Source organism: Anaerotruncus sp. G3(2012), assembly GCF_000403395.2.
In the GTDB taxonomy this organism is placed as follows: domain Bacteria; phylum Bacillota; class Clostridia; order Oscillospirales; family Ruminococcaceae; genus Anaerotruncus.
In genome coordinates, this window is the sequence record NZ_KE159675.1 from 1 (window position 1) to 40,383 (window position 40,383).

At 54.2% G+C, this 40,383-nt stretch carries 36 protein-coding genes and 4 pseudogenes; 11 read left to right on the forward strand and 29 right to left on the reverse strand.

The window, feature by feature from the left end; genetic code table 11:
- Positions 1 to 88: 88 nt before the first annotated feature.
- The 29 genes from C814_RS15415 to C814_RS24590 form a co-directional block, all read right to left on the reverse strand.
- On the reverse strand, positions 89 to 1,126 hold the full coding sequence (locus C814_RS15415) for a tyrosine-type recombinase/integrase (RefSeq protein ID WP_016314726.1): 1,038 nt from the start codon (positions 1,124 to 1,126) through the stop codon (positions 89 to 91).
- Positions 1,116 to 2,084 (reverse strand): tyrosine-type recombinase/integrase, encoded by a 969-nt coding sequence (locus tag C814_RS15420; RefSeq protein WP_004058800.1) that lies wholly within the window; start codon positions 2,082 to 2,084, stop codon positions 1,116 to 1,118. Before C814_RS15420 ends, C814_RS15415 begins: the two co-directional genes overlap by 11 nt.
- Positions 2,081 to 3,982, reverse strand: a complete 1,902-nt coding sequence (locus tag C814_RS15425) for a tyrosine-type recombinase/integrase (protein WP_016314727.1) — start codon at positions 3,980 to 3,982, stop codon at positions 2,081 to 2,083. The genes C814_RS15420 and C814_RS15425 overlap by 4 nt, the downstream gene beginning before the upstream one ends.
- Positions 3,983 to 4,076: 94 nt before the next feature.
- Positions 4,077 to 6,266, reverse strand: a complete 2,190-nt coding sequence (locus C814_RS15430) for an antirestriction protein ArdA (RefSeq protein WP_016316297.1) — start codon at positions 6,264 to 6,266, stop codon at positions 4,077 to 4,079.
- 123 nt (positions 6,267 to 6,389) lie between these two features.
- Entirely contained in the window at positions 6,390 to 6,839 is a 450-nt protein-coding gene (locus C814_RS23030) for a 2-thiouracil desulfurase family protein (protein ID WP_081645011.1), read from the reverse strand.
- A 194-nt stretch (positions 6,840 to 7,033) separates the two neighbouring features.
- Positions 7,034 to 9,124, reverse strand: a complete 2,091-nt coding sequence (locus C814_RS15435; protein WP_016316298.1) for a DNA topoisomerase 3 — start codon at positions 9,122 to 9,124, stop codon at positions 7,034 to 7,036.
- Positions 9,121 to 9,882: a DUF4366 domain-containing protein gene (locus C814_RS15440; RefSeq protein WP_016316299.1), complete on the reverse strand. Its 762-nt coding sequence runs from the start codon at positions 9,880 to 9,882 to the stop codon at positions 9,121 to 9,123. Before C814_RS15440 ends, C814_RS15435 begins: the two co-directional genes overlap by 4 nt.
- A complete protein-coding gene (locus tag C814_RS15445) occupies positions 9,869 to 10,126 on the reverse strand; it encodes a DUF4315 family protein (protein ID WP_016316300.1) in 258 nt (85 codons plus the stop codon). The genes C814_RS15440 and C814_RS15445 overlap by 14 nt, the downstream gene beginning before the upstream one ends.
- 23 nt (positions 10,127 to 10,149) lie before the next feature.
- Complete coding sequence (locus C814_RS15450; RefSeq protein ID WP_016316301.1) at positions 10,150 to 12,105, reverse strand: C40 family peptidase; 1,956 nt, start codon at positions 12,103 to 12,105, stop codon at positions 10,150 to 10,152.
- Positions 12,106 to 12,124: 19 nt separating this feature from the next.
- Positions 12,125 to 14,530, reverse strand: a complete 2,406-nt coding sequence (locus C814_RS15455) for a VirB4-like conjugal transfer ATPase, CD1110 family (protein WP_016316302.1) — start codon at positions 14,528 to 14,530, stop codon at positions 12,125 to 12,127.
- A complete protein-coding gene (locus tag C814_RS0105050; protein WP_022788455.1) occupies positions 14,433 to 14,882 on the reverse strand; it encodes a PrgI family protein in 450 nt (149 codons plus the stop codon). The genes C814_RS15455 and C814_RS0105050 overlap by 98 nt, the downstream gene beginning before the upstream one ends.
- A gap of 19 nt (positions 14,883 to 14,901) precedes the next feature.
- On the reverse strand, positions 14,902 to 15,765 hold the full coding sequence (locus tag C814_RS15460; RefSeq protein WP_005946756.1) for a VirB6/TrbL-like conjugal transfer protein, CD1112 family: 864 nt from the start codon (positions 15,763 to 15,765) through the stop codon (positions 14,902 to 14,904).
- Positions 15,766 to 15,836: 71 nt separating this feature from the next.
- Positions 15,837 to 16,052, reverse strand: coding sequence for a Maff2 family mobile element protein (locus tag C814_RS15465; RefSeq protein ID WP_002566673.1), 216 nt, complete (start codon positions 16,050 to 16,052; stop codon positions 15,837 to 15,839).
- A gap of 96 nt (positions 16,053 to 16,148) precedes the next feature.
- A complete protein-coding gene (locus C814_RS15470) occupies positions 16,149 to 16,376 on the reverse strand; it encodes a hypothetical protein (RefSeq protein WP_016316303.1) in 228 nt (75 codons plus the stop codon).
- A gap of 28 nt (positions 16,377 to 16,404) precedes the next feature.
- The gene (locus C814_RS15475) at positions 16,405 to 18,210 is read right to left on the reverse strand and encodes a VirD4-like conjugal transfer protein, CD1115 family (protein ID WP_016316304.1); all 1,806 of its coding nucleotides are present in this window, start codon (positions 18,208 to 18,210) and stop codon (positions 16,405 to 16,407) included.
- Positions 18,207 to 18,683: a PcfB family protein gene (locus tag C814_RS15480; protein ID WP_016316305.1), complete on the reverse strand. Its 477-nt coding sequence runs from the start codon at positions 18,681 to 18,683 to the stop codon at positions 18,207 to 18,209. The genes C814_RS15475 and C814_RS15480 overlap by 4 nt, the downstream gene beginning before the upstream one ends.
- Positions 18,684 to 18,725: 42 nt before the next feature.
- Positions 18,726 to 18,938: a DUF5348 domain-containing protein gene (locus C814_RS15485; RefSeq protein WP_016316306.1), complete on the reverse strand. Its 213-nt coding sequence runs from the start codon at positions 18,936 to 18,938 to the stop codon at positions 18,726 to 18,728.
- Between the two features lie 15 nt (positions 18,939 to 18,953).
- Positions 18,954 to 20,081, reverse strand: coding sequence for a DUF6017 domain-containing protein (locus tag C814_RS15490; RefSeq protein WP_016316307.1), 1,128 nt, complete (start codon positions 20,079 to 20,081; stop codon positions 18,954 to 18,956).
- Between the two features lie 437 nt (positions 20,082 to 20,518).
- Entirely contained in the window at positions 20,519 to 20,695 is a 177-nt protein-coding gene (locus C814_RS24185; protein ID WP_016316308.1) for a hypothetical protein, read from the reverse strand.
- On the reverse strand, positions 20,692 to 22,350 hold the full coding sequence (locus C814_RS15495; RefSeq protein WP_016316309.1) for an antirestriction protein ArdA: 1,659 nt from the start codon (positions 22,348 to 22,350) through the stop codon (positions 20,692 to 20,694). The genes C814_RS24185 and C814_RS15495 overlap by 4 nt, the downstream gene beginning before the upstream one ends.
- Before the next feature lie 12 nt (positions 22,351 to 22,362).
- Entirely contained in the window at positions 22,363 to 22,899 is a 537-nt protein-coding gene (locus C814_RS15500) for a hypothetical protein (RefSeq protein ID WP_196809928.1), read from the reverse strand.
- A gap of 99 nt (positions 22,900 to 22,998) precedes the next feature.
- The gene (locus tag C814_RS15505) at positions 22,999 to 23,322 is read right to left on the reverse strand and encodes a DUF3795 domain-containing protein (protein ID WP_369750566.1); all 324 of its coding nucleotides are present in this window, start codon (positions 23,320 to 23,322) and stop codon (positions 22,999 to 23,001) included.
- 97 nt (positions 23,323 to 23,419) lie between these two features.
- Positions 23,420 to 25,489 carry a DNA topoisomerase 3 gene (locus tag C814_RS15510; RefSeq protein WP_016316312.1) on the reverse strand — a complete coding sequence of 690 codons (2,070 nt, stop codon included), beginning with the start codon at positions 25,487 to 25,489 and terminating at the stop codon, positions 23,420 to 23,422.
- Positions 25,486 to 26,217 carry a DUF4366 domain-containing protein gene (locus tag C814_RS15515; protein ID WP_016316313.1) on the reverse strand — a complete coding sequence of 244 codons (732 nt, stop codon included), beginning with the start codon at positions 26,215 to 26,217 and terminating at the stop codon, positions 25,486 to 25,488. The genes C814_RS15510 and C814_RS15515 overlap by 4 nt, the downstream gene beginning before the upstream one ends.
- Positions 26,207 to 26,488 carry a DUF4315 family protein gene (locus tag C814_RS15520; protein WP_016316314.1) on the reverse strand — a complete coding sequence of 94 codons (282 nt, stop codon included), beginning with the start codon at positions 26,486 to 26,488 and terminating at the stop codon, positions 26,207 to 26,209. The genes C814_RS15515 and C814_RS15520 overlap by 11 nt, the downstream gene beginning before the upstream one ends.
- Positions 26,475 to 27,215 (reverse strand): adenine nucleotide alpha hydrolase family protein, encoded by a 741-nt coding sequence (locus C814_RS15525; RefSeq protein WP_031219769.1) that lies wholly within the window; start codon positions 27,213 to 27,215, stop codon positions 26,475 to 26,477. The genes C814_RS15520 and C814_RS15525 overlap by 14 nt, the downstream gene beginning before the upstream one ends.
- A 15-nt stretch (positions 27,216 to 27,230) precedes the next feature.
- Positions 27,231 to 29,081 carry a C40 family peptidase gene (locus C814_RS15530; protein ID WP_155846415.1) on the reverse strand — a complete coding sequence of 617 codons (1,851 nt, stop codon included), beginning with the start codon at positions 29,079 to 29,081 and terminating at the stop codon, positions 27,231 to 27,233.
- A gap of 35 nt (positions 29,082 to 29,116) precedes the next feature.
- On the reverse strand, positions 29,117 to 29,275 hold the full coding sequence (locus C814_RS24585) for a hypothetical protein (protein ID WP_016316317.1): 159 nt from the start codon (positions 29,273 to 29,275) through the stop codon (positions 29,117 to 29,119).
- Positions 29,272 to 29,526 (reverse strand): hypothetical protein, encoded by a 255-nt coding sequence (locus C814_RS24590; protein WP_016316318.1) that lies wholly within the window; start codon positions 29,524 to 29,526, stop codon positions 29,272 to 29,274. The genes C814_RS24585 and C814_RS24590 overlap by 4 nt, the downstream gene beginning before the upstream one ends.
- Positions 29,527 to 29,801: 275 nt before the next feature.
- Here C814_RS24590 and C814_RS15540 point away from each other — a divergent pair.
- The 11 genes and pseudogenes from C814_RS15540 to C814_RS15590 all read left to right on the forward strand — a co-directional run.
- Positions 29,802 to 30,362, forward strand: a pseudogene (locus tag C814_RS15540) (type IV secretory system conjugative DNA transfer family protein); the annotation flags it as partial.
- Positions 30,363 to 30,364: 2 nt separating this feature from the next.
- Positions 30,365 to 30,586, forward strand: coding sequence for a Maff2 family mobile element protein (locus tag C814_RS15545; protein WP_016316320.1), 222 nt, complete (start codon positions 30,365 to 30,367; stop codon positions 30,584 to 30,586).
- A gap of 79 nt (positions 30,587 to 30,665) precedes the next feature.
- Complete coding sequence (locus tag C814_RS15550) at positions 30,666 to 31,520, forward strand: VirB6/TrbL-like conjugal transfer protein, CD1112 family (protein ID WP_031219771.1); 855 nt, start codon at positions 30,666 to 30,668, stop codon at positions 31,518 to 31,520.
- Positions 31,521 to 31,535: 15 nt separating this feature from the next.
- Positions 31,536 to 31,922, forward strand: a complete 387-nt coding sequence (locus C814_RS15555) for a PrgI family protein (protein ID WP_016316322.1) — start codon at positions 31,536 to 31,538, stop codon at positions 31,920 to 31,922.
- Positions 31,888 to 32,862, forward strand: a complete 975-nt coding sequence (locus C814_RS15560) for a hypothetical protein (RefSeq protein WP_016316323.1) — start codon at positions 31,888 to 31,890, stop codon at positions 32,860 to 32,862. Before C814_RS15555 ends, C814_RS15560 begins: the two co-directional genes overlap by 35 nt.
- Before the next feature lie 667 nt (positions 32,863 to 33,529).
- Entirely contained in the window at positions 33,530 to 35,323 is a 1,794-nt protein-coding gene (locus C814_RS15565) for a reverse transcriptase domain-containing protein (protein ID WP_016316325.1), read from the forward strand.
- A 122-nt stretch (positions 35,324 to 35,445) separates the two neighbouring features.
- A pseudogene (locus tag C814_RS15570) lies at positions 35,446 to 35,970 on the forward strand (VirB4-like conjugal transfer ATPase); the annotation flags it as partial.
- 549 nt (positions 35,971 to 36,519) lie between these two features.
- Positions 36,520 to 38,199 (forward strand): group II intron reverse transcriptase/maturase, encoded by a 1,680-nt coding sequence (ltrA, locus tag C814_RS15575; protein WP_016316327.1) that lies wholly within the window; start codon positions 36,520 to 36,522, stop codon positions 38,197 to 38,199.
- 79 nt (positions 38,200 to 38,278) lie between these two features.
- A pseudogene (locus C814_RS15580) lies at positions 38,279 to 39,196 on the forward strand (VirB4-like conjugal transfer ATPase, CD1110 family); the annotation flags it as partial.
- 20 nt (positions 39,197 to 39,216) lie between these two features.
- Entirely contained in the window at positions 39,217 to 39,540 is a 324-nt protein-coding gene (locus C814_RS15585; protein ID WP_016316329.1) for a hypothetical protein, read from the forward strand.
- A pseudogene (locus tag C814_RS15590) lies at positions 39,533 to 40,177 on the forward strand (DNA cytosine methyltransferase); the annotation flags it as partial. The gene C814_RS15585 and the pseudogene C814_RS15590, both read left to right, overlap by 8 nt.
- Positions 40,178 to 40,383: the final 206 nt, after the last annotated feature.

A 40,383-nucleotide genomic window follows, 5' to 3' on the forward strand; every position in this document is an offset into this window, starting at 1 on the left:
GCCTTATACTCAGCATTCCAAAATGTTAATCATTTTAAAGAATGCTGAGAAATAAGGCACTTTACTACTAAAAGATGAGCATTATTCGTTAGCGCAATCCACAAATCCTTGCCATTTCATCTTCACTGCCCTCCCACATTGCCGCTTCATCAGGTATGGGTGTTGGAACAGATTCCATTGCTCCCCGAAGCTGTTCAACAGACTGCTTTGCATAGTAGTTTTTGGTTGTATCAGTCCTGGCATGTCCTAACACTGTAGAGACAAGTTCAATGGCGATCCCATCCTGGTAAAGATTTGTGGCCCTGGTCCGCCGGAACATGTGGCAATGGACTGAATCTGGAATGCTGATCCCTGCCTCGCTTACCAGGGCTGCATATTTTTTTATAATCCTCTGGACATTTCCAACGGACATCCTGTCTGCCACACCTTTTATCGTTGTGGAAAATAAGTAGGCTTCTTTAGAAGAATTGCTGTGATATACACGCATATACTCCTTAAGGTGTCCAGCCGCTTTAGCTGTCAATTGTATGGTTCTCTCTTTGTTGCCTTTGCCTGTTATGAAAATATTGGGATATTTTGATTCCATTGCAACATCACATAAGCGGATGTTGAGCAGCTCACTGACTCTTACAGCTGTATCGTAGAGGAGAATCAAAATAGCACGGTCCCGTACACCAAACTTCGTATCCGGCGGTGCGGACAGTATTGCGGCAAGTGCATCCTCGGACAGAACAGGCTTTTCCTTTTTTATGGTTTTGCAGGGTGATATCTGGCTGACTGCCAGAGCAACCGACTGGATGGATATGTCCATATCCGAGGCATAGTTCAGATAGGCGCGGATAGCCGCGACTCTTACATTTACAGTTGATGGCTGGCTGCCATTTGCAAGCAGATACTCTCTAAAGTTATAAATACATTCTTTGGTACAGTCGGAAAACTGAAAGGTGCTTATGGACTTACCTAATTCACCTACAAGATAGTTTTTAAATATTGTAAGGGAATCCCTATAGGATTCTGCTGTAGCCTGACTGCGTCCGGCCTGCTTTACCAAATAGACATTTAGAAAGTTCCATGTCTGGGAAAAGAACAGCTGGCCAGACCGTATCTTTTCTGGTTTATTCTTCATAGGGAACCACCTCCGGAATAACCTTTCCCGACACTGTATCTTTCTCCCGGATAGTATCAAATGCCTTTTCTACAAGATGATAGTAATAATACGTTTCATCAGGGCTTTTATGTCCAAGGTATCTGCTTAAATATGGGAGCATAGTGTTTGTATCAATTCCCTGGTGCATCCACTCATTAAACCTCTCCACTACAAAAGCGTGGCGTAAACAGTGGGGCGTCGGGTGTTTAGCAAGTGTCCCGGCAGCTGGAAGCATAGCCCAATGACGGTTAAAACTTGACTCTACTCCGGAACACGAAACAGGCTTATGCGGGTCTTTTCCTGGAAAAGCCCAGTCAATTCCGGGGAAAAGCTTTTCCTGGCATTCTTTATAGCTTTTAAGTACTGGAAGGCTGTCCTGCGGAAGGTATACAAGACGGTCTTTGCTGCCTTTTGAGCCAAGGATAGTAAGGATCCCTTTTTCCAGGTCTATATGTTCCCACTTTAGCAGCCGCCCTTCTGACAGACGCAGCCCACAGCAAAAATACAGGAGAAAAAGAATCTTGCACTCCCTGTCGAGCCTTAGCTGCTCTGAATTATGGGATGTGCGGATATCCATTTTCCGCAGCAGCTCCTTAACCTCATCTTTTGACGGGATGTAAAGGGCCGGGCGGTAAGCCTTGCAGAAAAAATTAGGGATGTATGCTTCCTGGCCGAGGGAAAGGATATATTCACCCAGCACTTTCACGACCGACATACGGCGGTTGTGATAGGCATCTCCTTCGCAAGGTCTGGCTTCGGACCATTTGGCTGCCATTTCATAAGTAACTGTTGTCAGTTCCGGATAATTCTGTACGCAAAAAGTATCAAAGCGTTTTAACAGCTTTTCTTCGGCATGATAGGCATATCCATCAGCCCGTTTTTGTTGTATAAGCCCTTCGATATGATGTGCCAGGCCGCTCTCAAAAATGTATGTCATGATAAGACACCTCCAAATTCCAGAGGGCAGAGCCTCATTTTATCTTCGTCACGTTCGAGGTATACCTCAGCAGTTTCCTGACGTGCATGCCCAAGGGCATTAGAAATATCATCAAGCCTGTTGCCTGCCCGGAGCATTCTTGTGGCAAATGTCTTCCGTGTCATATGGAAGCCCTGGCCGGCAGACAGTTCAAAACCATATTCGGCAAGTATTCTTTTTAAAGCCCCGCGGCATGCCGTTGTAACTTTAAGCGGGATATATGGCGCCTGATGGCGGATAAATATATATCCGTTACCTGCGGCAGCCGATTCCGGACGCCCATCCATGATGTATTTATACACTGAATTACCTACGTCTGTCGGTACTGGAAGCGTGATTGCTTTTCTTGTTTTCTGCTGGATGAAGGAGACCGTTTTATTTTTCCAGTCGAAATCATTTACCTGGAGCTTTAGGATGTCTGCGCCCCTGATACCCATCCGGAGTCCGAGCATAACCATGGCTGTGTCCCTGAGTTCTATGGGGGTGGAGGCTTTCTCACGGTATTCATATATTTTCTTAACCATATCATCGCTCAGGACATCAACGATGCTGCGATGGGGAGCGCAGCCTGCGGATACCGCAAAAACAAGTGTTGGCAAAACCAGATCCTGGCCGGCCATGTACCGCAGAAGCTGGCGGAGTTTAGACCCATATGCATTTTTACTCTCCGGGGTCGAGTGGACATCCTGGTTATGGAATGCTTTCACCACATCCGGCGTTATGGACATTGGATGATCTATCCCGTTGTCTTCAAGATATTTGAAAAAACGGCATCCGGCAGATCTGCACATGGTAAGTGTATTATTGGCCATCCCATCCCGCTTGCGGCTCTCTATAAAACCATCAAGAATGGTTTTGCTCCATGACGGGAGTTGGTCGGACGCACGCTTTTGGCCTGCAGTTATGTTAGATTCCATTGTGCCCTGGAGATACTTCCCAAACATTCTGATCGTGTGTGAACGGCGGGCCGATATGGAATTGCCGGCTTTGGCCTGATCCGGACAATCCGGAAGCATATCTATCCATAGGGTTACAGTTTCTGGTGAATGTTCCAGACGGTTAAGTTCCAAAAACATAAAATACCAGGTGAAATCATTGCGGTAAACAGCTTTTGATGACTCCATGTATTTCCAATCATTCAGAGCGTCAAGATATTCTTCCGCTTTATGTTCAAGGGGTACACTGGGATGAAATGCGACGCCTGTTTTTGGAAGCCTCATACCCGGCAGTATTTCAGCGTTACCGCCAAAAAGAACCAGCTGATAACACTCCGGCACATCACCCCGGAGGTGAAGGTATTTCATAAGCGCCGTCATGGCGCATACGGCGTTCTGGCATCTGTCGGGAGAGCCACAGGATTTGCAGTAAGTATTCCAGTATTCGATAAGAGTATCTATGGTGACTGCTTCCGGCTCTGTAATTCCAAGGGAAGTCGCAAGCTTGAAAAACTCTTTTGTGGCAACGGAATACGTATGGTAATAGCTGGGATTCTGGTTGGACGCATAGTATTTCTCCAACTCATATGTCAGGCGGAAAAAGGATTCCGACATCCCGCTACGGCAGAAAAAACTGTCTTCTGAGCGGCAGAAAGGACTTTCGATATCTCCAAAGAGCAGGTAATGCTCAAGGCGGAACAGGGCGTTTCTATATTGGGAACACGCCTCGTAGGAAATTTCCAGTTTCTTAATCTCAAGCCAGTCCAGTGCGGCATCCATAGAAAAAGGAATGTCATTATCCATCAGGTACTTGAAAAATGTAGTGTAACAGGTTCTATGCATGTCTATATTTTTACATGCACTGTCAGGCTGCTTCATCATATTGAGAACGGATGAAACAGCATCTAAATAGTTTATTTGCATATCAAATGCGCTCCTTTCCGGATTCCCATCTGAGGGGAAAACCTAAGAATAGCGTATCTGATAATGCTCATCTTTTGTACAAGAAAGTGAGGATTTATGGGAAATAGTTTAAAAGATCAACATTATAAAAACATGGATATAAGGCCTGCACTTCGCGGGTGCGGCTGTCGGGACGGTCGGCCTGCTCTATGGCCGGGGCTTCCGGGTCGATGGCGTGGAGCTTGGAATGGGCGATCTCATGGATGGCCGTCTTTAGGGTCTGTAATTCGCTCATGCCCTCCTGAATGGCGATCCGCTTTTCCGTCAGGTGGTAGTAGCCGTGGGAACCGCCCGGAATGTCCTCAAAACCAATGGGAACCGGGGAGGTCTGATCCAGCGCCTTGAAAAACTCCCCGTAGCGTTCCACGCCGCCGGTCAGTTCTTCCACGCCGATAGAGGGCAGCGGTTCCCCCTCGGTCTGGCTCACATCAAAGACGGAAACGATCTTAAAGGCCGGAACCTGTATTTCCTTTACTTCGGTAACAGGCTTTCCGTCCTTTCCCATCACCGGCCTGCCCTGTGCGTCCAGTTTTTGCACTTCCTTTTTTGCCTTGAACGGGGCTGGGGCCAGTATCTTGATGGCCTTTTCGCCTTTCCTCACATTGCGGTGAAAATCGTCCCGCCACTTGTTGTAGCCCGCCACAAGCTGTCCGCCCTGCATGGCGATCAGGAGGGTGTTGTTGAAGCTGTAACTGTGGAACTTGGACATGGTGGTGAGATAGGCTTTGTAGCGTTCACTCTCGAAAAGCTCCTGTATGCCGGTTTCCAGCCGGTCGGTGATCTCTTTCATGCGCTCGGCGCTGTTCTGGCCGTTTAAGAGAATGGGGGTAACAGGCTGCGGGGCCTTTGTAGGCGCTGCCGCCTCCGGCTGTACCTTGCTTTCCTCCCGCAGAATTTCCGGCGCAGGATAGGCCATCACCCGGTATTCCTCCGGCACTGGCTGTCCCTCATGGACGCGCTGCCATTTGTCGCTGGTTCGCAGAATATAGCCGTAATCGGTAAAGGTTCCCTGTTCCTCGTTGGCGATAAAACTTCCCAGCCGTTCCGTGTCAATGGCCGGTTTCCACGGGTCAGGAACGACAAACAGCCCGGAATCATTCAGATAATATTCCCCCAGACTGCGGTTGTCCTTGGCGTTGATTAAGACAAAACAATCGGTGTTTTCGGCGTAGTCCAAAAGCTGCCCGATGGTCTGCATTTTTGCCGGGGACTGCATGGCGGCGTTCAGCTCCGCAAGCTCCACGGCGTCCAGCCTTTGAAGCTGGACGGCAAGGAAGTTCAGTTCGTCCACGCTGGCGGCCTTGATTAAATCCTCCGGCAGTTCCAGCGGTTTTTCCTCCGGGGCGGAAAAGCCGCCAATGAACAAGTCCTGCTGGTTGTCGGCGGTGATGTGGATTTCCTTTAGGGCTTCCTGTACCTGTTCAGCGGAAGTCGGCAGGGAAAGCCAGTAGCCATGCGGCCCGCCGGTCTGCGCCTCGGCGCGGTTATCAAGAAAAATAGAAAATACTTCGTTCACGGGTTCCCTCCTTTCCGGGGTGGCTGCGGTCTGCTGCGGCTGCGCGGTTTCTTCCTGCGCGGGAAGCTCTGCGGCTTTTGCCGGTTCCTCTCCCTCAATGGTGTAGCCGGGGAGCAGGCAGCCGTTGACCTTGAAATAGTCGGCGTATTCCTTGGGGATGGCCGGGGAAATTTCGGTAAAGTAATGTTCATGGGCTTTAATCCGGCCATTCAGGTACTTGTCCAGTTCTTCCCGGCTGGAAAAGACTTTCCGATCCTGTCCGGCGATCTTGGCCTGCCGGTAGCTGCCCGGCGCGTTAGTGCGTAGGCTCCAGCGGAGCGTCCACGAGTAGGGAACGGATTTTGGGGCGGCGCTGTCATACCGGGTGTTCTCGGAAATGGAGTAATCCATCTGGTAAACCATGTTGCTGCGGATATGGCGGTATTCGTCCGGGGCCTCCCACTGGTTTGCGGTGTGGGTGACGGGAAGCGTCCGGGCATATTCAAGAGCTTTGTCCAGAAACAGGGTTCTTCCGGCCTGTTCCTCCCATGCGGCGGCCTGTTCTTTCAGGCGGTCAAACACTTCCTGTTCTGCGGCGGCGCTTTCCGCCCGCAGGGAAAGAAGCTCCGCAAGGGGCAGCTTTACCATTTCGGAAAGATCGGCCTTGCCGCTTTCAAAGTAAATCCGGCGCTCGATCCGCATAGTGCTGGCCGGTTCTAAATCGTCGTGGTCGTAGGAACTGTAAGACATTTGGGGTTCACATCCTTTCTGAAAAATAGCATAAGAAAAGCAGGAAACCTTTGAAAGATTTCCTGCTGGGTGGGCCGATAATAAGTGGCTGATATTCAATTTTGAAAGTTTGGGTTAGATTGATTAAAGCTGGGAACAGTCTAACAAATTAAAGTTTTCTACTTCTTCAACATCAATAACTTTGATTCCTCGTTCTTTTAATGCCTTTGCAAATAATCCCATTCCAGAAATCAACTTTCCGGTAAAGCTACCATCATATATTTGGTTTACTCCGCAGGTAGGACTTCTGGATTGTAGTATAGCTAACTCAATATCTTCATGTTGAATTTGGGATAGTGCCATTGATACTGCTCGTTTATATTCCAAATCAACATCATTTCCATTTTCGTCTGTTACTACACCATTCACAATCTCTGCACAAGGTCTGGGAGTAGCCATACCTGCTAATTGCTCTGGACAAATACAAATAATTTCTTTATCTTTTAAGTAGTTGATAGCTGCCAGATTTTTGTTATTTTTTCCATTATATTTACAATCCACTCCCATAATACAAGCACTAACTAATATTTTCACACTTATCACCTCAAATGGATATTATCGTTGGCTTTATTATACTATGACACGGTGTATCTTGGAATAGATGAATTGTAAATTTGCTGGATACAAGGGGTTTGGGGCTTCCCCAAAGAGAAAATCCCCGGCCCGGCAGGTGCGCCGGGTCAGGGATTTTGCCGGGAGTGTGGCTACACTCCCTATGCTTGCTGTCTTTAGTTTTTGCCCCTCTGTTCCACGCGGTAGTTCACATACTTGCCGCCGGTATCGGCCAAAAGCACCGTCCCGTCATAGGTCTTGCCGGTTTTTAAGGAGCGTAGGCCCTTTACCTTTGCCTTTCCGTCTTTAAGGAGTGCGGCGGCGATCTTCGGGGTAAACGCCTTGCCCCGTTCCTCAAAAAATCGGTCATTCTTCCACATGACAAACTGGCAGCTTCGGTTTCCGCAGTAGTAGTTCTTTTTGCCCTCGTAGACGCTTTCCCCGCAGCGCGGACATTTGCCGATAAGCACACGCTCGGCTTGAAACAACTTCTGCGCGTCCTCGCTGATCTGGGAGTAGTTTGCGATCAGGCCCCTTGTCATTTCTGCAATTCCAGCCATAAAGCCCTCCGGGTCGGCCTGCCCCTTGGCAATGGCCGTCAGCTCCGTTTCCCACTGTGCCGTAAGCTGGGGAGAGGTCAGCACCTCCGGCAGCACACAGGCAAGGTTGTGGCCGTCCTTGGTGGGAAATAGCTGTTTTCCCCTGCGCTCCACAAAGCCCATCTGTACCAGCTTTTCTAAGATGGAGGCGCGGGTGGCCGGGGTTCCCAATCCTTGCCGCTCGGCGTCCTCCGGCAGATCGTCCGCACCGGCGCGCTCCATAGCGGAAAGCAGGGTATCTTCCGTGTAGGATTTTGGCGGCGCTGTGAAATGCTCGGTGACGGCGGCAGTTACCTTGTCAAAGGTCTGGCCCTCGGTGATCTCCGGCAGTTCACGCGCAGGCTCCGGGGCGGTGTCGTCGGCGTCTGTTTTGAACGACGCCTTAAAGCGGCGGTCAAGCTCTTTCCAGCCGGGGGTCAGGATGGTCTTTCCCTTGGCGGTAAAGGTGTTCCCGGCACAGGTGAATGTGGCGGTGACAGCCTCGTACACATGGGGCGCGGCCACGGCGCACAGCAGCTTGCAGCACACAAGGGACAGCAGTTTCTTTTCCCCCTCGGCCAGCCCGTCAAAGCCTTTCTGCACAAATTCCATTGTCGGGACAATGGCGTGGTGGTCGCTTACCTTTTTGCTGTTCAGCACCCGGCCAAACTGCGGGGACAGGTCAAGCCCCGCCGCAAAGGGAAACAGCGGCCACAGGCCGGACACAAGGCTTTCCGCCGTTGGCAGCATATCATCGGTCAAATACTGGCTGTCAGTGCGGGGATAGGTCAGCAGCTTCTTTTCGTAAAGCTGCTGGGCATAGTCAAGGGTCTGCTTGGCGGTAAATCCAAACAGGCGGTTGGCCTCCCGCTGCAAGGTGGTGAGGTCATAGAGGCGGGGCGGCTGCTCCGTCTTTTTCTCCCGTGTTACCGACACACAAACGGCCTGCGCCGTTTCACAGGCGGCTTTCAGGGCCTTGGCGTCGTCTGCGTTTCTCATGCGTTCACTGGCCGCCTCCATGCCGCCCGCCGCGATCTGGACGATGTGATATTTCTCTTTCTGAAAGCTGCTGATCTTGGCCTCCCGGTCAACCAGCATTTTAAGGGTCGGCGTCTGGACACGGCCCACGGTCAGGGTCTTGTGGTAGAGGATGGAGAACAGCCGGGTCGCGTTGATCCCCACCAGCCAATCCGCCTGCGCCCGGCAAAGGGCCGACTGATACAGGTTATCGTAGTCGGTTCCCGGTTTCAGGTGGGCAAAACCGTCCTTGATGGCCGCGTCCTCCATGCTGGAAATCCAAAGGCGCTGAAACGGTTTCTTGCAGCCCGCCATCTGGTAGACGAAACGGAAAATCAATTCCCCCTCGCGTCCGGCGTCGGTGGCGCACACAAGGCCGGTGACATCGGGGCGCTCCATCAAAGAACGCAGGGTGTCAAACTGCTTTTTCTTATCGTCGGGAATGATGTACTGCCATTCCTGCGGCAGAATCGGCAGGTCGTCATAGCGCCATTTTTTGAAACGCTCGTCATAAGTCCCGGCGTCGGCAAGGGAAACAAGGTGGCCGATACACCAGCTCACCAGATAGCCGTTCCCCTCCATATAGCCGTCCTGTTTCTTGTCCGCGCCGATCACGCCCGCAATGCTGCGGGCTACGCTTGGTTTCTCTGCAATTACTAACTGATAGCTCATACTTCGTCCTCCTTATTTCCATCTTCACCTGTCATATCCTCGTCCGGCTCCGGGGCTTCGTCCTCGTCGTCCTCGTCCTCGCCAAAGTCATACTCGGCCAGATCGTCATTGCCTGTGGTGTCGGCTTTTTCCTTTTTGAATTTCAGGAAGTAGAGGGCTGCGCCGCCGCTCAGCAGCACCACCACAAAGAACACCACAAGGCCGCCCATGCCGCTTGGCTTTTCCTCCTGCGGCTTTTCTTCCTCCGGCTGGGGCTTCGGCTCCGGCCCGTTGCAGGCGGTCAGGTTGTTTTTACAGACCGGGCAGGCCGTATTGACGACCCCGGCTTGACATTTGGCCGTACAGTTGCAGACCTCCGGCTCTTTTTTCCCGTCCTCCAACAAGGCTTGCAGGTCGGCGTCGTCCACTTGGTTGAGGAAATGCACCGCCGTTTCCTTGTCCTCGTTGGCCCGGTCGATCAGGATATAAAAATAATTCCCGGCCTTGGTGGTAACGGTGATAAGCTGCTTATCCCCGAAAAAATCATCCACCAGTGCGGCGTTGCCCTGCGGGGTAACGGGTACGCCCTCCGGCTCCATGCCGCCGGTGGTGGGTTCTTCGGTTTCCTCCGGCACTTCTGCGGGGGCTTCGGTGGTTTCCGGCAGCGGCACCGGGTCAGGGTCAGCGCCCCCGGCGTAGGCGGTAACGGTCGTGGTCGCCATGCAGAGCGCAGCGGCCACAGCCAGCGTCAAAGTGCGGAACAGTTTAGATTTCTTCATGGGCGCTGTCCTCCTGTTCAAAGTCCGGGATCGGGGCGGGGACCGCCTGCAACGCGCCGCCGCGCACAAAGGCGGCGAACTCCTGCGGGGTCATGTTGAGGCCGCGCACAAGCTGGACGATCTGCAAGTTTTCCTGTTCGGTCTTGGCTGCTTCCAGCTCCCGAAGCTGCTTTTGCAGCTCCGCGATCTTGCCCTTGGTTTTCTCAATATCCTTTTCAATGCGCTCCAATTTGTTCATTGCCATAGTCAAAAACTCCTTTCTGGCGTTTAAGGCAAACGCCCGTAACAATAAAAATGCTGCTGCCAGTAGCTTGAATTGAGGTTCGTGTAGGAAATAGGGTCGCCGCAGTGCAGCATGACCGAATTTCCCACATACAGCCCCACATGGGACATCCCGGCAGTGTCATAAGTGCCGACAAAAAATACAAGGTCGCCGGGCTTGGCCTGCTCCGGGGAAACAGGGGTGCAGATGTTGTAAAGCCCCTGCGCCGTCTGGCGTCCCACATTCCAGCCGGAATGATTGATAACCCAGCTAATGAAGCCGGAACAATCAAAGCTGGTGCTTGGGGAGCTGCCGCCCCACACATAGGGATAGCCCACATACTTTTCCGCCTCCGCGATCATGGCGGCAAAGGCTTCGTCCTTTAGCGCCTCCGGGGGGATTTCATAGTAGGTCGGCTCTTTCGGGGTGGAGGCGTGGGGATAGCTGCCGTTGGGGAACAGGTCTGGCCGGTTGCCCAAAGTCTGCATATAGGCAGCATAAAAGCCCATCTGTTCCTCGGTGAGAATGTAGATGGGCAGGTGGGACAGGTCAAAGTTTTCCAGCTTCACATTGCAGATGTAATAGGTGTAGGGGACTTCCACGGTGTAGGTGTTTCCCTCGCTGTCCGTCCTCGTTTCGGTGCGGTAGCGGGTTTCCGTTTCGATGGTCTGGGTCAGGATGTACTGCTTTTCAAAGAGCATGGCAAGGTCGCCCTGTACCTCTCCCAAAGTGAACACGCCGTTATGCAGCGCGGAGAGGATGGAGGTCAGCACATAGGGGTCATGCTTGATCTCGTCCAGATCGAAACGGTATTCGTCATAGCCGGGGTGCAGGCTTTCGTAGTTGTCAAGTTCGTGCTGCAAGTCTGCTTCCAGCGCGGCATAGGCGGCTTCGGCTCCCAGCATATCGCTGTCCTCGGAGAGATAGGAGGTGGCGGCAAGGCCCGTCCCGGCGCTGCCAAACATGGCGGTGCAGGATTGCAGGCCGCCCATCACCAGCAGGAGCATGAGGCCCACGCTGCCGACGATCAGCGCCCCTTTCCAGTGCCGGGCGGCAAAGGACGCGGCCTGTCTGCTTTTCTCTGCGGCTTTCTTGGCTGCGGCAGCCGTGGTCTTGGCGGTGCTTGCAGCCCCCTGTGCGGTCTGGCCCGCCGCCCTTGCTGCCTTGGCATATTCCCGCTTGATGTGCTGTTTCTGCCAGAAACGGGAAACGGGGTTCTTTGCCGCCTGCGCCAGCTCCGGGTTGTCCCGCAGGGATTTTTGATACACAAACTCGGCGTTGGCGGCGATGGACTTTCGCTCGGCCTTGGCTGCGGCCCGGTAGGGTTTGAGCTTGTGGCGGTGGACGCCGCTGCGGATCATGCGGCCCGCCTGCCGTTCCGCCAGTTCCTCCCCCTTGTGGCCGCCCTCCACGCCCACATTTTCGTGTTCTACCTCATGGATTTTTCCGTGGAGATAAAGCCCGGCTTCCTGTATGGGGCGGCTGGCCGGGTTTGGTTTGAGCTGGGGAGGGGCTTTCTCCACCTTGTCAAAATACAGCCTGCTTTTGGCCTTGCCCTTGGCCTCGTCATAGACGGTTTCCTTGGTGACGACGCGCTTTTTTGGCAGGGCTTCTTTGGCCGCTTCCAGCTTATCCGCCCGTTTTTCCGTCTTTTTGATATACGGGGCCAGCTCCGGGGAGGCCCGTTCCTCGGCGGTAAACTGCAACCGGGAAACGGGGCCGGTGGCCTGCGCCACAGTTTCCCCGGCGTCCTTGGCCGCTTTCTTTGCCCTGTGGCGGTCGTGCAGTTCGTCCTCCCGTTCCAGTATTTTTTCCGCCGCGCCCTCCGGCTGGGTAGTGTATTCCTGCTCGGCCTCCCGGCTGGACACATTGACGCTTTCGCCGGTGGTCTGGTTATCCAGCGTCAGGCCGTCGCGGGTTATGTGCTGTGTTACCTTGTCGCGGGGTTTTAAGGGTTCCATGACTTCACCTCCTTGTGCCTCATACCGTCGCCCCCTCGCCTAACCGGGTCGTCATGATCTGGTAGAGCTGGGTGTTTTTCGGGATGGGGTTCTTAAAGGGCAGGATCACATTTTCGTAAATGAGAAGCCCCTCGCCGGGTTCGGAATTGTCCACATACCGTAATTGCTGGGGTGAAATGTTCAGCCGTTCCGCAAGGATTTTGCGGTCGCCGCTGGCCTGATTAAGCAGGCAGATAAAGTCGCTGTTTTCCAAAATATTCTCAATTTCCGGGGAGGAAAGCAGGTCTTTTACATTCTGCGTCGCACCTGTGGGAATCCCGCCCCACTTACGAAAACGCTTCCAAATCTCACAGGAAAAGGCCGCCGTCTGTTCCTCACGCAAAAGCAGGTGGAACTCATCACAGAAATACCATGTCGCCTTGCCCTTGCTGCGGTTTTGGGTGACGCGCCCCCAAATCTGGTCTTGGACAATGAGCATACCGATTTTCTTTAGCTGCTTGCCCAGCTCCTTGATGTCAAAGGCCACAATGCGGTTTTTGATGTCGATGTTGGTTCTGTGGTTGAACACATTTAAGCTGCCGGACACATACAGGTCAAGGGCCTGCGCCACCCGGTCGGCCTCCGGGATATGCTGGTCTAACAGGGCTTTGTGCAGGTCTGCAAGGATGGGCATATTTTCCGGCTTGGGGTCTGCCAGATAAGGCCGGTAGATCACCTGTACCGCCCGGTCGATCACCGTCTTTTCAATGGCTTCCAGCCCGTTCTTGCCGCCCATGACAAGCTCACAGAACGACAGCACAAAGTCGGATTTCAAGGCCAGCGGGTTTTCATCCTCGGAGTAGTTCAGGTTGATGTCCAACGGGTTCACATAGTTTTTGCTGGTAGGCGACAGCTTCACCACCTGCCCATGCAGCCGCTTCACAAGGGGGTAATACTCGGCCTCTGGATCACAGATATACACATCGTCCGGGGTGCAGAGGAACACGCTCAAAATTTCTGATTTACAGCTCATACTTTTGCCGCTTCCCGGTGTCCCCAGCTTTAGCCCGTTGGGACACCTCGCCCGTTTGCGGTCGAGCATAATCATGTTGCCGGTCTTGGCGTTGATCCCGTAATACATGGCGTCGCCGCCCTGAAAAAGCTCCTGCGTCACAAAAGGGACGAACACGGCCACGCTGGAAGTCGTCAGGGAGCGTTCAATCTGGATGTGGCTGGCCCCCAGCGGCAGGCTGCTCATAAGCCCCTGTTCCTGCTGGTAGTCCAGCCGCACAAGGGAACAGTTGTATTTCTGGGCGATCCCGGCAGCCCAGAACACATCGTTTTCCAGCTTTTGCCGGGTGTCTGCGGTGTTCAGCACCAAAAAGGTAAGCTGGAACATCCGTTCATTCCGGCTCTGCAAGGTCTTTAGCAGTTCCTTGGCGTCCTGCCCGTAGGTGGCAAGGTCGCTGGGAAGTATATCCATATCGTAACCGCTGCGGACAGCCCGTTTCTGTTCTTGAATCTTCATGGCGTCAAGGTCGGTGATCTTGCGCTTGACCGTCTTAATGGCGTCGCTCTGGTCGATGGCCTGCACATGGAGGTTCACCACAATGCCGTTTTCCGTATTGAGAAAGTCGGCCAGCATTTCATCCGACAGCTCCGGGGAGAGGATTTGCAGAAAGCTCACCGCCCCGTATTTGCCGCCCAGCCCGAACATCCGGGCATTGCCGAAGCGGAACGAGGACGGGGCGATAAAGTCCTTGGTGGAAAGCCCCGACGGGGCAAGCCACTTCCAGTCAAAGGAGAACGGTTCCCCGTCCGGGTGGAAAATGCTGTGCATGACTTCCAGCCGTTCCTTGGCGTCCAGTCCCCACGCGGAGGCCCCCATGCTCTTGAAATAGCCCAAAAGGTCGGTTTCGATCCGGCGCAGTCTGGCGCGGGCCATTTTCAGGCTGTCCGCCTCAATGGTGTAGGTCATAAATTTCCGCTTCATCAGTCCGTTGTTCCCGTTCACAAGCTGGTCTTGCAAAATGTCGGAATACTCGCTACGGATGTCGTCGAAGTCGTCCCCCTGCGCCCGGATTTCAAAGCTCTTGGCGTACTGCTTGGGGTCGATCTTACGGTTGATAAAGGAAAACTGCACATGAATGGAGGCGTCCAGATAGTTGTAGAGGTCGCACAGGTTTTCAAAGATGGCGGTCTTGGTGTCCGCCTGCGCCAGTTGGTAGCTGATGTCCGTAAACTCAATGCACTTGGAAAAGGTGCGGGGCGTTACCCGGCACACGCCGTCCTGATACATGGCCTCATAGGGAATACTGGCCTGCGCCGAATGGGGCTTGCCGTCGCCCTTATACTTTCGGATGACGGCCTGAATCTCTTTCTTTTCGGCGCGGGTGAGCTTGACCGGCGCTTTTGCGCTCGTTTCGTTCTTTTGCTTTTTGGACAATGGCGTTGACCTCCTTTTCCATTTGGGATTGCCGCACAAGGGCGGTATAAGCGTTGTTGGTCTGGTAGGGCCGTTCCTTGGGCTGGATGAAGCAGCACTCGACGATCTGGCGCACCACCACTTCAAGGGGCTGGCCGTGTTTTTCGTAAAGCGCCAGCAGAAAGCCCGGCAGCATGGCGAACACCATAATGAGCGCCGCCGCGCTGGTCGGGACGCGGCCCCGGATCAAAAAGAAAAGCGGGACGCCAATAAGCAGCGCACCGCCAAAACAAATGAGCTGGCGTTTCGTCAGCCCGAATACTACCTTGGATTTGACCTTGGTTAAATCCTTGGGGACAGTTACATAAGCCATAAAAAGTCACCTCGTTTCTTTAGTGGGCAGTAAATACGGCCTTGCTGATACTTCCCGTCTTGAACAGACAGAAGCAAAGCAAAACGGTATAGCCCATACAGCCCCAGATTGCGCCGGATATGTCGTCGGCTGTGCCGATCTGCTGGATCAGCACCGCATAAATCCCGACAACCACCATGATTAAAAAGGCTTGGAAGCCCAGCGCAAGCAGGGATTTCAAGTAGTTCTGGCCCATGCCGCGCCACTCTGCATTGCCCAGCGTGGCAAGGGGGATCGGCCCCAATGCGGTCACGGCGTAAATTTCAATCATTCTTCCATAGGTCACAAGGAAAATGCAGATGGAAAGAATGTTCATCGTCAGCCCCACAACAAGGGTCTGGAACCACAGGCCCAGCAGCGGCCCGATGTCCATTGCTTCAAGGCGGCTTTCCAGATCAGGGAGCAGCGTGTCAAAATCAATGCTGGTATCTCCGATAATCACCCCGGCGCTCTGGTTGACGACTTGCTGGGTGGCGTCAAATACGCCCATGACGATATTCCATGTGTTCGTCACAATGAGGATGGCAAAGGCGCTTTTGAAAATCCAGCGGAAGAACATGGAGCTGTCGAAGTCGTGCATATTGTTCTTTTCCACGATCATGTCGATCAGCTCATAGCACATCACAAGGGCGAGAATGGCCGCCGCAATGGGGACGATCACCGTTTCGGACAGGTTTTGCAGCATGGAAAAAATGCCGCCGTTCCAGTCCTGCGGGGTACTGCCCACATCCGACGCGATTTCCCCGACTTTGGTATTGACCGTGTTAAACAGGCCGGACAGGTTGCCCATGATACCGTCGATCAGGATTCCTTTGATCCATTCCCCGATTAAATCACCGATCATGTGGGGACACCTCCTTTCCCGCGCCCTCCCAGATCAGAGAGGGCGCGGAGGGTTTTCTAACACACATGGGGTTATCCCAGCAGCCCGGACAGCAGCGGAACAAGGGTCATGCCGATCAGGGCAACGCCACCTCCGGCGACAAGCTGCTTGATTCCCTGTGACTTGCTTGCCGGGTTGTCCGCCCCGTATCCCTCCAAAAGATTGACGCCGCCCCATACGCAAAGCGCTCCGCCGAGGCCCACAACGATGGTCTGCAAAGTATCAACTGCACTATTGAAAAATTCCATAAATTTACCTCCATAAATTCAGATTGTGATGGTGTTTGGGTACAAAAAAAGCCGCCGTACACAGCGGCAGCCTCACAATCCGCAGACGGCCTGGAGTTACTGGCCGTCCCGCCATTCCAGCACAGCCAGCGAAAAAATTTCGCCCCATGCTTCACACAGTCTGCGGTCTATTTCCCTTGCAAGTTCTTCGGCTTCCCCGTCCGTGGGCGGGTTATCATGTTCCGCGATCCACTGGCACAAAACCGCAGCGGAAATGATCGCCCGGTAGATTTCCTGCTCATACTTGAAATAATCCGCAAATGTCCATTCGTCCGAGTGTCCCATCGGTCACGCTCCTTTCTCTATGGCCGCTTTATTCTGCGGCAAAATCTTCATCCGACAGCTCAATGTCGTAGAGGTCAAAGGGTTCGTCCTCTGTTATCACGCGCCGCTTTTTCCGGCGCAGGGACGACAGGTAGCTGTCCACATCAAAGGTATTCTTTTTGTCGGCGTCCGAGAGGTATTTATAGCGGGGGTGGCGGGTGATGTCGTATTTCTCACTGAAAAACGGCCTTACGCCACGCACCTGCAAAATACACTTGCCTCCATCCATCGTTGCAATTTCGTCTTGGCTCATCAGCTCCTTTCCGAGTTTTTGGTAGTTCAGTCCGTGGGAGGTCTGTGCGCCCCGGTTCTCGCTCTGGTTGTAGCTGTCAATGGTTTCCTTGCCCAGCACCTCCGCGATCTCCTTGGCGTTCTTGCCCCTGCCACTAAGGAACAGCGTACAGTCGCAGTTGTCGGAAATGATTTCCGCCGCGTCCTTGTAAATGGCCTTTAGCTGCGACTGGCTCTGTAAAATAATAGAAGCCGAGATTTCCCGGCTTCGGATGGTGGCAATCAGCTTGTCAAAGTTTGGAATCTGGCCGATGTTGGCGAACTCGTCCAGAATCAGCCGCACATGGACGGGCAGCCGCCCACCGTATTTGTCGTCGGCCCGGTCGCACAAAAGGTTTATGAGCTGGCTTTGCACCATTGCCAGAATGAAATTAAAGGTCGTGTCCGTGTCCGACATAATCAGGAACAGGGCTGTTTTTTGATCCCCGATGGTGTCAAGTTCCAGTTCGTCGTCCTCCATCAGCTCCCGCACTTCCCGGATGTCAAAGGGCGCTAATCTGGCTCCACAGCTTATCAAAATGGAGCTGCGGGTCTTGCCTGCCGACAGCAGGAATTTACGGTACTGGCGCACCGCAAAGTGTTCCGGGTCTTTTTCTTCCAGCCGTTCAAACATCTGGTCTACCGGGGATTGAAATTCCGGGTCGTCCTCGCGGGCTTCGCTGGCGTTTATCATTTCAAGCAGCGTGGTGAAATTCATTTCATCGTCCGGCGCTTCGTACCAGATATAGCCAATGAGGGCCGAATACAGCAGGCGTTCCGATTTGATCCAAAAATCCTCGGCGCTCTTTTCGCCCTCGCCCTTGGTGTTGCAGATCAGCGTGTTTACCAGCTTCAAAATGTCCTTTTCCGAATGGATGTAGCGAAACGGGTTATATCGCATACTCTTGGAAAAGTTAATGGTATTCAGCACTTTTACCCGGTAGCCGCACCGCACAAGGAGCTGGCCTACTTCCCCGATCAGGCTGCCTTTCGGGTCGGTAATCACGAATGAGGTCGGGTAGTCCTTGGACACGCACTGCATGAGGTTGGGCTTCACAAAGAACCGTGTCTTGCCGCTGCCGGAACCGCCGATCACCAGCACATTTTTATTCCGGGCGGTCTTGGGGTCTTTGGGCCGGTTGTTCATGGTGAGGCGTTCCGTCTGGGTCAGGAGGATGTTGTTGTCAAACACCGGGTCGATGTACGGGGCTATATCTTTCGGCCCGCCCCAACGGGCGCTGCCGTACTCGACGCCCCGGCGGTATTTCTTGGCGTTCTTGCTCTTGCAGTACACCATCAGCCGCAATGCCACCGCACCGGCCACGCCCACCGCCAGATCGAACAGGTGGAAGCTGGGGGCGGCGCTTTCAAAGGCAAGGGAAAAGCCGTCCGCAAGGTGCAGCAGCTTTTCCGACAAGTCCGCCCCAGCCGCCAGCCGGTAGGTCTGTCCCAGCTTGCCGAACAGGTACACAAACAGCAGATAGGGCAGGTTGGCGATTATCAGCTTTTTCATTTCCGGTTTCATCGTGACAGCCCCCTTTCCTTGATTTTCTCCTTGGCCTGCTGGCTGCTTCTGGCCGCTGCCTTTTCTTTCAGGACGGAAAGGGTCTTTCGGATGGAGGGGCGTTCCTGCTGTTTGAGCTTCTTGGCCGTAAACTCCTTAAACGCCTGTTCCAGATTGTCCGCCTGCTTGGATTTGAAGATCACGATATACCGGGGCGGATGGGTAGTGCGGTCTTTCCGCAAGGTAAAATCAATGTCGTATTTCTTGGCGCAGGGCTTAAATAAGCCAATGTTGGCGTCGGTGATCTCAATGTTGGACAGGGCGGAACCGTCCTTTTTGAGCTGCCGTAAGCTCTGCTGGCCGTGATGGGCCTTGCCCGTCCCTTTCTGCCGGGCGGCCAGATATTTTCGGATGGCCGCTTGCAGCACTTGGGCGGTGAGCTTGCCCGTCTTAACCGCTAACGCTATGGTTTTCTGGTCTACTTCTTCCTGCAACTGCTATCCCTCCTTTGGAAAGTCAGCAGGCAGGCGGATGGCTTAAATCCGCACCCACAGGCCGGAGAGGTCGTCGGCATGGATTCCCACCAGATACCAGTTCTCGGCCATTTCAATGCGGGTCGGCCTCCATCTGCCGCCCACCATCACATCAAAAGTTTCTCCGCAGTGCAGGCCGCCGTAATAGTCCGCAAGGTCAAAGCGGATGTCGTAGCGGTCTGTCTGCTCGTCAAAAATCAAAGCACCCTGTTTCATAGGGTCGTCCTCCTTTCAGATTTTGCCTGTGTTCATGTCATGGGCCACCAGCGCCGTGTAATAGCCGTTGATGGTGCTTGGGGCGTTGAACAGAACCGCCAGCAGGTATTTTTTGATGTTCCGTATTTCCGTGGTGTTTTTGCTGATACAGTCAAAGACAAACTCAATGTGAGAGCTGTTCAGTTTCATCAGCTTGGATTTCACCAGCTCGGCGGGGTAATCGTCCCCGGCAATGCGGATGGTCTTTCGGGCGCTGCATACGGTTTCCACCAGCAAGTCCACGATCTCGTCCAGCATATCCCGGTCAATCCCCTTGGCGTACTGGCAAAGGTGTTCATACTCGATGTTGTCCTTGATGATCTCCCGATAAATCTCTACGGCGCTCTGTGATTTCGCTCCCGTTCCTTTCCGTTCCGGCGGCGCAGCCGCTTCTTCCCCCAAAGGAGAGGGAGGGGAAAGGATAGGAATGGAATCGGTATTTGATCCATCTGTAATTGATTTGTCTTTACTTGATCTATCTTTATTTAATTGCGTTGGTTTTTCCTGCGTAGGCTTTTCCTGCGTTGGATTATCCAATGTTGGATTTTCCAATGTAGGTGAATCCGGCACAGGCTGGGGCTGTTCGTAAATGATGTAATCAACCCCGCGCAGGCGGCCTTGGCTGTCACGCTCACGGGAACGCACGATATAGCCCGCCTGTTCCAGCTCCTTAACCGCCGCCCGGATCGCGTCGATCTGCTCCCGGTTGATAAGGGACAAGCCTTTCAGCGTAAAATCCCAATCCTCCGGCAAGGACAGCATTTGCGACAGCAGCCCCTTGGCTTTCAGGGACAAGTCCTTGTTCCGCAGGTGGTGGTTGGACATCACCGTGTAGCCCCGGTTTTTCTCCACTCGAAAAACTGCCATCTCGTCGTCCACTCCTTTCACTTGAAATTTCACCGCGCCGTCAAGGGCGGTGAGCTTGCCCGGCTGGTAGGGACATTCCTCATACACACAAAACTGGTACTTCCAGTGCGGGCGGTAGAAACGGCAGGTGCCGCAGTCCTCCGGCGCTCCGGCCTCGCCGCTGTCAAAATGATCTGCGCCCGTCCTCGTCTGCATGAGCTGTTCAAAGGCCCGGTCGCTGCCGGAAGTAAAGTACATAGGCGGTCGCCTCCTTTCTGGTTTTGGGCGCAAAAAAGCGGCGTCCTGATCTCCCCAAAGGGGAAAAGAGAACGCCGCCGTTTGCGGTGTCGTATTCGATTTTCGATGTGTCACTATTTGGGCGGTGGGCTTCACGGGAGGCAGAAGCGTGTCAAAGCTCAATCCGAAAGTAGTAAATCGGTAGTAAATTCAGTTCTTATATCCCGTGAAATGCCCGTATTTCCGGGCTTTTTTGAGATAATCAGAGTTGTTCAACCAAAAAGAAAAGAAGCGCCGCCACCGGACCATGTTGATCCGATGACGGCGCTCCCATTTTGTCTAGATGTGAAAATCCGGCGTTTTCCCTATGAAGAAACACCTTGCCGCCCCACACGGGAAATCATACTGCCCCTACACAGAAAAGCCGCCACAGGCGGTTTCTTCACCCATTTTAAACCCTAATTCCCGCGTTTTTTGGAACGGAGGGAAAGATAGTGCGGACAGGACAACACCACCGCCCGGAAACTTTGCTTGCAGGGATGGACACAGCCCTTGCATAGCTTGTTATACTGGCGTCTGCCGTTCTCGCTCAGGAAGAACGCCCATTCCAGCCGCCATTTCTTGCTCCGGCTCATAAGTCGCCCAGCTCCGGGGGCTTCTTCTGCGGGGCAGGCTTGTCCGGGCTTTTCCGTTCCGCGCACTTCCGTTTCGCGTCCTCCAGCCGCTCCCGGATGGAAGGCTTTTTCTCCGGCGTGGTCCTGCGCGCCTCGGCCTGGGCTTTCTCCAGTTCCTCCCCGCGGCGGCCGTTGTTGATGATCCCGTCGATCATGCCGTAGTCATCCTCCAGGGTCATTTCCGCCGTGCGCAGCGGGTTTTCCGGCTCCACGGGGACAGACACGATCTGCCCGTTGATGCTGGCGAACAGCTCCGGCCGCTTGAATTGCTCGGTGTACTTCTGGATCATGTCCGGGGCCAGGGACGCAAAACTCTCCGGTCCCAGGCCCACCACCAGGAAGGTGCCCGCCACAATGTCGTAAATCTCCCCATGCTCGTCCCGGAGGGAACGGTTCAGGTCCAGTCCGATGAGCTTGCCTTCATCGTTCAGCACCAGCCCCACCGGATCGTCAAACGGATAGGAGGCGGCAATATCGCCGCCCACCTCCGCTTGCAGCGCATGGAGGCCGGGGTCGATCTCCTTCACATAGGGTTCCTTCATGGGCTCCACCACTAGGACAGTCAACTTCTCCGGCGCCGCTGGCTGGCCGTACAGTTCCGCTTCATACTCCCGGTTTGCCTGCTCCGCAAAGGACAGCATTTCGTCCACATGGGACTGATCCGGGTTTTCAATGGCCTCCCGAATCGCCTGGGGGTCCACATCCAGAAATTCCTCATAGCCGGTGGCGTCCTTGAATTTCTCGATCTCCGAAGGCAGATAGTCCTCCTGGGTCTGCCCCAGGGCGGCCAGCTTCTCGTCCAGGGCGGAGATGTGCCCGGCCATCAGGTTTTCGTAGATTTCTTCCTTCGCCGCGTGTTCCTCCGGGTGCTCGGCGGCATACTGCGGGTCGTGCTGCCGGAAAAACTCGTCCATATCGTAGGCAAGGTCCATGGCCCATTCCGAAATTTCTTCTTCGGGGATGTCGTCCTGGAAGGTCATCACCCGGTATTCCTCCGGGATGCTGCCGCGCTCGCCATCGTAATACTCATGGAAGCTGTCCCCGGTGTCCCGCACATAGCCCCGGTCGGTGAACTGGCCGCTTTCCTCCAGGGCGATGTCCCGCCCGTAGGCTTCATAGTCGATGTAGTTGCGCAGATGCTCCGGCACCTGCATGGCATCCAGTTCCTCGATGTAATATCGTCCCAGATCGTCGTGGTCGTGGATGTCGGGGTAAATATCGTAGCAGTCCAGGTTCTCCGTCAGGTTGATAAGCTCCTGGATGCTGCCCGTGTGGTCGCCGATCTCCATGGCCGCCTGGAACCGCTCATATTCATCCTGGCTCATATCGTCCAGCTTGGAGGCCAGGTAGTTCAGCTCGTCCAGGTTGGCATACTCACCCAGCAAGTCATAGAGGCCGTCCACATAGCAGTCGTAGTCCGTGATGAACCATTCCTCATAGGTCTGCCCGAAGTCATCCTTCGCGCCGATCCCGATGCGCTCAAAGACCTTCTTCAGTTCCTCCGCCGTGGTGGGGAACTTCACCCACTCGCCCACAAGGGCGCCCTCGTTGTACTTGCCCAAGTTGGTGATGAAGGCGGCAAAGGGATAATCTTTGTCATAGTCATAATGGGGCATAGCGACACCTCCTTATCGCTCCGGCGCAGGCTTTTCCCGATGGGTCTGCGCCTTGCTCTGATTGGCACATTCTTTCCGGCTCTGTTCCAGCCGTTCCTTGATGGAGGGCTTTTTCTCTGTTTGCCTCTCCCTGGGGCGCTCATGTTCCCACTCGTCGCCGGAGAGGGTGAGATAGCCTCTACTGGTGAAGCAGCCCTGTTCCTCCTGCATGGCATGGTTGCCGAAGGGAACAGGATCAATGGCGTCCAGCAGCTCCGGGGGCAGAAGGACGTCCAAATGCTGCGCCAGATAGCGCCAGCCCACGTCCTCCACCTTGCTGATGTTGGGCTCCAGAATGAAATACTCGGTATTCGCAGGAAACTCTCGGAACTGTTCCAGGGTGGTCAGTCGGAAGGGAGACTCCTGGACAGCGGCCAGGAGGTCACGGTCCTCCGGGGAAAGTCCGGCAAGCGCCTGGGCCGCTGCCTCCAGTTCGCTTGCGTCACCGCCTGCGGGGAGCAGCGATTTCAAATGATCCATGAAATTGGGTTCGGTTTTGCTCAAAGACATCATCCTTTCTGAAAATGAGTAAAAGAAAAGCAGGAAACCCGGAAAGGTTTCCTGCTTGTTGCCACCACCGGCGGCTGCTATTTTGTTGTGGTATGTAGTCTATCCCTTCAGGTTGTCCAGCGCAGCGGGATTGTTGGCAAGAATTGCGCCGACCGTCTGGCAACTTTCCAATTCAGGACAGTCGCCGCAGGTCGTCACGCCTTTTTGCAAGGCGCATTGGCGAATACCGCAAAGGCTTTCACAATACACCGTTTTTATCCCATCCACGCGGCAACCTTGACAGTTGATATGCTCCGGCAGTATGGGCGCATGATTTAATTCAGACCACAGTTTTGCGGTTTTCTCACGCAATGCCTGATCGTCATTGATTGTTGCAAGATAAGCGTCGCACTTCTCACAGTCCAGCCCACAGTATGCGATCATATCCCTCACGGCGATTCACCTCCTGGAAGATGTTAGCCTTATTATACAGCAATCCATTACTCTTGGATAGAGCCGCGAAGGAAGCACAACACGACACTTATTTCTCGATGCGGTAATTCACATACTTCCCGCCGGTATCGGCCAGAACGATTGTCCCGTCATAGGTTTTCCCGGTACGCAGGGAGCGCAGCCCCTTGACCTTTGCCTTTCCGTTTTTGAGCAATGCGGCGGCGATCTTGACGGTAAAGACCTTTCCACGCTGCTCGAAAAAGTGGTCATTCTTCCACATGACAAACTGGCAGGCACGGTCCGAACAGGCGAAGTTCTTCTTGCCCTCGTAGACCGGCTTGCCGCAGCGGGGGCAGAGGCCCACCGTCTCCTTCTCCGGCTGGAACAGCTTTTGCCCATCCTCGGAAATGTGGGAGTATTTCCGCACCAGCTCCGCCGCCATCGCCTCGATCCCGTCCATGAAGTCCTCCGGCGATGCCTGGCCCTTTGCCACCTCGTTCAACTGCTGCTCCCAATCCGCTGTGAGCTTGGGAGAGGTCAACAGTTCCGGCAGCACCGTGACCAGGTTGACACCCGCCTTTGTAGGGATCAGGTTTTTGCCCTTGCGCTCCACGAATCCGCCGGACACCAGTTTTTCAATGATGGCCGCCCTGGTCGCCGGGGTGCCCAGGCCCTTGCGCTCTGCCTCGTCCGGCATATCTTCCTTGCCCGCGTTCTCCATAGCCGACAGAAGGGTGTCCTCGGTGTAGGGCTTGGGGGGCGAAGTGAAGTGCTCGGTGACGGAGGCGGAGACCGGCTCAAAGACCTGCCCCCCGGTCAAGGCGGGAAGGACACCCTCGGTATCTTCATCCTCTGACTTCTCCTTCAGGGAGGAACGGAACACCTCCTGGATGGCTTGCCAGCCCTGGGAAAGCACCTGCTTTCCTTTTGCCGTGAAAGTGTGGCCGCCGCAATCAAAGGTGGCCGTGACCGTCTCATACACAAAAGGCTCCGCTGCCGCACACAGCAGCTTGCAGCAGACCAGCAGAAGAATATTGCGCTCGCCCACAGGCAGCGCAGGCACATCCGCCTTTTCCAGCTCCAGGGTGGGAATCAGGGCGTGGTGGTCGGATACCTCCTTGTCGTTCACCAGCGCCAGAACATCAGGGAAAAACTCCGGGCAGGCGTCGAAGGGCGGTACCTGTGCCGCCAGATGCAGAACCACGGAGGCGGTCTCCGCCATGTCGCTCGTCAGATACCGGCTGTCCGTGCGGGGATAGGTCAGCAGCTTCTTTTCATAGAGCGACTGGGCGTAGTCCAGGGTTTGCTTGGCCGTGTAGCCGAACACCCGGTTTGCCTCCCGCTGCAAGGTGGTCAGGTCGTACAGCTTGGGCGGTTTCTCCGTCTTTTTCTCCCACACCAGGGATACACACACGGCTTGCTGCCCATCACAGGCATCCCGGATGGTCTGGGCGTCCTCCGGGGAAACAATGCGGTCGCTGACCGCCTCGGCTCCCTCCAGCGCCAGCCGCACATGATGATATTTCTCCTTGCGGAACAGGACGATCTTGCTGTCCCGGTCGGCCAGCATCGCCAGGGTGGGCGTCTGCACCCGCCCCACATTCAGGGTGCGGTGGTAGAGGACGGAGAACAGGCGGCTCGCATTGATACCAACAAGCCAGTCCGCCTTTTGGCGGCAGAGTGCCGACTGATACAGGGGATCATAGTTGGCGCCGGGGCGCAGATCGGCAAAGCCCTCCCGGATCGCCGCGTCCTCCATCGAAGAAATCCAGAGGCGGGAGAAGGGCTTGGAACATCCGGCGGCCTCATAGACCAGCCGAAAGATCAATTCACCTTCACGCCCTGCATCGCAGGCGTTGACCAGCTCCGTCACATCAGTGCGTTCCATCAGGGAACGGAGGATGTGGAACTGGGCAGCCTTTTCCTCGGACACCACATAGCGGAAGGGGTCGGGCAGGATGGGAAGGTCCTCATACCGCCACTTCTTGTATCGGTCATCGTAGGCGGCCGCGTCTGCCAGCCCCACCAGATGACCGATACACCAGGAAATTAACCAGTCGCCGCCCTCAAAATAGCCATCGGCCCTGGATGTGACACCCAGGGCCGATGCGATACTCTTTGCTACACTCGGTTTTTCACAGATCACCAATTTGCTCAATTCTGGTCCTCCTGTTCTTTCTGTTCAGGAACGTCCTCGTTTTCGTATTCCTCGTCCTCGAACTCATAGTCGTCCGGGTCGGCGCTGACCTTTGCGCCCTGTTTGGGCTTGATGAACTTGATGTAGGCGAAGGCTCCGCCGCCGCCCAGGGCCACCAGCAGCAGGATCAGGACCAGGGCACCGCCGCTGCCGGACTCCTTCTCCGGCTCCGGTTCAGGCTCCGGCTCCACCTCCGGCGCTTTTCCGGCGCACTCGCTCATATTCACCGCACAGACCGGACAGGCGGTATTCACCGTACCGGCCTGGCATTTCTCGGCGCAGATACAAGCAGCGGGCTTTTCCTCTATCTGCCCATCTTCCATCAGCGCCATCAGGTCAGCTTCGTCCACCTGGTTCAAGAAGTGAACGGCGGTCTCCTTGTCCTCGTTTGCCCGGTCGATCAAGATGTAAAAATAGTTGCCCGCTTTCGTGGTCACGGTGATAAGCTGCTTGTCACCGTAATAATCGTCCACCAGCGTGGCGTTGCCCTCCGGGGTAAGGGGCTGGCCCTCCGGTTCCATGCCTCCAGTGGCAGGTTCCTCGGTGGGTTCCGGGGTCGTCTCGGTGGGCTCCCCGGTGTAATAGTCGCCATCCCCGCCGCCCGCAAAGGCGGTGACGGAGAAGGCGGTCATGCACAATACAACCGCCAGCATCGCCGTAAACAGCCGAATCACTTTCTTATTCTTCATGGTCACTGTCCTCCGTATCCTCATCATCAGGTTCCGCCGCCGCCTCTGCCTCCATCATCCCATCGGGCAGGGTGATAAGGCCGCTGGCGTAGGCCTTCAGGAAGGCGGTCAGCTCCTTGTTGTCCATGCGCACCGCCTTGACCATGCGGACGATCTCCAGGTTTTCTTCCTCGGTGAGCTGCGCCTCCAGTTCCCGAAGGCGCTTCTGCTGGGCGGAGATTTTTTCCTTCGCCTTTTCGATGTCCTTGCGGATTTTCTCAACCGTTGCCATGTGTGCAAAACTCCTTTCCAAATCGATCTCTCCAGGAATAGTTCCGCCCCAGGCCCTTGACCGTTTTCAGGTTTTGCCGGGCGTTGTCCTCCAGCGCCAGGGCGCGGCGGAACAAATCGGGATGCTGCTCCCGTAGGGCGGTGATCTCGTCGGGTTTCATGCTGGGGCAGAAAAAACAGGACGATTTTCCCGGCTGGGGCAGCCCTGCCGCCTCGATCTGCCGGATGCAATCGTCCCGCGTCCATCCCCATTCCATCAGGGGATACCACTTGCTGTATTTTCGGTCGGCCAGGTCTCCCAGCAGCACCTTGTCGCTGCGGTAGCCCTCGCCTGCGTCGTAGCCGATGAACTTGACCACCCGTTTGCCCGCCGCCCACACCTTTTGACAGGTTGGGTAATGGTTGCAGAACTTTTCCTGCGGCCCGATTTTGTGTTTCAGGGAACACCGCTTGAAGCCGTAGGCGATGGACGGGAGGCTGCAACTTTGCAGACATTCATCCTCCAGCGTCAGCCGTTTTCCGTCACGGGTGGTCTTATACACTCTGGTAATGGGAGGCATCCCGTGGTCCTTCAGCCAGCGGTCCATCACCTCCAGATAGGTGTAGGTGTGGGGATGCTTTGCCCCCGTATCCGCAAAGAGGATCAGGTCCACCGGGATACGGTGCTGGTGCAGCCCGATCAAAAGGGCGGTGCTGTTGGCGCCGCCCCCATAGGAAACCATATTGATGCTTCATCACCTCTATCAGTTGTACGGTGGTCTGCCGTATGCGTAGAAATGGGACTGCCAGTAGCTCGTGTTCAGATTGGAATACTGGATGGGGTCGCCGCAATGCAGCATCATCCCGTCGCCCACATAGATGCCTACATGAGATACGCCGGTTGTGTCGTAGGTGCCCACGAAGAACACCAGATCGCCGGGCTGGGGATCGGATACCGGGGTGGAAATGTTGTAGAGACCCTGGGCGCCCAACCGCCCGGTGTTGCACAGGCCGCTGTTGGTCAACACATAGCTGACGAAGCCGCTGCAATCGAAAGAAGTGCTGGGGCTGCTGCCGCCCCACACATAGGGATAGCCCAAATACTTTTCCGCCTCGGTGATAAGGGTATTGAACCGCTCGTCCGTCAGGTATTCAGCGGGAATCTCCCAGGCGGTGGGCGGGTTCTCGATGTACTTGTTCACATACCCGGAGGATGGGAACAGATCAGGGCGGTTGCCCAGGGTGGACATATAAGTGGCGTACAAGGAAAGCTGTTCCTCGCCCATCATGTAGACCGGCACATGGGAGAGGTCGAAGTTTTCCAGCGTGACGGTGCAGATGGTCCAGGTATAGGGCACCCGAACCGGATAGGGGTTGCCCTCGCTGTCCGTCCGTGTCTCTGTCCGATAGCGGGTCTCCGTGGTCACGGTTTCGGTGAGGATGTATTGCTTGTCAAAGAGGGTTTGAAGGTCGCCGTGTACCTGGCCAATGGTGAACACCCCTTCATGGAGTGCCGACAGAATGGAGATCAGCACATAGGGGTCATGCTCGATTTCGTCCAGATCGAAGTGATACTCGTCATAGTTGTGGGTGGCCTCGTAGGTGTCCAGGTACTCTCGCAATTCATCCTCTTTGGCACAGTAGGCTTCTTCCGCCGCCAGCATGTCGGCATCCGCGGACAGATAGGAGGACGCCATGATGTTGGACACCCCGCCGCCGAACATGGAGGAACAGGATTGCAGGGAGCCCAGCAGCATCACCAGCAGAAGGCCGATGCCGCCCACGATCAGCGCGCCCTTCCAATGGCGTTTCAGGAAAAGGGCGGTGCGCTTGGACTCCTGGGCGGTTTTCTTGGCCGCCTTTGCCGTGGCCTCCGCTGTTTTCCCGGCTTGGGCGGTCTTGCCCGCCGCCCGGTATGCCGCCGCATATTGCTTTTGCAGTTTCCGTTTCTGCCACAGGCGGGAGATGGGATTGGATGCAAGCTGGGGGTTCTCCGCCACGGCTTTCCGATAGTAGAAATCCGCATTGGCCTTGACCGCCGCCTGCTCCGCCTTTGCCGCGTCTCGCCAGGGTTTCAGCTTGCGTTCCGCCCGCCAGTTCTGGATACGGCGGTTTCCGTAGCCCACAGCCTTCTCAAAGCTGCGTTCTCCCAGGTGGCCCGACTGGACGCCGGAATTTTCCTGCTCCACCTCCCGGACCTTGCCGTGGATGGCTGCGCCCGCCTCCTGAATGGGGCGGGACAGCGGATTGGCGTGGGGCTTTCCCGGACTCTTATTGGGAATCGCGTCCCTGACCGCGTCCAGTCGGTCCGCCGCCTTATCCGACTTGCGAATGGCCCCTTGCAGTTCCGGCACCGCCCGGTCTGCCTCGGAAAACTGCAATCGGGAGGATGGGCGGCTTGCCGCCGCCTCGCCCTCCCGATAGGCCCTGCGCTGTTTGCGGCGCTTCTTTTTGGCTGCTGCCTGTTCCCGGTGCAGCTCCGCACGGTCCACCACTTTCCCCGCGGCGCCCCCTGTGTCGCCGGAGGCGGAATGGTCCTGCTCCGGTGTCCGGTCAGAGGGATGGGTGGTTTCGCCCGTGACCAGATTGACGGATACCGCCCCGCCACGGGTCATCTTCTGTGCCTCCTTTTCGGGGGCTTTCCATTCTTTCAAGGTGTGTCACCTCCTGTTCCATAGGGGCAGATATTGACACAGGCCCCGGTTTCGATCATGGCGATGTACTGGAAAATGGGATAGGCCTGGGGCGGGCAGACCGCGTTCCCCAGGGTTTTCAGCCGCAGCGCCCGGTTGTCGGTGTCCTCGGTCATGCGGGGGACTCCTTCGGGCTCGGCACGCCATAGGATGCGTCCGTCCATTTCGGGGGGAATCCCATGAGCCACTCCACCCAATCCGGGTTCAGCGCCGCTTTCTCGGAACGGGGCTGCTCCTGCCGGATCACCTGGGTCGACAGGTTGGAGGACGGAAATTTGTCCCGGAAGGCCGCCGGTTTCAGGGTGGAACGGTAGCCCTCCGACGCCGCCGGGGTCAGGTAGTGGTGCTGGTTACAGAGACCGTCCATATTTTAATCCATGCCACTGATAGCGAGGTAATTGCACGCCTTGTTCAAACATTGCGGTTAAACACAAGACAGCGTGCGAAGTTAAACACTTTGCGCAAAATAGCAGGCTTATTCTCAATCTAAACGCAATCGCTCACTGAAAACTGTATCTATTTACAATTCTTTCAAAGTCGATGGAACGCCGTGTGCGGTGAAAGCCGCACGCACGGTGTGAAGCGGGGGAAAAGACGGAAAGCGGCGCTGACGCGCCGCTCAGGTCTTACCTATCGCTATTCGGGCAGATACCCAACTTTGACAAGCTGATTGCCACCATCCGGAGCCGGGAAATCTCGGCTTCTATTATTTTGCAGTCCCAAAGTCAGTTAAAGACCATCTACAAGGATGCCGCAGATACCATTGTGGGCAACTGCGACACCACCTTGTTTTTGGGAGGCAAGGAGAAATCCACCCTGAAAGAAATCTCGGAGCTGCTGGGCAAGGAGACCATCGACAGCTTCAATCAATCCGAGAACCGGGGCAGCCAGGTTTCCCACGGCCTCAACTATCAGAAATTAGGAAAGGAGCTGATGACACAGGACGAGATCGCGGTGATGGACGGAGGCAAATGCATCTTGCAGCTTCGAGGGGTGCGGCCGTTTTTCAGCGACAAGTTTGATATAACGAAGCATCCCCGCTACAAGTACCTTGCCGACGCCGACAAGAAAAACACCTTTGACATTGAACGGTACATGAAACGCAGACCGGCCATCGTAAAGCCGGATGAGCCTTTCGATCTGTACGAATTGAAAGCCACCGATCTTCAACCCAACAATTCAACTGAACGAAAGGAAATGTGAATATGAGCTTTTTTACTAGCGCTATCGACGTTTTGCAGACTCTGGTCATCGCTCTGGGCGGCGGCCTGTGCGTATGGGGTGGCATCAACCTTCTGGAAGGTTACGGCCAGGACAACCCTGCCTCCAAGAGCCAGGGCATCAAGCAGCTTATGGCGGGCGGCGGTGTTGCCCTCATCGGCATCACCCTGATCCCCCTGCTGTCCGGTCTGCTGTCCACCACCTGATGTTTCTCCAAACCCGGCGGGGGCTTTCGCTTCATAGCGGGAGCCCCCGCAAAGGAGGTGATCTCCCTTGATATTGGATATGATCCAGGAGTGGTTCAAGGAACTGCTCATTGACGGTATCATTTCAAACCTGACCGGGATGTTTGATACCCTGAACACAAAGGTGGGCGAGATCGCCGGGGAGGTCGGCATGACGCCCGCCGCCTGGAACAGCAGCATCTTCAACATGATCCGCAATCTATCGGAGACGGTGATCGTCCCCATCGCAGGTATCATCCTCACCTTCGTCATGTGCTACGAGCTGATCCAGCTCATCATCGAGAAGAACAACCTCCACGACTTCGACACATGGATTTTCTTCAAGTGGATTTTCAAGACCTTCTGTGCGGTGCTGATCGTCACCAACACCTGGAACATCGTCATGGCGGTGTTCGATGTGGCGCAGAATGTGGTCAGCCAGTCGGCGGGGGTCATCATCTCGGACGCGGGTATCGACATCTCCGGCGTAGTGGGCGATCTGGAGACCCAGCTTGCCGACTGGAGCGTGGGCGCCCTGCTGGGGTTGTGGTTCCAGAGCGTGTTTGTGGGGCTGTGTACGCAGATTCTTTCCATCTGCATCTTCCTGGTGATCTACGGCAGAATGATAGAGGTGTATCTGGTGACCTCCATTGGACCGATTCCCTTTGCCACGATGGTCAACCGGGAATGGGGCTCCACAGGGCAGAACTATCTTCGCTCTTTGCTGGCCTTGGGTTTCCAGGCCTTCCTCATTATGATCTGCGTAGGCATCTATGCTGTGCTGGTGGAGGGCATCTCCACATTCGGCGACAACATATCCGCGGCCATCTGGGGCTGTATGGGCTATACGGTCCTGCTGTGCTACACCCTGTTCAAGACCGGCAGCCTTGCAAAATCTCTGTTCGGTGCCCACTAAAGGAGGTGTGAAACATTGGCTTATGTAACGATCCCGAAGGACCTGAGCCGGATACAGAGCAAGGTCCTGTTCGGGCTGACCAAACGACAAGTGATCTGTTTCGGAGCGGCGGCGCTGATAGGCGTGCCGCTTTTCTTTTTGGCAAAGGCGAGCCTGGGGACCACCACGGCGGCGCTGTGCATGATTCTGGTGATGCTGCCCTTTTTCCTGTTCGCCATGTACGAGAAGAGCGGACAGCCGCTGGAAGTGTTCCTGGGCCATTTGATCCAGAACAAATTCATCCGGCCGAAGGTGCGCATCTACCGGACCAACAATCTCTATTCCGCCCTGGTGCGGCAATCCCAACTGGAACAGGAGGTGAAGCGGATTGCGAGAAAAGGCAGAAAGACCGGCAAAGCGTAAGCTCACCCGTGCCGAGCGCAAGCAGATCGAGGTGGTAATCCGGCAGGCAAAGGGCGACGGAAAAGCCCACACCGTGCAGGACAGCATCCCGTTTCAAAATATGTTTCCCGACGGCCTGTGCAGGCTGGAGGGCGGAACCTTCTCCAAAACCATTGCCTTTGAGGATGTGAATTACCGCCTGGCGGGGCCGGAGGACCAGCGGAGCATCTTTGAAAGCCTCTGCGATTTCTATAACGGCTACGATCCCTCCATCGGCGTCCAGGTCACTTTGGACAGCCGCAGCGGAGGCAGCGCCGCCGATGAAATGTTCGGCATCACCCGGCAGGGCAACGACCTGGACCCCATCCGGGACGAGGCGGTGGACATCCTGCGGATGCAGTACAAGCGGGGCAACAACGGCTATGTGAAAACCAAGTATGTGACCCTGACCATCGAGGCGGAGAACCTTCCCGCAGCGAGGGCCCGGTTTGCCCGCATTGAGACCGACACCCTCAACCGCTTCAAGGTCATGGGGGCGGCGGCTCATGTGCTGGACGGAAAGGAACGGCTGGAGCTACTTTACAACATCCTCCACCCGGAGGGAGGGCAGTTCGCCTTTGAATGGGACTGGCTCCCGGCCAGCGGCCTTTCGGTGAAGGACTTCATCTCTCCGTCCTCCTTCCACTTCGGGGAGACCCGCACCTTCCGCATCGGAAAGCGGTACGGGGCGGTGTCCTTCCTGCAAATTCTGGCGCCGGAGATGCATGACCGTATCCTCACCGACTTCATGGAGGCGGACGGAAATATCATGGTGACCATGCACATCCGGGGCATCAACCAGAACGAGGCCATCAAAATGGTCAAGCGGAAGATCACCGACCTGGACGCCATGAAGATACAGGAGCAGAAGCGGGCGGTGCGCAGCGGCTACGATATGTTGCGCCCAGATAGGGTGAAATAAGGAGTTGACTAAGGCACAACCCCGTAAGATAGCGCGGGAAACGGCCTGCCTGACCGAAAGGCGAAAGCTGACACGGGACCACAGCATGGCAGGGAAGCGGTAAGTTGTCCTATACACAAGGGCACGACTGAACTGCAACGTTAAGCGGATATGAGGATAAACCTACAGAATGTATAAAGCGAGTTTCAAGTTCCCGTTTAGCCCGGGCGGAGGAATGTGTATGTACCTGTCGAATAGTGACAGTATCAACCTCCGGCATGAATAACATTACATATCCATGTCGTGTAATGGGTTATCAACAAATTCATAAGATAAGCCAGAGAACTGGTTTAACGAAACGAAAGCATATCCGACAATCCGCATTTGCCTACTTATTACACTAACTGGGGATTGCCTAAGTTGGAACGTCTGAAAAGACTATGCGAAATGCCGTAAGGTGATAAATTCCAAGCCCGCGAGGGTAAGGGAGATGACGCTGAATATCCAATAAGGCAACGGAGTTCTCATAGTATCCAAGGTGTTGCTGTAATGGTTCAACACACAGGCAGACTTCGTGTGCTGCTGGTTCGATTACCGCTGAAAGGGCGACCAAGTATGCGGGAGAACAGGAAAAGGAGAACAGTCATTGGCTCTAAAATCAAAAGTGCGATTAGGGAGGAATACCTCAATGCAACCAACGACAGCGATTTTAGATAGAATTATGCGAAATTCAAGGAAAAACAATGAGGAAATCTTCACAAGACTATACCGTTATATGCTAAGACCCGACCTGTACTATCTTGCGTACAACAAACTTTACAGGAATAAAGGAGCGGCAACAAAAGGCGTGGACGACGACACAGCGGATGGGTTCAGCGAAGAAAAAATCAACAGAATCATACAATCTTTGGCTGATGAAACCTATATGCCGAAGCCTGTGCGCCGCGAATATATTCCGAAGAAGCGCAGCAGTACAAAAAAACGTCCTCTCGGACTTCCATCCTTTACGGATAAGCTCGTTCAGGAAGTGTTGAGAATGATATTGGAAGCAGTCTATGAGCCGACATTTTCAGATTTTTCATATGGTTTTCGTCCTCACAGAGATTGCCACACGGCCCTGAAGGCTCTGAAGAAGGAATTTACGGGCGTATCGTGGTTCATAGAAGGCGACATTAAGGGGTGCTTTGACAATATCGACCACCAGGTACTCGTTGGTGTTATCAGCTCCAAAATCAAGGACGCGCGGCTGATAAAGCTCATTTGGAAGTTTCTTAAAGCGGGATATATGGAGGAGTGGAAGTATCATACTACATACTCCGGCTGTCCCCAAGGCGGCATCATATCGCCGCTGCTCTCCAATATATACCTGAATGAGCTTGACAAGTTTGCAGAAAAGGTTGCAAGGGCGTTTTACAAGCCGAGAGATAGAGTTCGCACTCCCGAATATGCCAAAATCCAGTGCAAAAAGGACTATGCGCAAAAATTGCTGAAAACGGCGACGGGGCAGAAAAAAGTCGAACTCCTGAAAAGAGTGAAATCCTTAAAATCCGAGTTGCGCAAAGTCCCCTGCTCCTCCAAAACGGACAAAGTGATGAAATATATCCGCTATGCAGATGACTTCATCATTGGAGTTAAGGGTGATAAATCGGACTGTGAACACATAAAACGGCAGTTTTCGGACTTTATCAGTGAACATCTCAAAATGGAATTGTCCGAAGAAAAAACACTGATAACGCACAGCAACCAATACGCAAGATTTCTGGGTTACGATGTTCGAGTAAGACGGGACGGTAAAGTAAAGCCCACCGACAGATGCTTAAAGCGCACATTGAATTATACTGTGGAACTGAATGTACCGTTCGCGGATAAAATCATGCCGTTCCTATTCGACAAAGCAATCATTAAGCAAACGCATGACGGTAAAATCGAGTACATAGCAAGAAAGTATCTTTACAGATGTACGAATTTAGAAATCATAGATACGTACAACTCCGAACTCAGAGGTATTTGCAATTACTACAGCATTGCCAGCAACTTCACAAGTCTGAACTATTTCGCTTATCTTATGGAGTATAGCTGTCTGAAAACCCTTGCGGGCAAACACAAAAGCACCAGCAGAAAAATCAGGGAACAGTTCCGCACCGGCAGCGGTGACTGGGGCATCCCGTATAACACCGCCAAGGGACAACAGAAATACCGGACTTTCGCAAAGTATATGGACTGTAAAGACAGTGATCGTTTCAACGATGTGATTGTTGAGTGCGCAATCAGACACGCAGGAACCAGGACTACCCTCGAAAAGAGATTGTCTGCGGGAATCTGCGAGTTATGCGGGAAAACGAATACTCCTCTTGCTATGCACCATGTAAACAAAGTGAAGAACCTCAAAGGAAAACAGCAATGGGAAATTGTAATGATAGCCAAAAGGCGGAAAACATTAGCCGTATGCAAAGACTGTCATTATAAAATCCATCACCCTTGAATTTCCATAGTTTGAAACAATGATGGCGAGCCGGATACATCGAGAGGTGTAAGTCCGGTTCTGGGAGGGGTCTGGGCAAACCTGCCGCAGTAATGCGGTAAGGCGGCTCTTTCCTACTCTACGAAATTCTGCCCCCGGACCTCATTACCTACTCCAAGGACGCGGCGGCCCTCCTGGCCGACCTCCAGTCCAGGAATGAAAGAATGTTCCTCCTGACGTTCACTGTGGTGAATATCGCCCCCACCCGGCAAAAGCTGGAGAACGACGTGTTCACCATTTCCGGCATTGCCCAGAAATACAACTGCGCCTTGAAGCGGCTGGACTGGCAGCAAGAGCAGGGCTTCACGTCCTCCCTGGTGCTGGGGGAGAACGCCATTGAGATACAGCGGGGCATGACCACCAGCTCCACGGCGATTTTCATTCCCTTTATGACAAAGGAGCTGCGGATGGACGGGGCGGCCCTCTACTACGGCATGAACGCCCTTTCCAATAACGTCATTATGGCGGACCGCAAGCGTCTGAAAAACCCCAACGGCCTGTTCCTGGGCACGCCCGGCAGCGGCAAGAGCTTCGCCGCCAAGCGGGAGATCACCTTTATAATGCTGATGACCCAGGATAATGTCATCATCTGCGACCCGGAGGACGAGGTGCGACAAGAAGTCGCATAATAAATTGCTGGCCGTCAGCTACCCTATCCATTTGGGGTAATCCTACCACAATCTGCGTGAATGGTAACGTTCAGGTGGGAAGCTTGTGGGACAATATGGGAAACCTGACAGCCTAAGTCGGGCGTACTGTTAGGATAAGAGTGCTATGACGAATGTAATGTGAACCATTGTAAGAGTCGTTACAGGGAATAAGTGAAATAAGGCTGATACACTTACACCAAAAGGTGCGGAGGTGGTTGCGGTGACTTTCGCGACGCCGTAACAAATGGACGTGATTCCTCCCGGCTCAAAGATGGCGTCTAAGGCATTCACAATTATTTATTATGCGGAACTTGGTAAGCCCTATGTGTTCCTTATTTAAGGTATCGACCCCGCAAGGGGAAGAAATGACGCAGAGGGTAAAGGAATGGGATAAAAAGCGAACGGCTCTGCTGTAATGGCGGAGTATAGGGGTTCAAGATTTGCCCTGACCTGAAAGGGTGCAGACTTATCCCACGGTATTTCATGACAAAGAATGGGGGTAAACCTATGAACGGTAATAATTCAACGACGGGAACAATAGTTTCCGAGAGATTATCGGACAGCAAGCTGCTTGCCACGCAATGGAAAACCATTGACTGGAAGAAAGCAGAGCAGGAAGTTAATAGGCTGCAAGTCAGGATTGTCAAGGCAACTCAGGAAAAGAAATGGAACACAGTGAAGCGGCTTCAATACTTGTTGACACATTCATTTCATGCAAAAGCACTTGCCGTAAGGCGAGTGACCACAAACAAAGGCAAGAAAACCGCAGGAGTAGACGGAGAAATCTGGTCAACGCCTGCAATGAAGATGAGGGCTGTCCTATCATTGACAGACAAAAACTACAAAGCAAAACCGTTAAGACGTGTCTATATCGAGAAGAAAGATAAGAAAAAGAAACGTCCGTTGGGGATTCCAACTATGTATGACAGGGCAATGCAGGCGTTATATGCTTTAGGATTAGAGCCAGTGGCAGAAACAACCGCCGACACGAAATCATTTGGTTTCAGGAAAGGACGGTGCTGTCAGGACGCTTGCGAATATATCTTTACGGCACTGTCACGTAAAGTATCGCCCGAATGGGTATTAGAGGGCGACATTAAAGGCTGTTTTGATAACATCAGCCATGAATGGCTGGTCGAGAATATCCCTATGGACAAATCAGTTCTGAAACAATTCCTCAAAGCAGGATTTATCTTCAAGGGAGAACTGTTCCCGACAGAGGACGGCACTCCGCAGGGCGGCGTTATATCGCCGATTCTTGCAAATATGGCACTGGACGGTATGCAGAAAGTATTATCAGACAGATTCCACACCAACAGGCTTGGGAAGGTGGACTTACGGTTCAAGAACGCCCATAAGGTCAATCTGGTGCGTTACGCTGACGATTTTGTCGTCACAGCGGCAACGGAAGAAATCGCCTTAGAAGCAAAGGAACTGATAAAGGACTTCCTGAAAACAAGAGGTTTGGAATTATCTGATGAGAAAACGGTAGTCACCCACATCAACGACGGATTCGATATGTTAGGCTGGACATTCCGAAAATTCAAAGGAAAGCTGATTGTGAAGCCGTCAAAGAAATCCGTACAGACAATCGTGAGGAACTTATCTGACACAATACTGAAACGTGGAAAAGCATGGAATCAGGATGTGCTGATTATGAAGCTAAACCAACAAATCCGAGGATGGACGAATTACCACCAATCTGTATGTGCGAATGAAGCATTTGCACATTTAGATTATATTCTCTACGAACTGCTGTGGAGATGGGCGAAAAGACGACATCCGAAGAAAGGGCAATGGTGGATTTCTACGAAGTATTGGCATCGCAGGGGAAACCAAAACTGGGTATTCTCTACGGATACAAAAGAGCTGATACGGGTAGACCATACGCCGATTGTCCGACACACAAAAGTAAGGGAAGCAGCCAACCCATTCCTTGATACGGAATATTTCAAACAACGCAAGTTCAATCAGGGAATGAAGAAACTGACAGGACGCTTCAAGCTAATCTGGAAGAATCAAGGCGGCTGTTGCTATCACTGTGGAATGCCACTGGATATTTTGGACGAGAGGGAGATTTTCTTCAAAGTGCCGAAGTCCTGTGGCGGAAAAGAAGAAGTGGCAAATATGGCGTATGTTCACGCCGACTGCCAACGAATCTATCTTGAGAGCCGCTCGAAAGAGTGATGAAATGCTTGAGCCGTATGAGTGGAAACGCTCACGTACGGTTCTTAGGCGAGAAAGGGCGAGTAATCGCCCCGACTTAGCCGACTATTCGCCCCTGGTGAAGCGATTGGGCGGCCAAGTGATCCGGCTGTCCCCGTCCAGCACCGACTATGTGAATCCCCTGGACATCAATCTCAACTACTCCGAGGAAGAAAACCCGCTGGCGCTGAAATCCGACTTCGTGCTTTCCTTCTGTGAGCTCATCATGGGCAGCAAGACCGGCCTGGAGGCCATTGAGAAAACGGTCATTGACCGGGCGGTGCAGATGATCTATCAGCCCTACTTTGCCGACCCCCGGCCGGAGAATATGCCGATTTTGGGCGACCTGATGAACGCCCTGCTGTCCCAGCATATCCCGGAGGCCGACCGGGTGGCCCAGACGCTGGACCTCTATGTGAACGGATCGCTGAACTTCTTCAACCACCGCACCACCGTGGACATCTCCAACCGCCTAGTCTGCTTTGACATCAAGGGCCTGGGCAAGAACCTGAAAAAGCCGGGGATGCTCATTGTCCAGGACGCGGTGTGGAACACCGTCACCATCAACCGGGCCATTGGCCGGTCTACCTGGTATTTTGTGGACGAGTTCCACCTTCTGCTGAAGGAAGAACAGACCGCGGCATACAGCGCCGAGATTTGGAAACGGTTCAGAAAGTGGGGCGGCATCCCCACCGGGGCGACCCAGAACCCCAAAGACCTGCTTTCTTCCCCGGAAATTGAAAACATCCTAGAGAACAGCGATTTCATCTATATGCTCAACCAGGCGGCGGGCGACCGGAAGATACTTGCGGAGCGGCTGAACATTTCGTCCGAACAGCTTGCCTATGTGACCAACTCCGAGCCGGGCCACGGGCTGCTGTTCTTCAACAATGTCATTTTGCCTTTTGCGGATGACTTCCCAAAGGATACCGAGCTCTATAAACTGCTTACCACCAAGCCCAGCGAGGTGGAACATTGAGGAAAGGATGGGATAAGGATATGGAACAGGAAAAGCTGTATGTCATCGAGGAAAAGACCTACGAGGCGCACATCGACGAGGAAGTCCACCTCTATGGGCTGCTGCACCAGTTGGCCTTTCTTGCCGGAAAGATCAAGGATCGCCGGGACATGGAGAATCTGATCGACACCGCCCAACACTACGGGGACATCGCCGACCAGATGTTTGACCGCTGGAGCATCCCCGGCCGCTACCTGGTGTTCGGCGACAAGGCCGACCTTGCCCGGCTGAAGGCCCTGGAGCTGTGCGAGCTGGACGCCTTCTATGTGGACTGCGAGGACGACGAGGATCAGCCCCATGCCTGACCGCCTCACCCATGTCAGCCTGTTTTCCGGCATCGGCGGACTGGATCTGGCAGCGGAGGCGGCGGGCTTTGAAACGGTCTGTCAATGCGAGTGGGCGGACTATCCCTATTCCATCCTGGAAAAGCATTGGCCGGATGTACCGAAATTCCGGGACATCACCACATTCACGAAGGAGGCGTTTTTTGAGAAAACAGGACTTGAAACCGTCACCATCCTCTCCGGCGGATTCCCATGCCAGCCCTTCTCCACCGCAGGAAAGCGGCGTGGCTTTGCGGATGAACGCTACCTGTGGCCGGAAATGTGCCGCGTTATTGCCGAACTGCGGCCCCGTTGGGTGCTTGGGGAAAATGTTGCTGGCTTCATCAATATGGGGCTCGACAAAACGATTTTTGACCTGGCAAAAGCGGGATACGCTGTTCTCCCATTCGTATTTCCGGCTTGCGGCGTCGGCGCATGGCATGAGCGCCAGCGAACTTTTATCGTCGCGGCTGATGTTTCCCACACCCCTTGCCTCCGACAAATCTACGGGGCGGGACGCTGCCAACCTGGATGTGTTCCTGTCGGACAATGGGATATTCCGCAAGCGGAACAAGGATGGGTCGATCTGGAGCCTCAGCCTGTCGGCGGCGGTATTCTATGATATGGTATAAAAAAAGTTGACACCTTTTCCTCAAGGGAGTAGAAAAAAGAGAAGAAGAAGGAGGAAAGGCAATGGCTCGAAGCTACGATAAAGAGTACAAGGTACAGGCCGTAAAGCTGGCCAGAGAGATCGGCGGAGACAAAGCGGCGAAGGAGCTGGGCATCCCGAAAGGGACGATCCACGCCTGGCTGAAAGCGGTGCGG

Excerpts from the sequence above, each read along its gene's own strand:
- C814_RS15415 (WP_016314726.1), bottom strand. The coding sequence starts at position 1,126 with ATGAAGAATAAACCAGAAAAGATACGGTCTGGCCAGCTGTTCTTTTCC.
- C814_RS15420 (WP_004058800.1), bottom strand. The coding sequence starts at position 2,084 with ATGACATACATTTTTGAGAGCGGCCTGGCACATCATATCGAAGGGCTT.
- C814_RS15425 (WP_016314727.1), bottom strand. The coding sequence starts at position 3,982 with ATGCAAATAAACTATTTAGATGCTGTTTCATCCGTTCTCAATATGATG.
- C814_RS15430 (WP_016316297.1), bottom strand. The coding sequence starts at position 6,266 with ATGTCTTACAGTTCCTACGACCACGACGATTTAGAACCGGCCAGCACT.
- C814_RS15435 (WP_016316298.1), bottom strand. The coding sequence starts at position 9,124 with ATGAGCTATCAGTTAGTAATTGCAGAGAAACCAAGCGTAGCCCGCAGC.
- C814_RS15440 (WP_016316299.1), bottom strand. The coding sequence starts at position 9,882 with ATGAAGAAATCTAAACTGTTCCGCACTTTGACGCTGGCTGTGGCCGCT.
- C814_RS15445 (WP_016316300.1), bottom strand. The coding sequence starts at position 10,126 with ATGGCAATGAACAAATTGGAGCGCATTGAAAAGGATATTGAGAAAACC.
- C814_RS15450 (WP_016316301.1), bottom strand. The coding sequence starts at position 12,105 with ATGGAACCCTTAAAACCCCGCGACAAGGTAACACAGCACATAACCCGC.
- C814_RS0105050 (WP_022788455.1), bottom strand. The coding sequence starts at position 14,882 with ATGGCTTATGTAACTGTCCCCAAGGATTTAACCAAGGTCAAATCCAAG.
- C814_RS15460 (WP_005946756.1), bottom strand. The coding sequence starts at position 15,765 with ATGATCGGTGATTTAATCGGGGAATGGATCAAAGGAATCCTGATCGAC.
- C814_RS15465 (WP_002566673.1), bottom strand. The coding sequence starts at position 16,052 with ATGGAATTTTTCAATAGTGCAGTTGATACTTTGCAGACCATCGTTGTG.
- C814_RS15470 (WP_016316303.1), bottom strand. The coding sequence starts at position 16,376 with ATGGGACACTCGGACGAATGGACATTTGCGGATTATTTCAAGTATGAG.
- C814_RS15475 (WP_016316304.1), bottom strand. The coding sequence starts at position 18,210 with ATGAAACCGGAAATGAAAAAGCTGATAATCGCCAACCTGCCCTATCTG.
- C814_RS15485 (WP_016316306.1), bottom strand. The coding sequence starts at position 18,938 with ATGAAACAGGGTGCTTTGATTTTTGACGAGCAGACAGACCGCTACGAC.
- C814_RS15490 (WP_016316307.1), bottom strand. The coding sequence starts at position 20,081 with ATGTACTTTACTTCCGGCAGCGACCGGGCCTTTGAACAGCTCATGCAG.
- C814_RS24185 (WP_016316308.1), bottom strand. The coding sequence starts at position 20,695 with ATGAGCCGGAGCAAGAAATGGCGGCTGGAATGGGCGTTCTTCCTGAGC.
- C814_RS15495 (WP_016316309.1), bottom strand. The coding sequence starts at position 22,350 with ATGCCCCATTATGACTATGACAAAGATTATCCCTTTGCCGCCTTCATC.
- C814_RS15500 (WP_196809928.1), bottom strand. The coding sequence starts at position 22,899 with ATGTCTTTGAGCAAAACCGAACCCAATTTCATGGATCATTTGAAATCG.
- C814_RS15505 (WP_369750566.1), bottom strand. The coding sequence starts at position 23,322 with ATGATCGCATACTGTGGGCTGGACTGTGAGAAGTGCGACGCTTATCTT.
- C814_RS15515 (WP_016316313.1), bottom strand. The coding sequence starts at position 26,217 with ATGAAGAATAAGAAAGTGATTCGGCTGTTTACGGCGATGCTGGCGGTT.
- C814_RS15520 (WP_016316314.1), bottom strand. The coding sequence starts at position 26,488 with ATGGCAACGGTTGAGAAAATCCGCAAGGACATCGAAAAGGCGAAGGAA.
- C814_RS15530 (WP_155846415.1), bottom strand. The coding sequence starts at position 29,081 with ATGACCCGTGGCGGGGCGGTATCCGTCAATCTGGTCACGGGCGAAACC.
- C814_RS24585 (WP_016316317.1), bottom strand. The coding sequence starts at position 29,275 with ATGACCGAGGACACCGACAACCGGGCGCTGCGGCTGAAAACCCTGGGG.
- C814_RS24590 (WP_016316318.1), bottom strand. The coding sequence starts at position 29,526 with ATGGACGGTCTCTGTAACCAGCACCACTACCTGACCCCGGCGGCGTCG.
- C814_RS15545 (WP_016316320.1), top strand. The coding sequence starts at position 30,365 with ATGAGCTTTTTTACTAGCGCTATCGACGTTTTGCAGACTCTGGTCATC.
- C814_RS15550 (WP_031219771.1), top strand. The coding sequence starts at position 30,666 with ATGATCCAGGAGTGGTTCAAGGAACTGCTCATTGACGGTATCATTTCA.
- C814_RS15565 (WP_016316325.1), top strand. The coding sequence starts at position 33,530 with ATGCAACCAACGACAGCGATTTTAGATAGAATTATGCGAAATTCAAGG.
- ltrA (WP_016316327.1), top strand. The coding sequence starts at position 36,520 with ATGAACGGTAATAATTCAACGACGGGAACAATAGTTTCCGAGAGATTA.
- C814_RS15585 (WP_016316329.1), top strand. The coding sequence starts at position 39,217 with ATGGAACAGGAAAAGCTGTATGTCATCGAGGAAAAGACCTACGAGGCG.